This window comes from Rhizobium sp. NFACC06-2 (genome assembly GCF_900101425.1).
Classification (GTDB): domain Bacteria; phylum Pseudomonadota; class Alphaproteobacteria; order Rhizobiales; family Rhizobiaceae; genus Agrobacterium; species Agrobacterium leguminum.
The window spans coordinates 113,559-171,023 of sequence record NZ_FMVA01000003.1 but is presented as its reverse complement, the minus strand read 5'-3'; the positions used below and the strand labels follow the sequence as shown (position 1 = coordinate 171,023).

Here is a 57,465-nt window from a genome sequence, read left to right as displayed (position 1 = left end):
GCTGATCGGTGGTGATATCCGCCGCGATGCGGCTGACATGGCCTTCCAGTTCCGGCGTGACGCGCTGGTTGAATGCGGTCATGCGCAGCATCGCCTTTTGCCCCAATTGAAGCTGATCGATATCCTTGGGCACGATCTGCACCTCCAGCGCCAGCTCGTCTCCATCAGGCACGATGAGCATGATCGGATCCGCCGGCGTCACCACGCCGCCCACGGTGTGCACGGCCATTTCATGCACCATGCCTGATTGCGGCGCGACAATGTCGATGCGTTTCAGCTGGTCTTCGGCGGCAACCTTGCGCTCGACGAATTCGCCCATCTGGGCCTGTATCTCGCGCAGTTCCCGCCCGACCTCGGTGCGCAATTCCTGATCGATCTGCAGGATTTGCAGCCTGGTTTCGGTGATGCGCCCCGCCGTCTGCGCCTGATAGGCGATTTTCTCGCCGCGCTCACCGCCGAATGTCGCGGCCTGCGTCTGCAGGCTGTTCAGCCGCTGCACGGACACGACACCCTGTTCAAGCAGGGATTTCTGCGAGGTGATTTCAGCCTCCAGCACGGCAAGGCCGTTATCATAGGCGACTTCCTGCGCCTTCAACCCTTCGATCTCATGTTCGAACTGGGTGATACGCTCGGAAAGCTGTGCTTTGCGCCCTTGGCGATAGGATTTGCGGAATTCGAACAGCTTGGTCTCGCTGCGCATGGCGGAGGCGACATCGGCATCGTCTTTTCGCGCCATCAACGCCTGCGGAAAGACGAGTTCCGGCAGATCGTCGCGCTCGGCCTCCAGCCTTGCCATGCGCGCATTCAGCTCATCCAGACGCTTGGTCACGATGGCGAGATTGGCGCGGGTCTGGGTCGCATCAAGGCGCATGACCACATCGCCGGCCTTCACTCTATCGCCCTCATTCACCAGAATTTCGCCGACGACACCGCCGCTCGGGTGTTGTACTTTCTTGCTGTAGGAATCCACCACCAGATGGCCGGAGGCGACAACCGCGCCGGCTAGATTGGTCGTCGCGGCCCATCCGCCGACGCCGGCCAGCAGCGCTGCACCCGCAGCAAGGCCGGCAACAAGATGTTTGCGGATGGAGCGAGACACATGGCTGCGCTGGTCAATGTTTGACATCCGCATCTCCCTCCTGGCTGTTCTCTTCACGGACGTCTTCCAGCACCAGCGCCTGCGGCTGGGTATTGGCGACGACGCGCAGCGGCGAGATCGTCTGGGCGGATGCGGTAAATCCCTTGGCAGCCTGCGCCTGCGGAACGCGCAGTACCTTCGACAGGACCTCGTCGCGCGGGCCGAAGGCCTTCATCCTCCCCTCTTCCATCATCAGAATGAAATCGACAGCACCGATGGCGCTCGGCCGGTGGGCAACGACGACGGCAATGCCGCCCCGCGCCTTGACCGAGGAAATCGCCTTGACCACGGCGGCTTCGCCTTCCGCATCGAGATTGGCGTTGGGTTCGTCCAGCACCACGATGAAGGGATCGCGGTATAGCGCTCGGGCAAGGCCGATGCGCTGGCGCTGCCCGGCGGAAAGCGCCGAACCCGCCTCGCCGATATCGCTGTCATACCCCTTTTCGAAACGCAGGATCAGTTCATGCGCGCCCGCAGCCCTGGCCGCCGCGATGATGGCGTCAGGATCGGGATTATCCTCGAAACGGGAGATATTTTCACCGATCGTGCCGTCGAACAGCTCCACGCCCTGCGGCAGATAGCCGATATGGCGGCCCAGCGCCTCCCGGTCCCACTGCTCGAAACTTGCACCGTCCAGCCGTACCTTGCCGGCCGCCGGCATCCACGCGCCGGTGAGAATGCGCGCGAGCGTGGATTTGCCCGAGCCGGAGGGGCCGATGACGCCGAGCGCGTTTCCGGCGGTCACGATGAAGCCAAGGCCGGTAACGGTCGGTTTTCTTTCTCCCGGCGGAACGATGGTGACGTTTTCGACCCGCAATTCCTTTTCGGGCTTCGGCAGGGCCATGGCGGCGGCATTGGCCGGCATCTGCGCAAAAAGCTCCCTCAGCCGTGCCCAGCTCTGCCGGGCGGCCACGAAGGACTTCCAGTTGGAAATGGCGAGATCGACGGGCGCCAAGGCCCGGCCCATCATGATCGAGCTGGCGATCATCACGCCACCCGAGGCCTCCTGATTGATGACGAGCCAGGCGCCGACCGCCAGAATGGCCGATTGCAGCACGACCCGCAAAGACTTTGCGATATTGCCGAGACCGCCGGCCACATCGCCCGCCTTGCGATTGGCGGCAAGATAAGCCTCGTTGGAAGTTTGCCAGCGCTTTCCGAGCCGGCCGCCAAGCCCCATGGCCTGCACGACTTCGGCATTGCGGCGCGAGGCCTCCAGCTGCCGGTTACGGGCCATATTCTCGACCATGGTGTCGCGGATCGGCTTCTGCGAGAAAATATTGGTGAGGATCGTCAGGGAGACAAGCACTATCGCGCCGGCAAGCGCCGTCACACCGATCCAGAAGTGAAACAGAAAACATATGCCGAGATAAAGCGGCATCCACGGCAGATCGAAAAAGGCCGTCGGCCCGGTGCCGGAGAGAAAACCGCGCACATTATCGAGATCACGCAGCGGCTGCAGCCCGTCGCCCGGCATGCGGTTGACGAGCGGCAGGCGCACCACCGCATCATGCACCCTGCCGGAGTGTCGCATGTCGAAATCTTCACCGATGCGGATCAGAACGCGGGCGCGGATAATATCGAGCAGGCACTGGAAGCCATAAAGGCCAAGCGCGAGAATGGCGATTCCGACCAGCGTCGGCAGGCTGCCGCTTGCCAGAACCCGGTCATAAACCTGCAGCATGAAGAGCGGCGACGTGAGCGCGAGTATATTGACCACGCCGCTGACCAGCGCAACGCCGAGAAATGTGCTTTTAAGGGGCGAAACAACCGCCGCAGTGAGGGACTGCGGCGGTGTCTGCTGGTGGTTTTGAAAGCCCACAGCCTGATTTTCCTTTACGCGGCAAGCGCCGATGCGCTGGCGAAAATGAAGTCCGATGCGTCGAGCACATTTGCATCGACGCCATTCAGTGTGACGGAGACGGACGTGTCTGTGGCAGAAAGGATAACGGCATTTCCGTTATCATTATACCACAACAAATCGTCCACCGAAGTTGCCCCCCAGGCGGAAACGTCAAGCGTATCCGTGCCGTCCTGATAGCCGTAGGTTCCGGTCGGGCCAGCCGCCACAACGTCGTTGCCGCCGGAGAATACGAAGGTGTCTGCGCCGGCAAAGCCGGTCAGGGTGTTGGAGGCAGCCGTGTCCTCGATCACCGTGCCAGTGGCGGCAAAGTAGTCATAGAAGCCGGCCAGCGAACCGAAACGGGCAAGCTGGTAGACGGCGAGATCGAGAAGATCGCGAGCACCGGCGAGCGAATAGGCGCTGTCGGGATCGATCAGCAGTTCCTGCTGGCTGACGGCGATGCCGCTGGTGGACTGGCTGTAGCCGGTGCCTAGAACGATGCTGTCGACCGAACCCGTCAGGTTGCCCTGGGAGTACTGCAGAGCGCCGCTCATGACGATTCCCTTGCCGCCGGTGCTGCCATCGCCCCACGCCTCATAGGTCGTGTTCGGATCGATGGTGGTGGTGGCGAGAGAGCTGGTCTGAGCGTCGTAGAACGCACCATAGGTCGAACCAAAACCGCTCGTCCAACCGTTGAGGTAGCCGATCAGATCGGAGGAAGACTGCGTCAGTTGAATTGTGGTAGCCATAGGTGTACTCCTTTGCTGGCCAATATCGATACCTTCGTCCTGTGGCGAAGGCGTTTCATCTCCGGGACGGGCTGCAACCCTGCCCGGAGAATTTCTTCCACGGTTCAGAACTTCACGTTCATCGTCGCGATAAAGGTGCGGCCCGGCGCCGTGTAGGCGCTGGCTGCCGGGATGTATTTGCGGTCCGTCAGGTTGTTGACGGCGAAGCGAAGCATGGCCTTGTCGTTGAAGGCATAGGAACCGTAGAGATCCACCGTCGTGTAGGGATCGGTCACCTCACGCAGATTGCCTTCCGTATCCAGCGTGCGCGACTGTGTCGGCGTGACATGGTTGAGCCTTGCGCCCAGCGAGAATTTTTCATCGAAGAAACGCATGCCGCCATCGAGCGTCAGCTTCACCTTGGGCGCGACGTCGCCCGGCCAGGCAACGATTTCGCCCGTTGTGGTGGTCGTGCCGTTGGAAAAAACCTGCGTCTTTTCAGGCCATTCTGTTTTCAGAAAGGTTGCCGAACCGCCGATCCAGAAACTGCGGGCATCGTAATTGCCCTCGAATTCAAGCCCGCGCATATAGGTCGTGCCGTCCAGATTGACGAAGCTGGTATAGGTGCGGTCGAGCACCTGATCCGTAACGAGATAACCGAGCGCGATATAGTCCTTCACCTCGCGGCGAAAGGCAGCCATTTTGATGCGAATGGAATCATCATCCAGCAGCACGCCGTCGAAGCTCATATTCGCGCCGACTTCGTAGGTCGTCGCCTTTTCGGCACGCAGGGCCTGGTTCGGAGCGTATTCGTATCCGGGGCTGTCGCCCGGACGTGCTCCAGCGAAAAAAGCCTCGAGAATTGTCGGCGGACGCAGGCTCTGGGAATAGCTCACATAGGGGCGGAACCAGTCGACTGGTTTCAGTTCGATGGTGGCCGAGGGCAGCCAGGCGCTGTAGGTGCGATCGATATCGACTTCATGCGAGGGATATTCGGTGACCGGCGTATTGGTGGTTATACCGGTGCCCGGCATACAGTTGGCCGATGTCCGCGGCCAGATGCTGACGAGAAAAATATTATAACGGGATGCCCATATGGGGGAGTTTGCAGGCAGAAAGACCCGATTGAAGTATTCCAGGGCCGTATAGTGATTGCGAACAAGGTCGCAAGGCACACTTGTCGTTACTATCGATTCCTTGACACTATAATAGGTCGCAGATCCTTTCAGGCGCGACCAGTCGTAACGCACGCCTCCACTCAGAGTGATCCAATCGGCCGGCTCCAGTTCACCATTCAAAAACAGGCTGGCGACGTCGCGCCGCCCGGCAGGGCTGAATGACGTGTAGCTGCTGGCGAAAGAAGGATTTTCCGCGATTTTGGCGCTTGTCGCAACGGATGTGGCAATGTCCCGGAAGGCTTCTGCCCCATAGTTCAGACTGAGCGCGCCCGCCGCCGTATCAAAGCGACTGGTATTTTCCAGGCTGCCACCGAAGCTGCGCAGGCCCATGTCAAGGTTCGTTTCGGCCGCGTATCTCTCTCGTTCCGCCCGCAGTTCATGCGTCATATTATCGTTCAGCCAAAGCGACGACTTGAAGTCGATGAGTTCGCTCTCCGGGTCCCAGTCAAGCTTCGCGACGACGCTGTCGTTTCGCACGCTTTCCCGGTCGATCACCTCAGATGCGCCCTGAACGAAGTCATTCTCCTGATGCATCCAGGACAGCGAGGCCTTCACGTCGCCGAAGTCGCCTTCGCCCTTGAAAAAGGTCGACCAGCCGTCGCGGCCAAGCAGATCCTTCATTGTCAGCGCGGTGCTTCGAGCCTCGCCTTTTGTGCCGACCTTGTATTCATCCATGATCGTGCGGCTGTAGCCGGCGACGAAGGAGAGAGGACCATCAGGCGAGCGGACGGCACCGAGAACCGAGCCCTGAAAATCATAACCATTGGTGCCGCGGGAAACATTCGCTTCCCCACCCTTGTTTTCACCCTCGGCGATGAGATCGTCGGCGCTGACGGTTCGGAACTCGACCTTGCCGCCCAGAGAGCCGGCATTACCCGACCGCGCATTGGTTATTTTCTCGATCTCGACGGCACGGATGAAAGCGACATCCACATAACCCTGCCCGGCGCTCGCGGTGTAGCTCGTGGCGCCGCCGAAAGCCGCACCGCGCTGCGCATTCTGCCGTGCGCCATCGATGGAGACGACCACGCGGCCGCTTTCCTGCAAGCCGCGCACATTGGGCGAAACGGTTGGGAAGCTGCCATTGCCCTCGCCGGCATAAACACCGGAAACCCGGTTGAAAACGTCGCGCGTATTGCGCACGCCGGCCGACTGGATTGCCTCGCGGCCGACCACGCTGACGCTGGCGGGCGTTTCATAAACCCAGTCGGGCGTCCCCTGATAACCGGAACCGGCAATGGAGTTGCGCCCGGTCTTGCCGGTCAGGGTAATGGTTTCCAGAACCGTCGTACCCTCCGCCGCGGAAAAATCGACGGTCGATTGCCCCGTGCCGATGACGATGGTTCTGCCATTGCCGGCGATACGGAAATTGACGCCCGTTCCCGCCAGCAACCGCGACAGCGCCTCCCGCACCGTGAAACTGCCGGTGACGGCATTGGTGCGCACATTGCCCGCCGCCGGCGTGGCAAGCGTGACCTGAAGGCCGGATTGCCGCCCGAAAGCACCCACGACCGATGACAGCGACTGGGCGGGAATATTGAACGGCCGCGTCGCCCCCTGCTCGCCGCCTGGGCGCTGGGAATTGGCGTTGTTAGCTCCGGTCTGGGCCAGAACGGGCGTCGCGAATGAAACGGCGACCGCCGTTGTCGCCAGCAGCACGGCCCTGCGAGCCTGCTTTGCTGCTTTTTCCCCTGAACCACTCTTGCATGTCTGGAGGCGCATACTGCTTTTGTCTTCCTGTCTTTCGCTCCGGATATATCTTGACCGGATTACTCAACAAAAAGACGATTGCCGCGTCGATTTTTTTCAGGCTTTCAGAAGAAATTTTATAAACCACTGAAAATAAATATGATTTTTTGTTTCGGAATATTTCAGAAGCGGGTGATGATGCGGACGCTGCCGCCAATCGCATGCACCTTGCCCTTATAGGGCTCCACCAGGGCCTCCAGCGCGCGATCCGGGTCGCGCAGATCGTAAAATCCTGTCACCCTCTGCTCCGCAAGCCGCTTGTCGGCCATGGTCAGCCACGCCGGATGGTAACGCTGGATCTGCTCCACGACCGAGCCTATCGTCGCATCGACCACATAGAGTTCGCCGTTGCGCCAGCCGCCAATATCCTCGACGGAAACAGTCTCTTTGCGGATCGCGCCGGAAGCGTCGACGATCAGCATCTCGCCCGGCACCAGCCGCGTTGGCGGCGCATTGCGGAAAGAAGCCTCCACAGAACCGTGCGCCAGCGCCACCTGGGTCACTCCATCCGTCAGGTCGACGTCGAAAGCCGTGCCCAGCACCTGAACGGTCACGTTTTTTGCCTCCACGACGAAGGGACGCGTTTTGTCCGGCACGACGTCGAAAAAGGCTTCTCCCTTCAGCACCGTCACATTGCGACGGCCATTCGTGAAATCCGTTGAAAGCGCGCTCGCGGCGGCAAGCTGCACTTTGCTGCCGTCTTCGAGGGTGATCGTGCGGCTTTCGGCGGTGGTGGTCTGATAGTCCGCCTCCAGGCGAACGAAAAATGCCGGAACGAACAGCACCGCAAGACAGAGGGACGCCGCCGCCACAGCCGCGCCGGCATAGTGCCGCACGGACCAGCGCCGCCGCTGCGGCTTTGTCGCGGCCTTGCCGGGCAGATGCGGCGCATCTTCCCAGAGGTTCTTGAATTCCGGCTCCACCAGGCCGAGATTGCGCCACGTCTTGCATGTTCGTTCCCAGGCGAGACGGTTTGCCGGCGCTGCCGCCAGCCATTGCTCAAATTCCGCCTTGAGCCGCGGTTCCGCCGAGCCAGACTGCAAGCGCAGCAGCCAGTCGGCCGCCTCCTCCGCCTTACCGGCCGGCAATTCAATTTTTTTCTCTGGATCAATGGTCATTGAACCGGGCCAGTTCCTTTGCGGGGCGCAGCAGAAGCGTCGTCTTCTGCATTGCTATAAAGACGTTTGAGGAAGAGATTTTTTTCACAGGGCGGGACAATCGGGACTATTTTACTTCATTTCTTTAGTAATCGCGGCAATGCTGCCCTTGATCAGACGATGTGCGCTGGCCACGGACACGCCGAGGTGACGCGCAATCTCTTCCATATTGTAACCACCGAATCTGTGCATTTCCAATGCCACCCGCGCCTGAACCGGCAGGCCGGCCAAAATAGTCCGCATCTGCCGGACTTCGTCACAGAAAAGGGCGTGCTCCTCCGGCGTACCATTGTCCTGCGGCACGCCCCAGAACGGCGTATCGTCCGGCCGTTCCCGAAGGTCTTGGCGGCTGCGCCGGCGATTGTCGAGCGCAAGATTGCGAACGATGCGAAACAGATAGGATTTGAGATTGGAAGGATTGCCGGAGGCCTCGGGAACGAATTTCAGGAATGCTTCCTGAACCACGTCCTCCGCATCCGCCCGCGACCCCAGAATGAGGGTGGCGTATTTGATCAGGTCGACCCTATGCGCGACGTAAGCGTTATAACGCTTGTCATCTTCCCGTATGCCCATGTCTCAACCGAGAGAAATTTCAAGGATCGACGAAACCTGCCGCCCCCGAATGGCCGCGCAGCTCTGCCGTTCAAAGCTCTAGCACCCAAACCGTGGATCGAACAGATATTTCATGACTATTATCATCAAGAATTTGTGCAGACCGCATCGAGCGGACCCGGCAGCGAAGGCGGCCGGGTCTTGACCTGTCAGATGGCCCCGTCGACGATGACCATGGGTCTGCCCTGCGAGCAGGGTTCGATACGGGCATCGATGCGATAGATATCGCGCAGCATCTCCGGGGTTATAACCGCCTCCGTGCTGCCGCTCACCACCATTTCACCACGCGCGATAACCATCGTATTGGCGCAATAACGAAGCGCATGGTTGAGGTCATGCAGAGCGATCAGCACGATCATGCCGGTCTTCTGCGCCAGATCGGTAACGAAGCCCAGAACCTCGATCTGCCGGTGAAGATCGAGCGCAGACGTCGGCTCGTCCATCAGCAACACTTCCGGCTTTCGCGCCAGCGCCTGCGCCAGCGAAACAAGCTGCCGCTGACCGCCGGACAATTCGCCAAGCCCGCGGAAAGCCAGGTCATGGATTTTCAGCGCCTTGAGAATGGCGTCGATCTCGAAAAGCTCATCGTCATGGACCCGCCAGCCGCCGCCCTGCTTGGCGGAAAGAAGCACGGATTCATAGACAGTCAGAACGGCGTTGGCACCGGTATCCTGCGGCATGTAGCAGATGGCGCGGTTGCCGCGGGCCGTATCGGAGAGCTCGACCAGTCCGGGGCCGGAAATCAGGCTGGCGATACGTTTGAAAAGCGTGGACTTGCCGGCGGCATTCGGGCCGATCACGGCCGTCACACTGCCGCTTTCCAGCGTATCGATGCCGACCTTGGAGAGAACCGTGATGCGTCCATAGGCGGCGCCGACATCTTTCAGTACGAGCGCTACCATGCGCGCCTCCTGTTGCCGAAAATAAGCGCGAAGAAGAACGGAACGCCGACGAGCGCCGTAATGACGCCGATCGGCAGAATAGCGCCGGGAATGAGAACCTTGCTGATGACCGAGGTTGCCGACAGAAGCAGCGCACCGCAGATCACCGAGCCGGGCAGGAAGAAACGCTGGTCCTCACCCACCACCATGCGGGCGATGTGCGGACCGACCAGCCCGACGAAACCGATTGTGCCGACAAAGGAAACCGGAATGGCCGCCAGCAGGCTGACCGTCAGCATGGTCGTCAACCGCAGCCGCCGGACATTGATGCCCATGCTGGCCGCCTTGTCATCGCCGAGCCTCAGCGCCGTCAGCGCCCAGGCATTGCGCATGAACAACGGCACGGTGACGAGGAGGATGGCGGCGGTAATATAGACCTTGTCCCAGGTCGCCTTCGTCAGGCTGCCCATGGTCCAGAAAACCACGGCGGCAAGCGCCTGTTCGGAGGCCAGATATTCGAGCAGCGACAGCGCCGCATTGAAGGTGAACACCAGCGCGATGCCGAGCAGCACGATGGTTTCGACCGTCACCCCGCGAAGCGTCGAGGCGAAATGGATGAAGAGAGCCGCGACCATGGCCATGATGAAAGCGTTGATCGGCACCATGTAATGCACGGCGCCCGGAAAGATCGCCACGCCGCCAACCAGCGCCAGCGCCGCACCGAAGCTTGCCGCCGCCGAAATGCCGAGCGTGAAGGGGCTGGCGAGCGGGTTCGACAGGATGGTCTGCATCTGCGCACCCGCAACCGAAAGCGACGCTCCGACTGTCACCGCCATCAGCGCGATCGGCATGCGAATATCCCAGATCACCACCCGGAGCTGGTTTCCAACGGCGGCCGGATCGGCAATCGTCGCCAGAACCTCGGAGAGCGAATAGCGCGCCGGACCGAGCGCCATGTCGGCGGCCATGCTGAAACACAGGGCGATAAAAAGCCCGAAGAGGATGATTATCCTGCGCGCGGCAAGGGCGCGATATTGATCGCGCCCACTGATGCCAACCGCGCTTTCATTCAGCGAACTCATTGGTTCAAACCTTTTTCGAGCGAGGCGAAATAGCCCGGCTTGTAGGTGACGGGGAGGAATTTGCGGTGAAACTCCTCGAAATTCTTTTCCGGATCGAGATCGGCGAAGAGATCGGGATGGAACCACTTGGCGAATTGCTGGATCGGGAAGAATTCGTAGGGGGCGCCATAGAACTGGTGCCAGACGGCATGGACATTGCCTTGCTTCACGGCCTTCAGTTCCGGAAGTGGCGTGCGCTTCATCAGATTGGCCAGCCGCTCACGCGAGAGAGCCATATCCGCCCCGCGTCCGACAGGAACGAACTGGTTGATGTCGGACTCGGCAGCCCAGTTGGAGCCGGTGACGATGACGTGGTCCGGATCGGCAACGACGAGCTGTTCGGGATTGAGGTCGCCGAACGTCGTCTTGATGATGCCGTCGGCAATGTTGTGACCGCCGGCGAGATCGACCATCGCGCCGAAATTGACGGGTCCGAAAGTGCGGCAGCAATTGTTTTCGCCGGAAATGCCGGGGGCGCGTTCAATGAAGACGTTCGGGCGCTTCAGGTCCTTGACGCTGGCGAGCCGGTCGGTCACGCGGGCGATTTCGGCGCGGCGATAAGCGATGAATTCCTTCGCCCGCTCTTCGGCGCCGAAGAGTTTGCCGAGAATTTCGACCGAGGCTTCGCTGTTCTTTTCAGGATCGATGCGGAAATCGAGATAGATGATCTTGATGCCGGCGGCGGCGGCCTTTTCTTCGAAACCGCTCTCCTTGGCGGATTTCTCCGCTTCCAGATTGAGGGTGATCACATCGGGTGAAAGGGTGATGGCCGTTTCCAGGCTGAAATCGCCCTGCGGCACGTAACCGAAGCGCGGCAGTTTCTCGATCTGCGGAAAACGCTCGACATAGGCGGTGTAGCTGTCGGGGTCCTTCTTTAGAAGATCGTCACGCCAGCCGACGATGGTGTCAAAGGTCTTGTCGCCCTTGAGCGCGGCAATGACATGCACCTGGCGCGCCTCACCGACGATGACGCGTCTGGCGGGCAGGTCCAGCTCGACTTTACGCCCGGTAACATCGGTAATCTCGGCCGCCAGAGCCGGCATAGCGAGAAGGGAGAAAGCCAGCACCGCGAGATGCCTGAGAGCGTTGAGCCGCATGAGCAGTCCTCATTGAGTTCCAAAACAAAGCGATAAAGCCGCATGGCTGCGGCTTTATCCATCGGTCGGACGGCGCTCCCCTTCACCGTCCCTTTATTACCTGGCGTCCTTCAGCGAAACGAAGTAGCCGGGCTTGTAGTCGAGCGGCAGGAAGCGGGCATGCAGTTCCTTGAAGGTCGCCTCCGGATCGAGGTCCTTGAAGAGGTCCGGATGCAGCCACTTGGCGATTTCCTGAACGGCCACGAACTGATAGGGATTGTTGTAGAACTGATGCCAGATGGCGTGGACATTACCGTCCTTCACCGCCTGCACGCCGGTGAAAGCCGGGCGCTTGGTCAGGTTTTCAAGCTTGCGATGGGCTTCCTTCAAATCCGCGCCATAACCGACGCCGACCCAGTTGCCGCCCGGAACATAACCGTTCCAGTTGCCGCCGGTAATGATGATCTGCTCCGGGTTGGAGGCAATGATCTGTTCCGGATTGACGGTGCCGAAAGTGCCGGGAATGATGTCCTTGGCCATGTTGATGCCGCCGGCAAGCTCCACCATCTTGCCGAAATTCTCGTTGCCGAAGGACATGCAGCAATCGTCGGAATAACCGCCGGCGCGCTCCATGAACACCACAGGCTTCTTCGGATTGGCCTTTTCGAGCGTATCGGTGACCTTGGCGATGGAATCGGCGCGGAACTTGATGAAGTCCTCGGCGATCTTTTCCTTGCCCGTCAGCTGGCCCATGAGGCGCATGCTCGGCTCGGTATTTTCCATAGGCTTTTCACGGAAATCGACGTAGACCAGCGGAATGCCGACCTTGGCGAGCTTTTCGATATAGCCCGCTTCTTCGGTCGCCGTCTTGGCGTCGATATTCATCAGGATCACGTCAGGCTTCAGGGCAACAGCCTGTTCTATGTCAAAAGTGCCGTCCTTCATGCCGCCGAAAGTCGGCAGCTTGGCGATCTCCGGATACTTGGCGAGATAGGCCGCATAGGTTTCCGGGTCGGCTTTCGCCAGATCGTCGCGCCAGCCAACCACGTGCTGGAAGGGGTTTTCCTTGTCGAGTGCAGCCAGGAAATAAATCTGGCGACCTTCACCGAGGATGACGTGCGATACCGGCACATTCACCTCGACATCGCGGCCCGTCACATCCTTGACGGTGACCTTTTCGGCGAATGCCGGCCATGCGGCGGATACGAGAAGGCCAAGGGCAAGTGCCGCAGATTTGGCTGAGATGCGCATCGGATATTGCTCTCCAGTGTTGACTGGCGCGGCTGTATTATTTTCTGACTGTACTAGTCAACATTTATGTTTTAGAGCCATTCTTAACTGACCGGTACATGAGTTGAAGACCGATGATCGACACAATCCAATATGGCAAAAACGACAGTCTAAGAGACGAAATCAAATCCTATTGGTCCGGCCGCGCCGCGACTTTCGACCTTTCCCCCGGACATGAAATTTTTTCCGAAGACGAGCGCGAGGCCTGGCACGCGCTTATCCTGAAACATCTCGGCCGCGGAGAAGGCCGCAGGGCGCTCGATCTTGCCAGCGGCACCGGCGTCATCTCGCACCTGATGGACGATCTCGGTTTTCAGGTCACCGGCATGGACTGGTCGGAAACCATGCTGGCGCTTGCCCGTGAAAAAGCGAAAAGCCGTGGCCGCAGCATCCGCTTTTTCGTCGGCGATGCCGAAAACACGATGGAGCCGGATGAAAGCGCCGATGTCATCATCACCCGTCATCTGGTCTGGACGCTGGTGGACCCGCAGGCAAGCTTTGCCGAATGGTTCCGCGTTCTGAAACCGGGCGGACGGCTTCTGATCGTCGACGGCGATTTCGTGAATACCGGCTGGCGCGAAAAACTGGTGAAGAAACTGGCGGCCAGCCTCGAAAGCATCGGCCTCGTCAAACCGGACCAGCCGCACAAGCCGGCGGACCCGGAAAACACCTTCAACAGCATTCTTTCCCGCGTTTATTTTTCGAAGGGCGCAAGGGCTGGCGATGTCGCGGCGCTGTTGCGTGCGACCGGCTTCGAACCTGTCGCAATCGATCAGGAGCTTCAGGCCATTCACCGCGCCCAGGCGAAAAATTTCAGCCTGCTGAAAGGCATCCTTCGCGGGCTGCAGCATCGTTATGCCGTGTGCGCGGTGAAGCCGGGGAACTACTCCGTCACCCCGGACTAAATCCGGGGTCCAGTGCGATCAAGTCCTTGATCGCAAAAGACTCTTCCCACGGCGCAGACGCGCTGCGGCTGGATGCCGGATCATCCTCGGGCAGGTTTCGGGGACCGGCATGACGGATGAGAGCTCAGTGCAGCCTCATTTTTCCGCCTGCTCGAAAAGATCGTCCAATCGCGGTTTGGCGCGACCCGGCACATCCACCGTCCTGTAACTCTGCGGCAGGGTCGCCTCGCCGACCTTGATCAGCATGACCATGCCCATGCCGTAATGCGGTGAGCATTTGATGCCGTAAAAGCCCGGCTTTTCAAACCCGGTCTCAAACTCGTCATTGATGCGGCTTTTGAAACCTTCGACACCTTCCGGGATCATGCCATCGATGGTCGCCGCATTGTGGCTCTTGTGGGTGGGCACAAAGCGCACGCGGTCGCCGGGAGCTATTTCGAGAAAATCGGGCTCGAACACCATCGGGCCTTTTTCGCCCCGATTCAGCATTTTTACCTCGAAGGTCTCGGCTGAAGCGTGAACGGGAAACACAGTGGCAGCGCTGGCGACTACGGCAGCGGCGTAAAGCATTCCGGCCTTTGCAATTATGCGAAAACCGGCGTTTGCGAGCCTCGTCAATGTCATCATCGTACCAATACTTTCCTTGCATGCCCGGCCCGCCCATGGGCCGGCAGAAAACGAATATGCGAAAAGCCGGCCTCATCCGTGGTGACGACGCATTCCACCCCGAAGACGGCGGCTATTCTCGCCGGCGTCAGGACCTCCCGCGGCGGACCGACCGCGATCATCTCGCCCCGGTGCATGATGGCGACGCGGTCGCAGAACATGGCGGCGTGATTGAGATCGTGCAGCGCCGCCACAACGGTCAGGCCCTGCCGGCGCACCAGATCGAGCAGGCCGATCTGGTGGCCTATGTCGAGATGATTGGTCGGTTCGTCCAGAAGCAGGATATGCGGCTCCTGCGTCAATGCGCGGGCGATATGCAGGCGCTGGCGTTCTCCGCCGGAAAGATGATGCCAATTGCGCTCCGCCTTGTCGGCCATGTCGACATTGGCAAGTGCTGCATCAACAATGGCGTCATCCTTCTGCGACCAGGCGGAAAGCGGCCCGAGATAGGGCGTGCGCCCAAGCTCCACCGCCTGTCGTGCGGTAATGCGTTCGGTGGTTTCGGCCTGCTGCTCCACGAAGGCGAGCCGGCGGGCAAGGTCTCGCCGTCCCAATGAGGCAAGCGGCTCATCCCCGAGCGTGACATGGCCCCGGCGCGGCTTGCGAATGCCTGCCAGCATGGAGAGCAGCGTGCTTTTGCCGGAACCGTTCGGCCCGATAATCCCCAGAAATTCACCGGAACCGACATCGAGTGAAACGCCGCGCACGATGTCGATATTGCCGGCATGGAAATACAGGTCGTGGGCGGATAATTTCATGAACGCCCCCTCTTCTGCCCGAGAATGAAGGCAAAGGCGGGCGCACCGACAAGCGCGGTGATGACGCCGATGGGCAGCACCTGCCCGGGAATGACGATGCGCGAGAGAATATCCGCGACGATCATGAAAACCGCGCCGGTCAGCGCCGTTACCGGCAATAATATACCGTGGCGAACGCCGACGAAGATGCGCGCGGCATGCGGAATGACGAGACCCACGAAGCCGATGGAGCCGACCAGCGACACCATCGCAGCCGTCATGATCGCCGAAACGGAGATGAGCACGGCGTAGACCCAGCGCACCGGAATGCCGAGTGAGGCGGCGGCCTGGCCGCCGAAGGCGAAGGCATCGAGCGCGCGGGCATACCAGAGACACACCGCAAGCCCCGCAAGGCTGACCGGCAACGCCAGCCAGACATCCGGCCAGCGCACGCCCGAGAGGTTGCCCAGCAGCCAGAACATGATGCCGCGCGCCTGTTCCGCATTGGCGGATTTGGTGACGATGAAAGAGGTCATGGCGTTGAACAGCTGCGACCCGGCCACCCCCGCCAGAATGATGGCGCTGTTGCCGTGTCCCGCCCGCACCGCCAGAAGGCTGACCAGAGAAAACGCAACGAAAGCACCGATGAGCGCCCCGGCCGGCATCGTCAGAAACCCCGCACCGAAGCCGAGAAGCGCCACGGCGACGGCACCGGTGGAGGCGCCGGCGGAAATGCCGAGAATATAGGGATCGGCAAGCGGGTTGCGCAGAAGCGATTGCAGCACCGCCCCGGCGAGCGCCAAAGAAGCGCCGCAACAGGCGGCAACGACGGCGCGGCTCAGACGATAGCTCCAGACGATGCCCTCATCCAGCGGCTCCAGCGGATAACCCGCATGAAAGACGCGATTGGCAATCGTTTTTGCGACCACGTCAAATGGAATGGCTGTCTCGCCGATGGCCGCTCCGGCCATCAGCGCTATCAACAGCAGGGCGAGCGCGGCAAAAACCAGGCCCGCCCTGCCGAGATGGAGGGAGAGGCCGTTCACTTGGCGAGGCCAGCAGCCGAAATCGCCTCGGCCAGCGTTTCGATGCCTTCAATGGTGCGAATGGTCGGGTTCATCGCCTGCGCATCCATTTCGAACACATGGCCTTGCCTGACAGCGGGCATGATGCTTGCCACCGGGTCAGTTGCCAGAAACTTCAGCTTGACGGCAATGTCATCGGCAGGGAAGCGGCGGCGGTCCATCTTGCCGGCAACAACGATAGACGGGTTGGATTTGGCGATGGTTTCCCAGCCGACCGTCGGCCATTCCTCGTGGCTTTCGATGACATTCTTCAATCCGAGAGCAGACATGATGTAACCCGGAGCGCCGTTACGGCCGGCGACGTAGGGGTCGATATCCAGTTCCGCGCTCGAGAACCAGAAGACGGCCGAGAGCTTGCCATTGGCAGAAGCGATCTTGGCTCTGGCGGCGTCCTCGCGCTTCTTCAGGTCGGCGACGACTTCCTCACCGCGATCCTGCACGTTGAAGATTTTGGCAAGGTCACGGATTTCCTGGTAGATCAGTTCCATGGTGAAAACGGTGTTGCGCACGCCGTCGCCACCGCCGGAATTGTCTTTGCCCATGCAATCGGCCGGCGAGGTGTAAACGGGAATCCCGAGTTCGGCAAATTGCGCCGGCGTTCCGACAACACCCTCCGGGCCGATCTGCCATTGGAACTGTGTCGTCACGAGATCCGGCTTCTTGCCGACAACCGCCTCAAAGCTTGGGTCGTTGTCGGCCAATCGCTCGATCTTGGCGTTGGCCTCTTCGTAGCCCTTCAGAACCGGGCCGATCCACAGCGCCGTGCCGACAACCTTGTCGGCGAGGCCAAGCAGGTAAAGAACCTCGGTTGTGCTCTGGCCGACAGATACGGTGCGGGCCGGCGCCTGCTTGAAGGTGATCTCCTGACCGCAACTGTTGATTGTCAGGGGGTAGGTGGTTTCGGCACCCTGCGCGCCAACGGCGGGCAAGGATGCAAAGGCAACCGCCACGACGCCGACGAGAGCCGGCAGGCGTCTAAAATGAAACATGTGTTCTCCAGTCGAAAGTAAACTTATTCCAGAGCAGCAGGCGTCAGAGCGCGCACCAACAGCGGGACGTCTTGTACGGAGAACGATGATCGGATGCAAACAAAATGTAACGTAATAACATTACACCCTCCTCCTCCGGGCTTCCCCGCCCGTAACGATGGTTCATATTTTGACGGCAGGTCTCCTGGCTCACGAATTTGCGTCACTCATCTGCCTTCCCGCATTCCGGAGAATACAGTGGCATGACGCCTTCAAGCGTCACGGGGATGAACGACAATCCGCTTACAGTTGCGGGGGCAGCCACGGCATTGGGCGAAAAAGATCACCCGCACCATGTTCCCTATTAATCCCTTCGCCTTTCGGCTGCAGGAACCGTCGCTTTCTCACATAAGGGGCAAGAGGCGGGGCGTCAATTGCGATAGTGCCGCACCTCAGCACAAAGACGGGCTTGCCAGGGCGAAAATCTTTGCGGAATCAGAGCCCGCCGGTTGCAGCGCGCCTTTCGACATGGCGGTGAGCGTTTCGATCCCCACCAGCCCGGATTGCGCCAGGAACTCGGTCAGAAGACCGCTATCCCGCACGGTATCGAGACGGACAAGCTGATCGTCGAGATCGGAAAAATGTCGCCTCACCAACGCAATCGCATCCGCCTCGTCACCGGCGATGACCGGGCCGACAATATGGCCCCGCCCCGCCGCACGCCGCAATGCAAAGGCGGCAAGACGATCGGCCTCGAACAGGCCGTAACCCGTATTTTCCTGAACAAGGCGTTGCAGGACGCCCCGGCGCGAAACACCGAAAGCCGCCCGATCCAGATCCACCACGGCGGACAAATGATCCCAGGACAGCGGCTCGATTCTCTGCTTTCTTCCAAGCGTCGGCATCTCGGCAGGGCAACGTGCCTTGCCGCGCAGGAGATGTACTTTTTCCGCATCTCCGGAAAAACCCAGCCGTGCGAAAAGCCGTCGCGAGGCTTCCGTGGCGTTCAACCGCAGGGCGGCTTCAGGGTAGCCCGCGATGAGTTGGCCCACCAGCCATGGTGCAACGCCCTGCCCCTGCAAACGGGGAGAAACGATGACCATGCCGACCGTCGCGAAACCCTCATCATAAGGAAACAGCATTGCCGTTGCGACAACACGATCGATCTCGTCAAGCGCGGCAAGGCCGACGCCGCACTGCCGCAGGAAACACCATTCGTTCGCGTGATATCGCCATCCGACAGCCATGGACAAAGCATGCAGATGATCGGCCTCCACATCGGCGATATCCACTGTCCGCAACTCGAAACTATCGACTTTGAGCAGCTCCATGACAAACGGCTCTCATTCCCTCCGGCGCGGAACCTAGATCCCGGCAGCCCAGCTCACGACATCCGAAGATAACCAGCCTCGTCAGCAGGAATTTTCCGAAAGCGCTGGAAGGACACAACAATCTACTGAAATCACCCGTATTTCAGCAGATAAACGCCGCAGGCCGCTCTAAGCTTTTCGGCGTTGAAGCGACGGAGACAGCCATGAACGCAATCGACATTCTGGAGCGTCTTGTCGGCTTCCCGTCGGTGGTCGGAACCGCCAATGGCGACATCGCCGGATGGATCGCCGATTATCTGGAAAGCCACGGCGCGAAAGTATCGCTGCTTGCCGGCCCGGAGGGCGACCGCGCCAATCTCTTTGCCAGCTTCGGCCCGACCGATGCCAGCGGATACATCCTGTCCGGCCATATGGATGTGGTGCCTGCCGGTGAGCCGGAATGGTCCTCCGATCCCTTTACGCTGAGAACCGAAGGCGAGCGTCTCTACGGACGCGGAACCACCGACATGAAAGGGTTTCTGGCCACGGTTCTCGCCGCAGCACCGGTATTTTCACGCATGGCGCTGAAGCGGCCCGTTCACATCGCTTTTTCCTATGACGAGGAGGCGGGCTGCCGCGGCGTTCCGCATCTCATTGCCCGATTGCCGGAACTATGCGCAAAACCGGCGGGCGCGATCATCGGCGAACCGAGCAATCTGCGCGCCGTGCGCGCCCACAAGGGCAAGGCCGCCGCACGCATCACCATTCGCGGGCACTCCGGACATTCCTCGCGGCCGGATCAGGGCGTGAACGCCATTCATCTAATGACCGGCATCATGGCAAAGGTGGTCGAGACAGCACAGGCTCTCACCGAGGGTCCCTTCGAAGCGACATTCGAGCCGCCCTATTCCTCCCTGCAGATCGGCACGGTGAAAGGCGGACAGGCGATCAACATCATCCCCGATCTTTGCGCCATCGAACTGGAGGCGCGGGCGATTGCTGGCGTATCGCCGGTCGCCCTGCTCCAGCCGGTGCGCGACGGCGTCGAAGCGCTCGCCGCCGAGGGCATCGACATAGAATGGACGCCGATGAGCGATTATCCGGCGCTGTCCCTTGCCGCCGATGCAGCGCTCGTGAAGCTTCTGGAAGAATTGACCGGCGCGCCCTGCATCGCCGCCGTCAGCTATGGCACGGAGGCCGGGCTTTTTCAGGCGGCCGGAATTGACGCCATCATCTGCGGCCCGGGCGATATCGGCCGCGCCCACAAGCCCGACGAATTCATAACGGCCGGCGAACTTTCGGCCTGCCAGTCAATGCTGGAAACACTGGCGAACCGCTGCACGGTTTAAACCTTCGGAACCACGGATTTCAGATGACTTTCTTCTTCAATTCCGACGCGAAGCGCGGCGAGATTTTCCGGCAGGCCCTGGCCCGCGAGCTGCCGGAACTACCTTTTTCGATGGATGCCGAAAGCGTCGATCCGGATGCGGTTCGGTACCTCATCACCTGGACCGTGCCGGAGGATATCGGCCGCTACCGCAATCTCGAAATCCTGTTTTCCATCGGTGCGGGCGTCGATCAGTTTCACATCGACACCGTCCCTGCGCATGTAAAAGTCGTGCGCATGGTGGATGAAGGCATCATCCGCATGATGCAGGAATATGTGAGCCTCGGCGTGCTTTCGCTTCACCGCAACCTGCCGGTCTATTTGAAGCAGCAGCGCGAGCAACTCTGGAAGGCCCTGCCACAGCGTCAGGCGGAAGACTGCCGGGTGGGCGTTCTCGGCCTCGGCATGCTGGGCGTTGCCGCGCTGGAACGGCTGAAACCTTTCGGCTTTCCGCTTTCCGGCTGGAGCCGTTCACCGCGCGAGATCGAAGGCGTGACCTGCCATCATGGCGAAGCCGGATTGTCCACGATCCTTTCGACCAGCGATATTCTTGTTTGCCTGCTGCCGCTGACCGACGAAACGACGGGACTTCTGAATGGCGAACGCCTGGGGATGCTTCCCGAGGATGCAGGGCTGGTTCACGCCGGGCGTGGCAAACAACTCGACCACGACGCCCTCATCGATGCGCTGGACAGCGGCAGGCTTTCGGGTGCTGTGATCGACGTCACCGATCCGGAACCGCTTCCGGAAAACCATCCCTTCTGGACGCATCCGAAAATTCTCCTGACGCCGCACATTGCCAGCGTCACCCAGCCTCATTCGGCAGCACGCACCGTTGTCGAAAACATCAAACGATACCAGTCCGGCCTCGAGCCGCTCGGCCTCGTCGACCGCAATCGCGGATATTGATCATCCCGTTCCAGGAAAGGACACCCATGCCACTTCTCAAGACCATCGACACCCATCCCGCCTTTGAACCGAAAACCTCCAAGGTCGCGCCGGACCGCCTTCTTTCCGGCGATCCTTCGATCAAGGTCTGGGCGCTGGACGAAGCCCGCGACGGCACCGTCCGCACCGGCATCTTTGAAGCGACCCCCGGTGAAAACCGCTCGATCAAGGGCGAGACCTTCGAGTTTTGCCACATTGTTGAAGGCGTTGTCGAAATCACGCCCGAAGGCGGCGAGCCGCAGCGTTACACGGCCGGCGACAGCTTCGTCATGAAACCCGGTTTCGTCGGCGTGTGGAAAACCATTGAAACCGTGCGCAAGATCTATGTTACGGTGAACGGATGAACTGGGAACCGGCCATTTTCGAAATCACCCGCGACGGCTATGTGCTGAGCACCGATCCGGCACGGGTTGATTTCGATCTGGTCCATGGTTTTCTCGCGCGCGATTCCTACTGGGCGCAGGGAATGACCGCCGACCGGCTGAAGCGGGCGCTTTCGCATTCGTTGCCGGTCGGCGTTTACGCCCCCGACGGCTCCATGGCCGCCTTCGCCCGCCTGGTGACGGATTACGCCGTTTTCGGCTATCTGCGCGATGTCTTCACGGTGGAAGATCATCGCGGTCGCGGCCTTGCGTCCTGGATCGCCACCGAGATACGCAAACACCCGGAGCTTTCGACGGTATCGAGCTGGATGCTGGCGACCCGCGACGCCCATGGCATTTACGAAAAGGCCGGTTATCGCGCCGCACCGCATCCCGAATATTACATGACGGTGCCGAAACCCGGCGAGGGTTGAGCAACCCTCCCAACGGGCCACCCCGGCCATCCTCATAACCCGGGGCTATGACCCTTACCCCATAAATGCTTGGCCCTTTTCCGGTCCCGATGACAGCATCGTCCGCATTGGAAAAGGAGACGAAAGAGATGGGATATCGCATTGGCGTCGATGTTGGCGGGTCGTTTACGGATTTTGCCGTGTTCGACGATGGGACCGGCGCGCTTTCCACCCTGAAGGTGTTTTCCCGCCCCGATGCGCCCGGAGAAGAAATCCTTCTCGCGCTGGACACGCTGAAAAAGCGCGACGGCATCGAAGCGAAGGACGTTTCCTATTTCACCCATGGCACCACCGTCGGGGTCAACACCGTCATCCAGCGCAACGGCCAGAATGTCGCGCTGTTCACCACCGAAAATTTCGAGGATGTGCTGGGCGTTGCACGCCTGAAAATTCCGCAGATCCACAATCTCTATTCCGTGCGGCCGGAACCGCTCATCCCGCGCGAACGGGTTTTCGGCATAGCCGAGCGCATGCTGGCGACCGGCGAGGTAAAGCTCGCTCCGAACGAAGAGAATGTGGCGCGGGCTGTCGCCGGCGCCCTTGCAGCCGGTTGCGACGGAATTGTGCTCGCCTTCCTGCATTCCTACCGCAATCCCGAAAACGAACGGGCCGTGAAGGCGATGATCGAACGCATAGCTCCGCAATTGCCGGTGGTCTCCTCTGCCCAGACATGGCCGATCATCCGCGAATATGAGCGCACCGTCACCGCCGTCATCAGCGGTTATGTCCAGCCGCGTGTCGCACATTACCTCGACCGTTTCGAAACGGTGCTGCGCGGGCAAGGCATTGCCTGCCCGCTGCTCATCACCAAGACCAATGGCGGCGTCATGGGCATCGATCAGGCGCGGCGGGAATGTGTGCAGATGATCCTGTCGGGCACCGCCTCCGGCGTCATCGGCGCGGGTTATCTGGCAAAGGCCAGCGGCTTTGACCGGGTGATGAGCCTCGACATTGGCGGCACCAGCGCCGATGTGGCCGTTATCCTTAATGGCGAGGCCCAATATGGGGTCGGCGAGCTGATCGGCGATTTCCAGATTCACGTCCCTTCCGTTTCCGTCAGCTCTGTTGGCCAGGGCGGTGGCTCGGTCGCATGGGTGGATAGCCTCGGCCTGTTGCAGGTAGGGCCGGAAAGTGCCGGTTCGACGCCGGGGCCAGCCTGTTACGGACGCGGCGGCGACCGCCCGACGATCACGGATGCCATGGCAGCCGCCAATCTCATCGGCCATATGCCGCTCGGTTATGGCGCGGTGACCGTCGATCACGCTGCATCGCGCGCCGCGCTCTCGCCGCTCGCCGAAAAACTCGGCCTTTCCGTCGAGGCGCTCGCCGGCAACATCGTCGATATCGCCGTCTCCGGCATGTATGCGGAGGTGAACGCCCTCACCTCCCGTTTCGCCATCGACCCGCGCGAATTTCACCTCTTCGCTTTCGGCGGCGCCGGCGCGATGCTCGCCTGTTTCCTCGCCCGCGAACTGGATATGAAGGGTGTGGTGGTGCCGCCCACCCCGGGCGTCGTTTCCGCGCTCGGCGGCCTGATTGCCGATCTGAAGAATGATTTCATCCGCACCACCTATTGCGATGTGAACGACAGGGAGGCCTCCGATCTCGCCCCCCTTCTCGCCGAAATGCAGGAAACCGGCCGCAACTGGCTGAAGGAACAGGGTTTTCACGGTGATTGCGAGATGCGGCTTTCCGCCGACATGCGCTATCGCGGCCAATCCTACGAAATCGAAACCACGCTCCAGCCGGAATGGCTGGGCAGCGGCGACGCCAGCGCGATCAATAGGGCATTTCACGAAGAACATGCCCGCCTCTACGGTCATTCCGATGAGCGGGCGGCCGTGCAGATGGTCAATCTCAGGCTTGTCGTCTCCGGGAAAACACCGAAGCCGCCGCTTCGCGAGACAGACGTGGCCGCAGGCCCCGCAGCACCGCGCTTTCACAAGAAAGGCTGGTTTGGCGGCATGGAGCACGACTTGGCGATCTATCACCGTGACGATCTGGCGGCCGGTCACGATTTCAACGGCCCCGCCATCGTCCTTCAGGACGATACCACCACCGTGGTGCCGCCCGGCTTTACGGTCCATGTGGACCGTTTCGGCAATCTCGTCATTACCAAGCGGGAGTTTTGACCCATGACCATCGATCGCCGCAATCTCAAGGTGCTCGCCAATTTCTGCTCGGCCGCCGCCGACGCCATGGCCTTTACGCTGATGCGCACCGCCCATTCCGCCTTCGTCAAGGAAACCGAGGATTTTTCCTGTCAGGTGGTGACGCGCGAAGGGCTGGCCTTTGCCAATCCCCGGCAATTCGGCGCGCCCTGGTATAGCGGCATCGACTACGCGCCGCTGCTTTCCATGTTCGAAGAATATGAAGAGGGCGATATCTGCATCACCAACGACCCCTATAGCGGTTTCGTCGCCACCCACTCGCCGGATATCCACATCTGGAAACCGGTCTTCCATGAGGGCAAAATTGCCTGTTTCGTGGTCGGGCACATCCACAATACCGATGTCGGCGGCGCGGTTCCCGCCTCATTGTCCCGCTCGCTTTCCGAAATTGAGCAGGAAGGCCTGCGCATTCCGCCGGTCAAGCTCGTGCGCAAAGGCAGGCTCGATCACTTCATCATCGACATGATGAAGGCCAATGTCCGCATGCCGGAACAGAATATCGGCGACCTCCACGCCCAGATCGCCTCTGTCAATATCGGCGAACGCAAGATGCAGGAAATCGTCGCCCGTTTCGGCTTTGACGATTTTCTGGACGGTGTGCGCCAGATTTTCGACTATGCGGAAGAGCAGACCCGGCAAATCCTCACCCGGGTGCCCGATGGCGACTATTTCTTTGCCGATTATGCCGATGAGGATTCCGTCGGCGGCCGGCCATGCCGCGTGGCGCTGACGCTGAAAATCCGCGGCGGCGAAGCCGTCCTCGACTATACCGGCAGCGACCCGCAGCTCGGCTCGTCGCTGAACATGCCGACCGGCGGCCGCGAGCGGCATTCACTCGTCATGGTCGGCCTCACCTATGTGCTTTATACGCTCGATAACAGCCTGCTCCTGAATGCCGGCACCCTGCGCCCGGCGCGGGCCGTGCTGCCGGAAGGCACGATCGTTAATTGCCAGCGCCCGGCCGCCGTCGGCATGCGTTCGCTGACCTGCGCCATGACCCAGATTGTCACCATCGGCGCTTTTGCAAAGGCCCTGCCGGAGCTTATTCCCGCCGCCTCACCCGGCGGAAACGCCATCATGAACATCAAGACCAGCGACAGGAACGGCCGCCCGGTCATGGCCTCCATAGGCCCGGTTGGTGGCGGCGGCGGCGGCACGCCCTTCTGCGACGGCAGCGACGGCGCGGGCGGCGCCACCGGTTTTCTGCGCAACACGCCGATTGAAATCAGCGAAGCGGAAGTACCGATCCTTTTCCGCCGTTATGGGCTGCAACGCGACACTGGCGGGGCGGGCCGTTTTCGCGGCGGGCTTTCGGCTGTCATGGAGTTTGAAATATCGTCCCCGGAAACGGTGGTCACGGCCCGCAACCGCAACCGTTCAGTAATGGCGAGCTGGGGTGTCAACGGCGCAGGCCCGGGGCTGATTTCCCGCTTCCTCCGCAATCCCGATACCGAGGGCGAAATCTCACTCGGCAATACCGATATCGTCCATTGCGGTCCGGGCGATGTCATTCGAGTCGTTGGACCAGGAGCCGGCGGTTACGGCGACCCCTTCACCCGCCCGCCGCAGGCCGTGCTGCGCGATGTACGGCGTGGTGCGGTCTCAGCAGAAAATGCTGCAAGGAACTATGGGGTGGCGCTCAACGGTGATGATATCGACGAAGAGGCGACGGCTGCCCTGCGCGCCGCGCCGCGCCGGAAGACGGACGATATCATCAGCTACGGACCGGAGCGGCTCGCCTTCGAGGCGGTCTGGACCCGGGAACGCTATGATCTTCTGACGCAATTCCTGCAAAAATCGCCGGTGGGATGGCGCTTCTTCCTGAAACACCGGGTGTTTGAAGCGGTCGAAAACGAGGGCGATGATCCCCGCCCCCTTGGCGAGCGGATGGCCGGGATTTTCGACCGTATAAGCGCCCGCTACGGCGTTTGACCTGCGGCATATACCAGCCGCCGAAGATTGCGCTGTCTGCCGGTGGCAAAACAGGATTTTCATTCACCGCCCGCGCCGCAGTCGGTCGATGCTGCTTGCCATCAGGGATTAGCGTTGGGGCATATCCAAAGAGGATTCCACATGACGCTCAGCTTCGATCCAGACAGCTTAACCCTGCCGATCGGCCACTTCATCGGCGACCGGCTGGTTCCAGCGGCAAACGGCATCGACATGCACCGCCCTTCGGACGGCATCGAATATGCCGGTTGTCCCAAGGCGGATGCGGCGCTGGTCGATGAGGCGGTGCAGACTGCCAAGGCCGCCTTGAAGAGCAGCAACTGGGGCGGCGTGCGCCCGCGCGAGCGCACAAAGGTCTTGCAGCGCTGGGCCGACCTGATCGAACAGGAAGCCGAGACGCTGGCGAAAATCGAGGCGCTCTCCTCGACACGGCCGGTGGGCCAGCTGATCGCCGGCGATATCGCCGTCACCGCCGAACAGATCCGTTTCTTTGCCGAATTCGCGGACAAGGAAGGCGGCGATCTGGTGCCGACAGACGATGCAAGCCTCGGAATGATCATGACCGAACCCTATGGCGTGGTCGGCGCCATCACGCCGTGGAATTTCCCCGTCTCCATGGCCGGCTGGAAGCTCGGCCCGGCGCTCGCGGCAGGCAATGCCGTGGTGCTGAAACCATCTGAAATGACGCCCTTCTCCAGCATCTTCATGGCGCAGCTGGCGATCAAGGCGGGGCTGCCGGCAGGTCTCATCAACATCGTGCTGGGCGACGGGCCCGTGACGGGCAACGCCATCACCGGACACCCTGATATCTCCAAGGTCAGCTTTACCGGCTCCACGGCCGCTGGCGCCGCCATCATGGGCAATATCGCCCGGACCGGCATCAAGCCCATGACGCTGGAACTCGGCGGCAAGAGCCCGCAAATTGTGTTTGCCGATGCGGATATCGAGAAGGCGGCGGCGGCCATCGCCGGCAATATTCTCTCCAATGCCGGACAGGCCTGCGTGGCCGGCTCGCGCATCATCGTCGAGGAAAGTGCAGCGGATGCCCTTTCGGCCGCGATCATCGCCCGCATGAAAGCCGTGAGACCCGGCCCTACCTGGGACGAGACAACGCAATATTCGCCTATTATCTCCGAGGTGCAGCGCAAACGCATCGACGGCATCGTGCAGGCGGCGGTCGCCCATGGCGGCGAATGCCTGACGGGCGGCGCAGTGATGGATGGCCCCGGCTATTTCTACCAGCCGACGCTGATCGCCAATGTCGACCAGACCTCCCCTGCTGTCACCGAGGAAATCTTCGGCCCGGTGCTGACGCTGCAGACCTTCCGTACGGAAGAAGAGGCTCTGGCGCTTTCCGACCATCCGACCTACGGTCTGGCGGCGGGTCTTTTCAGCCGTGACGTCTCGCGCGTCATGCGCCTGTCCCGCGCCATCCAGGCGGGCACGATCTGGGTCAACCGTTACGGCCGCTCGCGCGACCACATATTGCCGACCGGTGGTTACAAACGCTCCGGCATCGGCAAGGATCTCGGACGCGAGGCCTATCTCGCCAACCGCAAGAGCAAAAGCGTCCTCATCGGACTGTAACAGGGGAAATGTCTTGAAAACGCATCGCATCGCACTCATTCCCGGAGACGGCATCGGCAAAAGCGTAACGCACGCCGCATGGCAGGTGCTCAACGCCGCCGCCAAAACCTCCGGTTTTGCGCTTGAAGGAACGGAATTCCCCTGGTCCTGCGCCTTCTACAAGGAAACCGGCGCGATGATGCCCAAGGACGGCATCGAAGCCCTGCGCGGCTTCGATGCCATTCTGCTCGGCGCAGTCGGCTGGCCGGCGGAAGTGCCTGACTCCGTGTCGCTGCACGGCCTGCTGCTGCCGATCCGCAAGGCCTTCGTGCAATATGCCAATATCCGCCCGCACCGGCTTCTGCCCGGCGTGCAGGGGCCTTTGAAGGCCGATGGCTTCGACATTCTCTGCATCCGTGAAAACACGGAGGGCGAATATTCCGGCGCCGGTGGCCGCGTGCATCAGGGCACCGACGACGAAGTTGCCGTCGAAACCTCTATCTTCACCCGCAAGGGTGTGGAGCGCATCCTGCGCTTCGGCTTCGAACAGGCGCAGAAGCGTCGCGGCAAGCTTGCCTCCATCACCAAGTCCAATGCCCAGAAATATTCGATGGTGTTCTGGGACGAGGTGACCCACAAGCTCGCTGCCGAATATCCGGATGTCGAGGTTTCCAGCTATCACATCGACGCCATGGCGGCCCGCATGGTCATGGCCCCGGAAAGCCTCGATGTCGTCGTCGCCTCCAACCTCTTCGGCGATATTCTGACTGACCTCGGCGCGGCCATTCAGGGCGGCCTCGGCTTTGCCGCTTCCGCCAATATTAATCCTGACCGCAGCGCGCCGTCCATGTTCGAGCCGGTGCACGGTTCGGCCCCGGATATCGCCCATCTCGGTATCGCCAACCCCATCGCCGCCATCTGGTCCGGCGCGATGATGCTCGAACATCTCGGTGAAAAAGACGCGGCCGTGCGTATCATGACGGCGCTGGAAACGGCGACCGGCCGGGGTATCGGCACTGTGCCGGGCAAGGACAAGACAGACGCCATCACCGCCGCGGTTCTTGCGGCACTCGACTGATTTCGGAGACAGATGATGCAAGGTTTGAAGGACAAGGAACTCTTTCGCCAGACGGGCTTGATCGGCGGCGCCTGGAAGGCGGCGGCATCGGGCAAGGCGGTCGACGTGATCGATCCGGCGACGCAGGCGGTCATCGGCACCGTGCCGGATATGGACGGCGCAGAAACCCGCGCGGCCATCGAAGCCGCCAACGCCGCCTTCGGCCCGTGGAAGAAAAAGACCCACGCGGAGCGCGCAGCGCTTCTGGAAAAATGGTTCGCGCTGATGATCGAGAATATCGACGATCTCGGCCTGATCCTGACCACCGAACAGGGCAAGCCGCTTGAGGAGGCCAAAGGTGAGATCCGCTATGGCGCATCCTTCGTCAAATGGTTTGCCGAAGAGGCCCGTCGTATCGGCGGCGGTACCATCCCTTCACCGACGCCGGACAGGCGCATTGTGGTGCTGAAGGAACCGGTCGGCGTCTGCGGCATCATCACGCCATGGAATTTCCCGAATGCGATGATCACCCGCAAGGTCGCGCCGGCACTCGCCACCGGCTGCACCGTGGTCATCAAGCCTTCGGAATTCACGCCCTATTCGGCCTTGGCGCTTGGCGTGCTCGCCGAACGGGCAGGCATTCCCGCGGGCGTCATCAACATCGTCACCGGCATGCCGACTGATATCGGCAATGAAATCATGGCCAATGAGACGGTTCGCAAGATTTCCTTCACCGGCTCCACCCGCGTCGGTTCGCTGCTAATGCGGGGCGCTGCGGACAGCATCAAGCGCCTGTCGCTGGAACTGGGCGGCAATGCGCCCTTCATCGTGTTCGACGATGCCGATCTCGATCTTGCCATTGAAGGCGCGCTGGTTTCGAAATTCCGCAATGGTGGCCAGACCTGCGTCTGCGCTAACCGGATTCTGGTGCAGGCAAGCGTTTATGACGCCTTCGCCAAAAAACTGGCGGATCGCGTCGACGCCATGCGCGTTGGCCCCGGAACGGAAGCGGGCGTCTCCATTGGCCCGATGATCAACCAACCGGCGATCGCGAAAATCCGCGCCCATATCGATGACGCCGTTTCCAAGGGTGCCACGGTCATCACCAAGCCGCGCAATCTGCCGGAAGGTCCGCAATATACAGCGCCCGTGGTGCTGACGGGCGCAACGACGGCGATGCAACTGGCAAGCGAGGAGACTTTCGGACCGGTCGCTCCGCTCTTCCGTTTCGAGACGGAAGAAGAGGCGCTCACTATCGCCAATGGAACACCCTTCGGCCTTGCCGCCTATTTCTACACCGAGAACCTCAAGCGCGCCTGGCGTGTGGGCGAAGCGCTGGAATTCGGCATGGTCGGTCTCAATACCGGGTTGATCTCCACCGAGGTCGCCCCTTTCGGCGGCGTCAAGCAATCCGGTCTCGGCCGCGAGGGTGCACAGATCGGTATCGAAGAATATCTGGAGACCAAGACATTTCATATTGGCGGGCTTGCCTGAACCCGCTTCATTCTCCCCGCCTAAAGGGTCGCTCTGCGGCCCTTCTTTTTTTGAAGCGCGGAATTGAAAAAGCGGCATTGCGGGAATTGGAAATACAGTCCTGACACAAATAGGTTTGGAAAAGCCGCAGCATTTACACTCCGTCACCCCGGACTTGGTCCGGGGTCCAGCGCGATCAAGTCCTTGATTGCAGAAGACTCTTTCACCGCGCAGACGCGCGGTGGCTGGATGCCGGATCAAGTCCGGCATGACGGAAAAACGAACAGCCCTTCTACTGAATCTTGTCCAGCATCTTGTAATAAAAGCCCACCAGCGGCAGGAACCACGGCTTGCCGAAATGACCCGGCACCGCCGGCCAGTCCAGCCCTTTCAGGGGATTGTTATCCGGCCGTCCCAGAATGGCGTCGGCCATGATCATGCCGAGATGGGTGGAAAGTTGCGCACCGTGGCCGGAATAGCCCATGGCGTACCAGACGCCGTCATGGAAACCGGCGCGCGGATAACGGTCCTTGGTCATGTCTACCAGTCCGCCCCAGCAATAATCGATCGGCACATGGGAAAGCTGCGGGAAGATGCGATGCAGACTTTCCGTCAGGATCGCGCCGCTCTTGGCATCGGAACGCTGGTCGGATGTCGCGGAAAAGCGGGCGCGGCCGCCGAAGATCAAGCGATTGTCCGGCGCCAGACGAAAATAATTGCCGATATTCATGGAGTTGACATAGGTGCGATTGCCGGGAACCGAGGCCTTGATCTCGGCATCCGTCAGCGGCCGCGTGGCGATGATGAAACTGCCGACCGCGATGATGCGGCGACGGAAATAACCGAAGCCGGACGGCGTGTAGGCGCCGGTCGCCACCAGAACATTGTCGGCCGTCACTTTGCCGCGCGGGGTTTCCAGTTCGTGGGTCCTGCCGTTCTGGATGTGCTTCGTCACCGCCGCATTTTCGAAGATCACCGCGCCATGACGGCTGGCGGCTTCGGCAAGGCCGGCCACATAGCGGCCCATATGCATCATCGCGCTCTTCTTCGAGAGCATGGCGCCATAAAAGGGCGAGCCGATCTCCGACTTTAGATCGGCTGCGGAAAGAAGCGCCGTATCGGGATCGACTTCGGCGTGAACCGCTTCGAAATTCTTCGCCAGACCTTCGAAATGCTGCGGTTTCGACGCCATTTTAAGCTTGCCTGCCCGGCGGAAATTGCACTCGATCCCCTCCTCCGCAATCAACGCCTCCAGCGTATCGATGGAGGAATCGAGCGCCTTGTAGAGCGCGATAGCCCGCTCCTTGCCGAGTTCCGCCTTGGCGGAGAGATAGGAATGGGCAAGGCCATTGTTGAGATGGCCACCGTTGCGGCCCGAAGCGCCCCAGCCCACGCGCTGCCCTTCCAGAACGACGACGCGCGCACCGGCTTTCGCAAGCTGGCGCGCGGCACCGAGACCCGTGAAGCCGCCGCCGATGACGGCCACATCATAATGGCCTTCGACAGGACCTTGCGCCGCCCCGGAAAACTGGGGCGCCGTGTCGTGCCAATAGGAGACGAGCTTCATGATCAATGTCCTCTCTTACAGTCCGACAACGCCCGCAAGGCCGGAAATGTCTGAAATTTCCGTGTAACCGTAATAGGGATTTGCAGGTTCATGGCCACGGTTGACCCAGACCTTGTTCTTGATGCCGAGATCATGGGCCGACATCAGATCGTAGCGGAAGGAGGACGACACGTGCAGGATGTCCTCCGGGCCGCAACCGAGCATGTCGAACATATATTCGAACGCCTTGAAATGCGGTTTATAGGCCTGTGCCTGTTCGGCCGTATAGACGGCATGGAAGGGTGCGCCGAGTTTTGCGACATTCGACATGATCTGTGAGTTCATGGCGTTGGACAGAATGACCAGCGGGATCTCCTTGGCGACCTTGGAAAGACCCGACGGAACGTCGGCATGCGGCCCCCACGTCGGAACCCGCTCATAGACCATTGCTGCATCTTCATCCTTAAAGGCTACACCATTGCGCTTGCAGGTGCGCGACAGGGCATTGTGGACGACCTCTGCATAAGGCTTCCAGTCATGCATGACCTCGTCCAGACGATAGGCGGAAAAATTCTTGATGAACTCTTCCATCTCCGCCTCTCCCAGACGATCACCGTAGAGATCGCGGGCAGCCTCTGCCATCTGGAAATGAATGAGCGTGCCGTAGCAATCGAAAGTGATGTATTTCGGGCGGAAGATGGTCATCTCGTCGTCATCCTTGCTTGGGGATTGGTGGTGGCTGCAATAATGAGATCATAGAGGCCTTTGGCTGATCGGCGCACCGCAATTGCCGGTCACGGAAGCAGATTGTTGCGTATCCAGCCGCCAGTTTGGCAGAGAGTTGCGCTGGGGCAAACCGACAGTCTTCTCCTGCCCCAGCTTTATCGACCGACACGAACAGGACGCGGCATAAGATGCGGCGGCGGATAAAAGCAACAGCGAAACATATCGAACCTTCCCATTTGTCGGGACAATCTTCTTTCGGCATCGGTCTATCAATGAATAAGCAGAAAAACGGAGTTCCGGCATGCAGGCGAGCCTGATCGATATCCAAACGTTTCAACAGCACCACCTCGACGCGGCCGTTGAACTTTCCCGCCAGGCCGGCTGGCCGCACCGGAAAGAAGACTGGGCGCTGGTCCTTTCCCTCAGCAAGGGTTTCGTCGCCCTGGAAAACGGGCGCGTCGTCGGAACCGCCATGGCGACGATTCTTGGAGACACCTGCGCCACCGTCAACATGGTGATCGTGGACGAGAGCATGCGCGGCCGCGGCCTTGGACGCCGGCTGATGGGCGCGGCATTGGACGCAGCAGAAAATCGCGAGTGCCGTCTTGTCGCCACGGCCGACGGCCTGCCCCTTTATGAAAAGCTAGGCTTCGCCGCCTGCGGCGAGGTGCTCCAGCACCAGGGCATTCCGGCCGCGACCGACAGGCCGGAAGGTGTCATCTGGGCGGAAACCATCGATCCGGACGAACTCGCCGCGCTCGATGCGCAGGCTTTCGGTGCGGATCGCACGGACCTCTTTGCAGCACTTGCCGACAGGGCGCGTTTCGCGCTCGTGCAGGAACAGGGAGTCATCAAGGGCTTTGCAGCACTTCGCGCCTTCGGACGTGGCGAAGTCATCGGCCCGGTCGTGGCGGAAAACGCTGAAATCGCGAAAGATCTGATCGCATTCGTGTTTTCTGAACGTCCCGGCGCATTCCTTCGTGTGGACACCACGACCGATACGGGGCTTGCCCCCTGGCTTGCCGAACGCGGTCTTGGCCATGTCGGCGGCGGCATCGCAATGCGCCGGTCGAAAACCGAAATCCCCGCCGACAAAAAACTGAAAACATTCGCATTGACCAGCCAGGCACTCGGCTGAATCCGGAGAGACCCATGTTAAGCAATTCACTGATCGAACTGGATCGCGCCCATCTGGTGCACCCCGTCTCCTCCTTCCGCGGCCATGAAAAGCTCGGCGTGCGGGTGCTGCAATCGGCACGCGGCGCCACCGTCACCGACATGACCGGCCATCAGCTGATCGACGGATTTGCCGGCCTGTGGTGCGTCAATGCCGGCTACGGGCACGACAGCATCGTTGAAGCGGCGGCAAAGCAGATGCGTGAATTGCCCTATGCCACCGCCTATTTCGACATTGGCAGCGAACCGGCGATCCGGCTGGCGTCTGAGCTTGCCGACCGCGCGCCGGGTGACCTCAACCATGTCTATTTCACGCTTGGCGGTTCGGATGCCGTGGACAGCACCATCCGGTTCATCCGTTATTACTGGCATGCGAAAGGCCAGCCGCAGCGCGACCAGTTCATTTCCATCGAACAGGGCTATCACGGTTCCACCACCGCCGGCTCCGGCCTCACTGCGCTGCCCGCATTCCATGCGGGTTTCGGCGTGCCCTATGACTGGCAGCACAAAATTCCGTCGCATTATGCCTATCGCAATCCGGCAGGCAGTGATCCGGCTGCCATCATCACATCCTCCCTGCAAATTCTGAAGGACAAGATCGAGGCCATCGGCCCGGACCGCGTCGCCGCCTTTTATGCCGAACCCATTCAGGGTTCGGGCGGCGTTTTGGTCCCACCACCGGGCTGGATCAAGGCCATGCGCGACCTCTGCCGTTCCTATGGTATTCTCTTTGTCGCCGATGAAGTCATCACCGGCTTCGGCCGCACGGGACCGCTCTTTGCCTGTGCAGACGAGGACATCGTGCCGGACTTCATCACGACCGCCAAAGGCCTCACGTCAGGCTATGTGCCTATGGGCGCCGTCTTCATGGCGGACCACGTCTATGATACAATAGCCGACTTCGCAGGCGAGGCCGCAATCGGGCACGGCTACACCTATTCCGCCCATCCCGTCAGCGCCGCCGTCGGTCTCGAAGTGCTGAAACTTTACGAGGGCGGGCTGCTGGAAAACGGCCGCCGCGCCGGTCAAAGGCTGATGGCGGGGCTTGAGAGCCTGAGAAGCCATCCGCTGGTCGGCGATGTCCGCGGCCGCGGCATGCTCGCCGCCGTAGAACTCGTGACCGACAAGGACAGGAAAACACCCTTGCCGAGCGCAGCCGCCCCCGCGCGAAAAGTTTTCGACCGCGCCTGGGAAAACGGTCTGATCGTGCGCGCCTTTGCGAACGGTATTCTGGGTTACGCGCCGCCGCTCTGCTGCACCGACAGCGAGATCGACGCCATCATCGAGCGGACGCTGAAGACCCTCGACCAGACGCTCGAAGACCCCGCGGTGCGGGCCGCCATGGCCTGAGGCGATAGCCGGGTGGCGTTGCGGCACCCTCTCGAAATGTCGCAACGCACCGCATATTCGCAATATTCTGCCGAAGAGCCGATCCATTTCGGCGAATCCGGTGTGCCGAAAGTGCCAAACTATTAATGCAAACGGCACTAAACGCCATAAAAAAGGGCGTAATCGTAAATGGGAACGGGGCAAGGATCCCGTCCGGGAACAGAATAATCTGCCGCAGGCTCCCCAAGAGGCTTAAGGCGGCAAAGCGGAGACCGACATTGCCCAAAAAACTGAGCGACTTCAAATATATGAGCTTCGACGTGGTGGGGACCCTCATCGATTTCGAAGGCGGCCTGAAATCGACGCTGGCCGCAATCGGCGCGGAAAACGGCGTGGAGGTCGATGGTGAAAAGGCGCTCGCGCTTTACCGCGCGGCCCGTTATTCCGACGCGACCGACCTGTTTCCGGATGACCTCGTCCGCGTATACCTGATCATCGCTCCCGAACTTGGCCTGCCGGCGGAACGCGCATTCGGTGAACGCCTGCGCGATGCGGCAAAAAGCTGGAAAGGCTTTGAAGACAGCCGCGCCGCCATGGCCGAACTTGCCAAGACGCATCGCCTCATCGCCATGACCAACGCCCAGCGCTGGGCCTTCGAATATTTCTCGAAGGAACTCGGCAATCCCTTTCATGCCGCTTTCACGGCGGATGACACCGGCACCGAAAAACCCGATCCCGCCTTCTTCGAAAAGGTCTTCGCCTTTGTGGAAAGCGAGGGCGCATCGAAGGACGACATTCTGCACGTCGCGCAAAGCCAGTACCATGATATCGGCATTTCCCGAAAACTGGGCATGACGAATTGCTGGATCGAGCGTCGCCACGCCCAGAAAGGATATGGCGGCACGATCGAACCGGAAAACTTTACCGAGCCGGACTACCACTTCACCTCCATGGCCGGCCTTGCCGAAGCAGTGAAACAGACGGGCGGCTGAGCCGCCCCGCCAATGGCGCGCCGCGAACTGGGATGCGGCAGCCGGAAATTTCTTCAGACGCATTTCAACAAATCATACAAAAGGGGAAGACCATGAGTGACAGGATTACAAACTGGACCCGCTCCGACGATGCCGCCGTTGAACAGGCGATCCGACGCGGCGCAACGCGGCGTGAGCTGCTTCACATGCTGCTGGCGGGCGGCGTCGCCCTTTCCGCCGGTTCGGCCATCCTCGGCCGCGCCTCTGGCGCCGTGGCCGCAACGCCGGTATCCGGCGGCACGCTGAAAGCTGCCGGCTGGTCCTCCTCCACCGCCGATACGCTCGATCCGGCAAAAGCCTCGCTTTCGACGGACTATGTCCGTTGCTGCGCGCTCTATAACCGTTTGAGCTTCCTCGATGTTTCCGGCACACCGCAGCTGGAGCTGGCCGAAGCTATCGAAACGAAGGACGCCAAGACCTGGACGGTGAAGCTGCGTTCAGGCGTCACCTTCCATGACGGCAAGGCCCTGACGGCCGACGACGTGGTTTATTCGCTGAAGCGACATCTCGATCCGGCCGTCGGTTCCAAGGTCGCAAAGATCGCCGCCCAGATGACCGGCTTCAAGGCTCTCGACAAGAGCACGGTCGAAATCACGCTGGCGAACCCGAACGCCGACCTGCCGTCCATTCTGGCCCTGCACCATTTCATGATCGTTGCCGATGGCACCACGGATTTCTCCAAGGGCAACGGCACCGGCGCCTTCAAGCTCGAAAAGTTCGAGCCGGGCGTGCGTTCGATCATGGCCAAGAACACCAATTACTGGAAGTCCGGCGGCCCACACATCGACAGTTTCGAATTCATGGCGATTTCGGACGACAATGCCCGCGTCAACGCGCTTCTTTCCGGCGATATCCAGCTGGCGGCCTCCATCAACCCGCGTGCGCTGCGCCTGCTCGACAAGCAGGACGGTGTCGTTCTGTCCAAGACGACATCCGGAAACTACACCAACCTCAACATGCGTCTCGACCAGGCGCCGGGCAACAATGCCGATTTCGTCGCCGGCATGAAGTCGATCGTCAATCGCGAGCAGATCGTCAAGGCGGCCCTGCGCGGCCTCGGTGAAGTCGGCAACGACCAGCCGGTTCCGCCGATGAGCCCCTATCACAATCCGGACCTCAAGCCGAAAGCCTTCGATCCTGACAAGGCGAAGTTCCACTTCGAAAAAGCCGGCCTCATTGGCCAATCCATTCCGGTCATCGCATCGGATGCGGCAAGCTCTTCCGTCGACATGGCGATGATCATCCAGGCTTCCGCCGCCGAAATCGGCGTCAAGCTGGATGTGCAGCGCGTGCCTTCGGACGGTTACTGGAGCAATTACTGGCTGAAGGCGCCTGTCCATTTCGGCAACATCAACCCGCGCCCGACACCGGATATCCTGTTCTCGCTGCTCTATGCTTCCGACGCACCGTGGAACGAAAGCCAGTACAAGTCGCCGAAATTCGACAAGCTGATGCTCGAAGCACGTGGCATGCTCGATATGGACAAGCGCAAGCAGATCTACTTCGAACTGGAAACGATGATCGCCGACGAAGCCGGCACCATCATTCCCGCCTATATTTCGAATGTCGACGCCATCACCTCCAAGTTGAAGGGGCTGGAAGCCAATCCGCTCGGCGGCATGATGGGTTATGCCTTTGCGGAATACGTCTGGCTCGAAGCCTGATAGACCATGGAGCCGGGCGCGAAAATGCGCCCGGCAGCCTTTCCGTCGTTGCGGAAAGCCTCCACAATCAGGCACGTCGCAGGAGCATGTGAATGAACAGCCGGATATTATCCCTTATCGCCAGGCGGCTGGTCGTCATGCTGATGACGCTGCTTATCGTGTCGTTTATCGTCTTTTCGGCCACCAGCCTGCTGCCCGGCGACACGGCAACGATCCTTCTTGGCCAAGCGGCCACGCCGGAAGCCGTGGCCGGTCTGCGCACCGCCATGCATCTCGACGATCCGGCCCTGCTGCGTTTCGTGCGCTGGCTTCTGGGGTTGCTGCAGGGTGAACTCGGCACGTCCTACGCCAACAACATGGCGATTGCCGATCTTATCGGTCCGCGCTTCGTCAACTCCATGAAGCTTGCCGGCATTACCACCATCATCGCCGTACCGCTGGCGCTGACCCTCGGCATCAGCTCCGCCATGCTGCGCGGAACGCTGTATGACCGGGTTGTCACCGTGCTGACCATCGGCGTCATCTCGGTGCCGGAATTCATGATCGCCACACTCGCCGTGCTACTTTTCGCCGTCTATCTGAAATGGCTGCCGGCGCTGTCGCTGGTGAGCGAAGTTCACACGCTTTTCGATGTGCTGCGGGTCTATGCCATGCCGGTCATCACGCTGACCTTCGTCGTTTCCGCACAGATGATCCGCATGAGCCGCGCCGCCGTGATCGAGACGCTGGATACGCCCTACGTGGAAATGGCGCTTTTGAAGGGTGCGCCGCGGATGCGCATCGTGCTTCGCCATGCGCTTCCCAATGCGCTCGGTCCCATCGTCAATGCGGTGGCGCTGTCGCTTTCCTATCTCGTCGGCGGCGTCATCATCGTCGAAACGATCTTCAATTATCCCGGCATTGCCAAGCTGATGGTCGATGGCGTCGCAACCCGCGACCTGCCGCTGATCCAGAGCTGCGCGATGATCTTCTGCGTCGGTTATCTCCTCCTCATCACGACGGCGGACATCATCGCCATCATGTCCAATCCGAGGCTGCGCTGATGGCCGAGAATATCACAACAACTTCGGGGACCTCGCGTTTGGGTTACAAGATCAACGCAGTCGGCGTTTTCGGCTTTCTCGTCATTTTTTTCTGGGCCATGGTCGCAATCTTCGCGCCCTATCTCATTCCGCATCCGGTCGGTGAGATCGTCGATCTCGATTATTTCGGGCCGATGACCTCCGATCTCTGGCTCGGTTCCGATTATCTCGGCCGTGACGTGTTCTCCCGCATTCTCATGGGCGCGCGTTTCACGGTCGGTATATCGCTCGCCGCTGTCACCATCGCCTGCACCTCCGGCGTCGTGCTTGGCATGTGCGCCGCCGTCATCGGCGGCTGGTTCGATGCGGCGCTGAGCCGGTTTCTCGATGCGGTGAATTCCATTCCGAGCAAGCTTTTCGGCCTCGTGGTCGTCGCCGCCGTCGGCTCTTCCATTCCGGTGCTGATCATCACGCTGTCGGTCATCTATACGCCGGGCGCCTATCGTTTCGCCCGGGCGCTCGCCGTCAACGTCAACACCATGGATTTCGTTACCGTCGCCCGGGTGCGCGGCGAAAGCCTGTTCTACCTCATCGGCTCTGAAATCCTGCCGAACATCGTCCGGCCCGTCCTAGCCGATCTTGGCGTGCGCTTCGTGTTCATCGTGCTGCTTTTATCGGGCCTTTCCTTCCTCGGCCTCGGCCTGCAGCCGCCGAATGCGGACTGGGGCGCGCTGGTGCGTGAGAACATCGGCGGCCTGCCGTTTGCGGCCCCCGCCGTCATCTTCCCGTCGCTGGCCATTGCCAGCCTGACGATCAGCGTCAACCTGCTGATCGACAATCTGCCGCAGAAAATCCGCGACAGGAGCGAATAATGAGCAATCTCGTTGAAATCCGTGGACTGAAAGTCGAGGCCACCACCGATTCCGGCCGCCGTATCGACATCATCAAAGGCGTGGACATCGACATCGCCGATGGCGAAATCGTCGCGCTGATCGGCGAAAGCGGTTCCGGCAAGACCACCATCGCGCTGACCCTGATGGGCTATGCCCGGCCGGGCTGCCGCATTTCCGGCGGCAGCGTCAAGGTGGCGGGCCAGGACATGGTGCAGCTTTCCGAAGCCGAACGCGCCAAAGTCCGCGGCACAAAAGTGGCCTATGTGCCGCAGAGCGCCGCCGCAGCCTTCAACCCGGCGCAAAAGATCATCGATCAGGTCATCGAAGTCACCCGCATCCACCATCTGATGCCGCCGCAGGAAGCACGCACACGGGCGGTGGAACTTTTCAAGGCGCTGTCGCTGCCGAACCCCGAGACCATCGGCGAGCGTTACCCGCATCAGGTGTCCGGCGGCCAGCTTCAGCGCCTCTCCGCCGCAATGGCGCTGATCGGCAATCCGAAGCTGGTGATCTTCGATGAGCCCACCACCGCGCTCGACGTCACGACCCAGATCGAGGTTCTGCGTGCCTTCAAATCGGCGATGCGCAAGAACGGCATCGGCGGCGTTTATGTTTCGCACGATCTCGCCGTCGTCGCCCAGATCGCCGACCGGATCGTTGTGCTGAAAGGCGGCGAGGTTCAGGAAACCGGTACGACCACGGATATCCTCGAAAATGCCCAGCATCCCTACACGAAGGAACTGCTGACGGCCTTTCATGACAAGGCGCGTGTCATCACACCCGCGAAGCAGGAGCAGGCAACGCCGCTGCTGGATATCGAAAAGCTGATCGCCGGTTACGGAACGAAGGGCGAAGACAAGATGCCGCTGGTGCGTGCGGTGGATAACGTCAGCCTTTCGGTCTATCCCGGTCGCAATCTCGGCATCATCGGCGAATCCGGTTGTGGAAAATCGACGCTGGCGCGCGCCATCGCCGGCATTCTGCCGGCGGCCGGCGGCCATGTCATCTTCGAAGGCCGGGAACTGGATGCGGATGCACGGCGTCGAACCGGCGACCAGCTGCGCCGGATGCAGATCGTGTTCCAATATGCCGATACCGCACTCAACCCCTCGAAACCCATCGAGGATATTCTCGGCCGGCCGCTGACCTTCTATCACGGCATGAAAGGCAAGGCGCGCGACGCCCGGATCGATGAGCTTCTCGATATGGTGAAGCTGCCGCGCTCGGTGCGTCACCGCCACCCTTCCGGCCTTTCCGGCGGGCAGAAGCAACGCGTCAATTTCGCCCGCGCACTTGCCGCCGAACCCTCGCTCATCATCTGCGATGAAATCACCTCTGCGCTCGATACCGTGGTGGCGGCCGCGATCATCGATCTTCTCGGAGAACTGCAGCGGGAGCTGAACCTCTCCTATATCTTCATCAGCCACGATCTCTCGGTGGTGGAGACCATCTGCGACGAGATCGTCGTGATGTATGGCGGGCAGAAGGTGGAGCATCTGGAAACCGAAGCGATCAAATCGCCCTCCCACCCCTATTCGAAACTGCTGTTCTCCTCGGTGCCGAAACTCGACCCGACATGGCTCGACAATCTCCAGCAGGATGCGGAGTTGGTGCGGGCGTTTTCGAAAAGGTGAGCTGGACGAATGCCAAACAGGTAAGAGAACCTCTCCTGCGTCATGCCGGACTTGATCCGGCATCCAGCCACGACACGTCTGCGTCGTGAAATGAGTCTCATGCGATCAAAGACTTGATCGCGCTGGATCCCGGATCAAGTCCGGGGTGACGGAGGGTGAATGCAACGCCTTCCCAAATCCATCGGTTCTGCGGATGCCTGAGGCGCTCCCTCCACCTCACAGCGGAAACAGGCTGGTCAGCGGCATATGCGACTTGATGATCGGCGATTTCAGCACCACGAAGCTGAAATATTTGTCGATGCCGACATCCATATCGGTCAGCCGCTCCATGATCGACTGATATTCGACGATGCCAGAGGTGACGAATTTCAGCAGGTAATCGTAACCGCCCGAAACAAGGTGGCATTCCACCACTTGGTCGATCTTTTCGACAACGCCGAGGAAGCGGGCGAAATCGATCTGGCGATGGTTCTTCAGCGTGATTTCCGTAAACACCGTCAGCGTCTGGCCGAGCTTGTTGATGTTGATCTGCGCCGAATAACCCTCGATATAACCTTCCGCCTGCAGCTTCTTCACCCGCATCAGGCATGGGCTTGGCGACAGATTGACAAGCTCCGCCAGCTCGACATTGGTGATGCGACCGTTTTTCTGCAATTCGTAGAGGATCTTGATATCGATCCGGTCAAGTTTCATCACGTGCGGAACCCCTTTTTTGTTTTTTGAACACGCGGCATAAAATTCTGGCGCGGCAAAGGAAATCTTACCACATGGGCGAGCCCTGTCGACGTGGGGATATTTTTTTGATGCAGCATAAAGAGTTGCAGAGGCCTCGCCCAACAGCAGGAGATTCCGGCAAGACGCGGAGTCTGGCAGCGTTTACACGCCGGCTGAGGTAAATTAGGACGAATACAAGGAGTCCGACCATGCCCGCCCCGCTGCAACAGATCACGACATCGCCGGAACTGCCGACATCCGCAGACGCCGTCATTATCGGCGGCGGCATCGTCGGTGTCTTCGCCGCCTATTATCTTGCCCGGCGCGGCCTGAAAGTGGCGCTGGTCGAAAAGGGCCTGATCGGGGCCGAGCAATCCAGCCGCAACTGGGGCTGGTGCCGCCAGCAGAACCGCGACGCCCGTGAATTGCCGATTTCCACCAAGAGCCTGGCGCTCTGGCAAGAGTTTGGCGCAGAGAGCGGCGAGGACACGGGTTTTCGCCGCTGTGGGCTGTTTTACCTGAGCGACAATGAGGCCGAACTTGCCGGCTGGGCGCGCTGGCGCGACTTTGCTATTACCGCAGGCGTAACGACCCATATGCTGAGCGCCGATGAGGCGAGCGAACGTGGCCGATCCACGGGAAAGCGCTGGAAGGGCGGCGTGTTTTCGCCGACGGACGGCACGGCCGATCCTTCCATGGCAGCACCCGCCGTGGCGCGCGCCATCATCAAGCTGGGGGGCACGGTGCATCAGAATTGCGCCGCACGCGGGCTTGAGACGGAAGGCGGCCGGGTCAGCGCCGTCGTCACCGAAAAAGGCACGATCCGCACCAAAACCGCCATCATGTCCGGCGGGGCCTGGGCGTCGTCCTTTTGCCGGCAGCTTGGCATTCGTTTCCCGCAGGCCTCCGTCCGCTCTTCCATCCTCTCCGTCACACCGGGTGCGGAGGGGCTGCCGGATGCGCTGCACACCGCCGCCGTTTCGGCAACGAAGAGAAAAGACGGCGGTTACACACTTGCCATCAGCGGGCTGGGGCGCATTGACCCGACGGCGCAGCAGATGCGGTTTGCCCGTGAATTCATCCCGATGTTCCTCAAGCGCTGGCGAAGCCTGCGGCCGGGCGGGCTGGAAGGCATTCGCGGCGGCCACGAGACGCTGAAACGCTGGCGGCTCGATGCGCCGACACCGATGGAGCGGGTTCGTATTCTCGATCCGAAACCCAACGCCGCCGCCATCCGCGAGACCCATAGAAGGGCGCTGGAGCTTCTGCCCGCCCTCGGCAAAACGCAGATTTCCGCCGCCTGGGCCGGTTTCATCGACAGCACGCCCGACGGCGTGCCCGCCATCGGCGAAACCAGCGAATTGCCCGGCTTCATTCTCGCCGCCGGTTTCAGCGGCCACGGTTTCGGCATAGGGCCGGGCGCCGGCCATCTGATCGCCGATATCGTGACCGGCTCGAACCCGATCGTCGATGCCGCCCCCTATCACCCCAGCCGTTTCCTGAATTCGTCCTGGGGCAAGGTCGCGGATTTCTGATCCTCGCTTAGTGGGATGCGACAGGCTGACCACGACGAAAACGGCCGATGTGAAAATCCGCAATCGGCGTCGTGGTGTTTCCGGTCGCTATCAGCTCCGCCATCACGTCGCCGACACCCGGGCCGATCTGGAAACCGTGGCCGCTGAAGCCAAAGGCATAATAAAGGCCGGAGGTTGCGGCACTGTCTCCCATGACCGGCAGATCGTCGGCCATATAGCCTTCCACGCCGGACCAGGTGCGGATCAGCCGGGCATGGCGCAAAGCGGGTGCCAGCCGCAGAAGCTGACGCAGCTGGGCATCGAGCCCGGCGGGATCGTATTTCGCCCGGCGTTCGTCCAGCGCCGCGGCGCATCGTTTCACCCCGCCGAAAATGACGTTTCCGCGCGGGATTTGCCGCATATAGATCACTTCACCGGGAATTTTGGTGGAAACGCCAACGACCGGGTGAATGAACCATGGCAAGGGTTCCGTCACGCCCATTTGCGGGCCGGCAACCTCCAGCGGCACCGCCTCGCCCAAAGCGCCGGCAAAACCGCCGCCCCATGCGCCGCTGGCGACCAGCACCACGGGCGCGCGATAATCCCCTTCCGCCGTCATCACCCGGAAATCCTCACCGGCCTTTTCGATGGCCAAAACCTCGCAATTTTCCACGATCCTTGCACCGTCCCGCCGCGCCGCACGGGCGAAGGCGGGCGCGACGAGGCGCGGATTGGCGTGACCATCATGCGGCGACCATGATCCGGCAACCGCTTCCGGTCCGATAAAGGGGAATTTCTGCCGGATGACCTCGCGCGGGAGGATATGCAACTCCAGACCATATTGCGCGGCATCGTCGCGGTATTTCTCGACCGTGGCGATCTGTTCTTCCGTCCAGAGAAACCGGATATGGCCGACGGGCATGAATTCCACATCCGCACCGGTCAGTTGCGGGATGCGGCTCCAGATATCCCGCGATCTGTTGGCGAGCGGAAGCTGCCCGAGGTAACGGCCCTGACGACGGACATTGCCGAAATTGGTGCCGCTCGCCTGCTGGCCGACGAGGAAACGCTCCAGCAGAATGACGCTGACGCCCCGTTGCCGCAGGAAGAATGCCGTGGCCGTTCCGACAATACCCCCGCCGACAATAATGACATCCGCCTCCGCAAGCGCGTTACGCATTATCGTCTCCCCTCACAATCGCCAGCGGCAACGGTTTTACCGGCGCCTGCCCGCGCAGCCGTCCCGCCGATTCCACCGTCAGACCAGAGGCGGCGGCGACAATCTCCTGTCCCGCCTGCCCGCAGAACCGCCCCTGGCACCGGCCCATGCCGGCCCGCGAGAAAGCTTTCAAGCGATTGACCTCCGTTGCGCCCTTGCCGGTCACGCTCGCGCGCAGCTCTCCCGCCGTTACCACCTCACAGCGGCAGATGATCGTGTCGTCGGCAAGCGCCTGCGCCAACTGGTGCGGCCAGGGGAAGGCCCGGGCCATTCCCTGCGCAAAGCGCCTCGCAGCTCTCAATTGCTTCTGACAGCAGCCGATCTCCGCGCGGGATGGCTTCAAACCCTGATCCTCAAGAAGCGCGAAGGCGGCAAGCCGGCCGGAGGCTTCCGCACCATCTGCACCGAGAATACGCACGCCATCGCCCGCCAGATAGACATTCGCCACCGAACTGCGCCCCATATCGTCCACATCCGGCAACCATTGCCGGATCGGCGGATGAAAGGAAAAGCGACATCCGGCAAGATCGGCAAGCTGGCTTTCCGCCCGCAGATGATAACCCATGCCGACCGCATCGCAGGTGAGGCGTGTTTCCTCACCGGAGGCATTCCGGTAGCGGATACCGGTCACGCCATTCTCACCGTCACCGAGAATCTCTAACGGCACAATGCCTCGCTCGATCCTTACCCCGCCAGCCAGCAAGGCCCCAACGAGCCGCATGCCCTTGAGGAGCTGCGACGGCCACGCGATCATCCCCGGCAGACCCTTGATCTGCGTGGAAAACGGCGTGGTATCCAGCACCGCCACGGGGGCCGCGCCTGCCTTCATATATTGATAAGCCACGAGATAAAGCAGCGGTCCCGTGCCCATGAAAACCACGCGACGCCCTATCGCGCAGGCCTGCGCCTTCAGGGATATCTGCGCCGCGCCAAGCGAAAAACATCCCGGTCTCGTCCAGCCCGGCAAAGGCATGATGCGGTCGGTCGCACCCGATGCGATAATAAGGGCATCGAAATTGACAGCTTCGGATGTCTCTGCGCGCTGAATATGAATGCGATTGTCGCGGATTGCCCATGCCAGGGTCTGCGGCCGGTAATCGATGTGGTCTGAAAGCCCGTCGAATGCCTCGTGCAAAGCCTTCGCCTTGCCCGCTTCCGTGCTGTAAAGGGCCGCATAGGAACGCCGGAAATTTTGCGGCTGGCGGCGGTAGATCTGGCCGCCGCTGCGATCTCCCTCATCAATGACGACGGGGCGGAGCCCCGCCCGCACCAGCGTCTCGGCGGCACGCGTACCGGCGGGGCCGGCGCCCACGATCACGACGCGCAAATCGGCCATAACCCCTCCGGAACCTCGGTTCTGATATCCATGCCCGGAAGTACGGCGGTGGAACAGGCGCGCAGCCGCTCGCCTTCACCCGTCCAGACCCAGCAATCCTGACAGGCGCCCATCAGGCAGAACCCCGCCCGCTCGCCATCGGCGAACTCGGACAAACGGGCAAAGCCGCGCGACAGCATCAACGCCGTCAGCACTGTGTCGCCCTCAAGCGCCTCGACGGGCTTGCCGTCAATCAGGACAGGGCAAGCCGCGCGTCGCTCTTCGGCAATGCGCCTGAATCTGGCCGGCATCCGCGTTTCCTTTCCCGAAATCTTCGCAGGCACCTCTCCTGCACCGTCACAGATTTCCACGGCAGAAGGTTTCCCGCCAATCGCAAATGGTCGCTTGAACAGAACCTTTGGTTATGGAAGAGATGACGCCGGAGGTTTCCATGAACGCCCGACAGCTTGAAATTTTCCGCGCCATCATGCGCGATGGCTCCGTGACGGCGGCCGCCAATTCGCTTGCCGTTTCCCAGCCCGGCGTCAGCAAGGTGCTGCACCATCTGGAAAGCCAACTGGGTTACAAGCTGTTCGAGCGCATCGGCGGGCGGCTGGTGCCGACGATGGAAGCGCATCTGATCTATGAGGATGCCGACCGAGTTTTTCGCGAACTTGAAGTTCTGAAAAAGCTGACGCGCACCATTGGCGAGCGCAAGCTGGGCCTTCTGCGCATCGGCGCCAGCCTGCCGGTTACCTATTCCGTTCTGCCCGAGGCGCTGCTTGCCTTCCGGCACGCGCATCCGACCGTCAAAATCCACCTCAACGCTCTGCCCAAAAAAGAGATTGCCGAACAATTGCTGCTGGGCGACATCGATTTTGCGGTAACGCTGTCCACCATTCAGGCGCCGACGGTGCGCAGCGAAATCCTCGCCTCCGTACCGGTCGTGGCAGTGATGCGGCATGATGATGCTCTCGCCGAAATGATGACGGTCACGCCCCGCGACCTCGCCGGCAGGCCGCTCATTTCCTATGGCAACCATGCGGACGAGATCGGCCCGCAGCTGAACGAGGTCTTCGAACGCGACGGGCTTATGCGTGACGTTTCGGTGCAGGTCACCTCATCGGTCGGCGCGGTACCGCTGGTGCGCGGCGGCATCGGCATCGCCCTTGTCGACGGCCTGGTGCGCTGGAACAGTTTCGAGGGGGTGACGGTGCGCCCTTTCATGCCTGAAGTAACGATGAATGTCGCCGTTTCCACCAACACGGCCCGGCCGCTCTCGCGTTTCTTCAACCCCTTCGTCGGTGAATTGCGAAAGCTTTTCCGCGCCCTTCCCGCGCAGAATTGACGGACAAAACAATACCCGCAAGGCCTGAGCCTGCGGGTATTGCAGTCCGCCGCATGTGTTCGAACGATCAGCTTTTAGGCAGGCCGGGCGGGTTGGTGCGCGATTCCGGCAGGGCTTCTTCCGATAGCCGCCAGCGATCCAGAATCTTCGCGTAAGCGCCGCTCTTGATAAGGTCGTTGATGGCGAGCGTTAGCGCATCGGCCAGGCCCGATCCCTTGCGGGTGGTGATGGCGACATCGGAACGCTCCGGCCAGCCGGCGGAGAGCGTGCCGACACGCTTGATGGTCTTGTCACGCGCGGCGATGAAGACCAGCTGCGCGTGCGGCTGGACGATCACATCCGCCCGCCCCGCTGAAAGCGCCACAAGCCGGGTCGCTTCATCATCGTAATATTGCAGCTCGATCGGCTTCAATCCCGCGGCGACGTTTTCGTCGCTCCATTTCAGCAGAATACGCTCCTGATTGGTGCCGGCGCCGACGATGATCCTCAGGCCGGCCGCGTCCTTCGGCTCGCGGATGGCGATTATGCCGCTGTCTGCCTTGACGAAAAATCCGTGCAGGCCCTGACGATAGGTGGAGAAATCGAACTTCTCCTTGCGCTGCTCGGTAACGCCAACATTCGAGATCACCGCATCGTATTTGCCGGAGGCAAGCCCCAGCGGCCAGTCCGCCCAGGCCACCGCCACCAGTTCCAGCTCCAAGCCAAGGCTGTCGGCCACCGCAAGCGCATAATCGGGATCTGCGCCGACCACCGTTTTTGCATCCGTCGCATAGGTCGCGAGCGGCGGTCCGCCGGGTGCGACTGCCACGGTGAGTTTGCCCGGCGTGACGAATTTGAAATCCTTCGGAACGGCGGCAATCGCGCCGGGGTCTTTTTCGACCCGGATACGGCCGGGCTGATCCGGCGACAGGTCGAAGACATCGGTTGCGAAAGCCGACCCAAAACCGGCGATGGAGAAAAATGCACCGAGCGTGGCCGTGGCGAGACGAGAGGTGAAGGTCATTGTGGTTTCCCGATAGAGTGATTGCGGGACGGAGGTAGCGCGGACGGGAGGATGCCCGCGCTACCGGCTGAGTGATGTCCCACCTTCAACTCAGCTTTTGGCAACTCAGCTTTTGGAAAATCTGACCTCAGCTCTTGGGCAAGCCGGGCGGATTGGTGCGGGATTCGGTGATGGCTTCGGAACCGAGATTCCAGCGGGCGAGAACCTTGCCGTAATTGCCGTTCTTGATCTGGGCGTTCAGCGCGGCGGTGATGGCGTCCGCTATGCCTGCGTCCTTTTTCGAAGCGACGGCGATCTCGGCCGCTTCCGGCCAGCCGCCGGAGAAGGTGCCGACAAGCTTCGTCTTCTTCTGGCTTGCCGCCTGGAAGGCAGAGGTCGCGTTGGGGCCGAGATAGGCATCCGCGCGGCCGGATTGCAGGGCGACGTCAAGCACGGCCTGATCGTCATAATATTGCACCTCGGTATCGGCCAGTCCCTTCGCCTTGTTGTCCTTGATCCATTTCAGCAGGATCTGCTCCTGATTGGTGGCGGCCCCGACGATGACCTTCAGCCCTGCGACATCCTCCGGCTTGCCGATGGATGTGACCTTGCTGTTATTGCCGACATAAAATCCCAGCAGATCGTTGCGGTAGCTGGAAAAATCGAACTTTTCCTTGCGGGCTTCCGTCACCGTGATGTTGGAAGTAACGGCGTCATATTTGACGGATGCAAGACCGAGCGGCCAGTCTGCCCAGGCAATGGGCACAAGCTGCAGCTCAAGGCCAAGGCTGTCGGCGACCAGCTGGGCGATATCCGGCTCCACGCCGATCGGCGTTTTCGTGTCGCTCGCATAATCCACCAGCGGCAAGCGGAAGGGAACGGTCGCGACCGTCAGCTTTCCGTCGGCAATGAACTTGTGGCCGGCGGGCAGAAGCTTGATTGCCTCTTCCACCTTTTCGGCGCGCACCCGCCCCTTCTGCTCAGGCGACAGGTCAACCTCCTGCGCATGCACGGCCGGGATGAGTGCAGCGGTGGCGGTGAAAAGACCGCTGGCAAGCAGGGACAATAATTTCGATGAAAATGCCATGTGAGTGTTTCCTTTGTTGTTGATTAGAGAACTTTTGCGAGAAATTCGGCCGTGCGCGGGTGGTCAGGCTTGTTGAACACTTTCTCCGGCGTGCCCGTTTCGAGAATGCGGCCCTGTTCCATGAAGACGACCCTGTCGGCGACTTCGCGGGCAAAGCCGATTTCGTGGGTGACGATGATGAGGGTGACGCCGGAGCGGGACAGCTCCTTGATGACATCCAGCACCTCATTGACCAGCTCCGGGTCGAGCGCGGATGTCGGCTCGTCGAAGAGCAGCACCTTCGGCCGCAGCGCTAAGGCCCGGGCAATCGCCACACGCTGCTGCTGTCCGCCGGAAAGCTGACGGGGGTAAGCACCTGCCTTTTCGGCCAGACCGACGCGGGCCAGAAGATCGCGCGCTTCGGCCTCGGCCTGTTCTTTCGAAATGCCTCGAACGGCAATAGGCGCTTCGATGATGTTTTCAAGCGCGGTCAGATGCGGGAACAGATTGAAGCTCTGGAACACCATGCCCACTTCGACGCGGCGCTTCAGAATGTCCCTTTCCTTCAGCTCATAAAGCGTGTCGCCTTTCTGGCTATATCCGACCAGTTCACCGTCAATGGCGATGAAGCCGTCGTCGACACGCTCCAGATGATTGATGGAGCGCAGCAAGGTGGACTTGCCGGAGCCGGACTGGCCGAGAATGGTGGTGACGCTGCCTGCCGGAATGGAGAGCGTGACATCGTCCAGCACCTTCAGTGTTCCAAAGGACTTGGAAACGCCGTGGATATTGACCGAACCGCCACGATTGCCGAGCTGGAAACTTCCCGTCCTGGCGGCAGCCGGTCTTTCAATGGGGGGCGCTGGCGTCTCCACCGCTTCCGGCAAAGGCTTGCGCGGCAGGAATGTGCGATAGAGCGTGGCAAACAGCGAGGGCGGCGGATTGCGCAGCGCACCGCGCGAAAAGTGCCGCTCGATGTGATGCTGAACGATCGAAAGCGCAGTCAGGATCACCAGATACCATACGGTGGCGACCATCAGCAGCGGGATCACTTCCAGATTGCGGCGATAGATGATCTGGATCGTATAGAACAGCTCCGGCAGCGCGAGGATATAGACCTGCGACGTGCCCTTTGCGAGGCCGATAATATCGTTGAAAGCCGTGGGCAGGATCGAGCGCATGGCCTGCGGCAGAACGATGCGGGACGCCTGCCGCCTGCGCGGAAGGCCGAGCGCGGCGGCAGCTTCGAGCTGCCCCTGATCGACTGAAAGGATTCCGCCGCGAACGATTTCGGAGGCGAAAGCGGCCTGATTGAGCGTCAGCCCCAAAACGGCCGCCGCAAAGGGCGTCATCAGCTGTGTCGTATTCCAGCTGAAGAAATTGATGCCGGTATAGGGCACACCGATTGTCACGGTTTCATAGAGATAGCCGAGATTATTGAGGATCAGCAAAAGCACGATCAGCGGGATGGAGCGAAAAATCCAGATATAGGTCCAGGAGACAGCGACAAGCAGCGGTGACCGGGAAACACGGGCAAGCGCCAGCAGGGTTCCCAACACAAAACCAAACAACGCACCGAGCGCAGTCAGGAGCAGCGTCCGGCCGAGACCGACCAGCACCGGTTCGGCGAAGAACCATTCGGCAAACACATCCCAGCCCCAGCGCGGGTTGCCGAAAACGGAATGCACGACGGCGGCAATGATGAGGACGGAGAAAACCGTGCCCACCGTCCGCAGCGGGTAGCGGGCCGGAACGATGCGGAAATGGGAGTAACCGCCCGTGATCGGTTCACTCTTCTTGTCGCTCACGGCGAGATGCGGAAAATCAGAGGCTATCGTCATCGGAAAAAGCCTTTCACGGATGGGCGGAAGAGGGTTGCGGCCGGACAGTCGCTATCGGCGCTCCTCCCGGAACAGAGACGGGTGCGGGTTCGGACAGCCATTTTTCAAAGGGCAACGACCGGATCGTCTCGGGATCGGCCGCGGTATCGAACAAAGCGCGATAACCATTGGTGAGATAAAGACCGACCGCTTCCGGCTGACGGAAGCCGGTGGTCAGATAAACGCGGGCATAACCCTGCCGGATCGCCTGCTGCTCCAGTTCCCGGAGCACGATTTTCGCAAGCCCCTGTCGGCGATGGGCGGAATGGGTCCAGACCCGTTTGAATTCCGCCGTTTCGTCGTCGTAGCGCATGAAGGCGCCGCCGGCGATCGCTTTGCCGTCGCGCAGGAGCAGCAGGAAATTGCCCGATGGCGGGCTGAAGGCTTCCGGCGGATATTTGTTCAGCTCCGCCTTGGCCCCTTCCGCATTGAAGAACGTGCCGTAGCGGCAGTCATATTCGAACAGCAACTCCTCCAAAAGCGGGGTTGCGAGCGGATCCTTGATCGATGTGTAGAAAAAACTGTCGCTCATGTCCTTGTCCTAATTTTCGCGTCAGGAGAGATAGGCTTCCGCCAGCCGCACCCAGAAGCGTGCCGCCGGCGCGATGATCGCGTCGTTGAAATCGTAATGGGGGCTGTGCAGCGGCGCGCTGTCGCCATTGCCGACGAAGAGATAAGAACCCGGCCGCTCCTGCAGCATGAAGGCGAAATCCTCGCTCGCCGTGCGCGGCTGGAACGCTTCGGCGATCTGCCCGGCGGCGAAATGCCGTCTGGCGACATCGCGGGCGAAGACCGTCTGAGAGGTGTGGTTGATGACCGGCGGGAAACCGCGGGAATAGGCGACCTCTGCCTTCGCGCCGAAACTCTCGGCCTGCGCTTTGGCCAGCGCCGGGAGCCGCTCCTCCAGCCTGTCACGCACGGCAGGCGAAAAAGCCCGGGCGGTGATCTGAAGCTCGACGCTTTCGGGAATGACGTTGGAGGCGGTTCCGCCATGGATGGAGCCGACCGTCAGCACCGCCATCTCGCGCGGATCGACATTGCGCGAAACGATGCTCTGCAAGGCGGTGACGAAGCTTGCCGAGGCGAGAACCGGATCGACCGTCTCATGCGGCGCGGCGCCATGCCCGCCCTTGCCGACGATCCGCACCTTCGCCTTGTCGACGGAGGCCATGGCGGGGCCTTCGACGAAGCCAAACTGTCCGGTGTCGACACCCGGCCAATTATGCAGGCCGAAGACGGCATCGACCGGAAACCGCTCGAAAAGCCGGTCCTTTATCATCGCCCTTGCCCCGGCGCCGATCTCCTCGGCCGGCTGGAAGATCAGCGTCAGCGTGCCGGAGAAATTCGATGTTTCGGCAAGATACCGGGCAGCGGCAAGCAGGATCGTCGTATGGCCATCGTGACCGCAGGCATGCATGACGCCCTGCGTCTGGCTGGCATAGGCAAGGCCGGTTTCCTCGACAATCGGCAGGGCGTCGATATCGGCGCGAATGCCGATGCGCTTGTCGCCATGACCGCGTTTCAACGTGGCGACAACGCCGTGGCCGCCGACACCTTCCGTCACCTCATATCCGAACGACAAGAGATAGCGGGCGATGAGGGCCGCCGTGCGTTTTTCCTTGAGCGAAAGCTCGGGATGCCGGTGGAGATCATGCCGGATGGCGATGCTCTCATCGATGAAGGCAAGGATTCCCCGTTCGGCGTCGTCCTGCGGACGCGCGCCGTCAATGCGGATATTCATGGTTCTGTCTCCTGCACGGCTCGCTACGCGCCGCGTCTTGAAATCTGCACCGGGCGGCAATCGTCTCCGCCCGGCGGCAAGCTCAGGCGATGGCCTTGTCCGACCCGTTTTCGCGGCGGGAATAGACGCTTTCCCTGAAAGGCAGGCCGAGATGGTCGCGCAGCGTCGCCCCTTCCAGATGCGGATCGAAATAACCGCGCCGTTGCAGCACCGGGATGACGAGACGGACGAAATCGTCCAGTCCCTCGGCAATTACCGGGAAGCCCAGAATGAAGCCATCGGCCGCATCGTGCTCCACCCAGCGGATGATTTCGTCCGCCACCTTGTCCGGGGTGCCGATGAAACCTTCACGCGGGGTCGCTGCCTCCAGCGCCGCCTCGCGCAGCGTCTGGTTCTTTTCCTTGGCGCGCCGCTTGATGCGGTCGGTCGTGGAGCGGAAACTGTTCTTGCCGATCTCGCCGAGTTCGGGGAAAGGCTCATCCAGCGGATAGACGCTGAAATCATGATGATCGAAGAAACGGCCAAGATAAGCGAGCGCATCCTCGATGGTGATGAGGTTGCGGATGACATCGTATTTCGCCTCCGCTTCTTCCTGCGTCTCGCCGACAATCGGGCCGATGCCGGGGAAAATCTTCACATCGGCAGCGGACCTGCCCTGCGCGACGGCGCTCTGTTTCACACGTTTGAGGAAAGTCTGGTTTTCCTCCAGCGAGGCGGAATTGGTGAAGACGGCATCCGCATGTTTGCCCGCAAGACCGATGCCGGCATCGGAGGAACCGGCCTGGAACACCACCGGCTGCCCCTGCGGCGAACGCTGGATATTGAGCGGGCCTTCCACCTGGAAGAAGCGGCCCTTGTGGCCGAGCGTATGGAGTTTGGCGCGGTCGAAAAACTGTCCCGTCTCGCGGTTGCGCAGGAAAGCGTCATCGTCCCAGCTATCCCACAGGCCCTTGATCACTTCGAGATATTCGTCGGCGATCTCGTAACGCAGCGCATGTTCGGGGTGGTTGCGGCTGTAATTCTTCGCCGTACCTTCAAGCGGCGTCGTCACGGCATTCCACCCGGCGCGGCCGCCGCTCAGGAGATCGAGCGAGGCGAACTGACGGGCAATTGTGAAGGGGTCGCTATAGGAGGTCGAAACGGTGCCGGCGAGACCGATCTTGGAGGTCACGGAGGCGAGCGCCGAAAGGATCGTCAGCGGCTCGAACCGGTTGAGGAAATGCGGGATCGACTTGTCATTGATATAGAGCCCATCCGCCACGAAAGCGAAGGCGATGCCCGCCGCTTCCGCCTTCAGCGCGGTCTTCCTGAAGAAGTCGAAATTGACGCTGGCATCCACCGGGCTTTTGGGGTGCCGCCAGGCATTCATGTGCCCGCCGGGGCCCTGAAGCATGATGCCAAACCGGATTTTCTTTCTCGTCATGTCATTCCCTCCTCAGAGAGAATTACGCCGCCCGGGAAAGGCGATGCGTGGCAAGCAGTTCTATCGAGGCAAGCCGCTGATCGGCACCGACATGCGGCGGCTCGATGATGAATTCCTCGATGCCGTGCTCTTCGGAAAGCGCACGAAGCGCCTTGTGAATATCCTCCGGCCCGCCATGCAGGACGTTGGGCTTGCGCTCTTCGATGCGGTAATCGGTATCGCCGGACTGGCGGGCGAATTCCTCCGCCTGTTCACGCCGGCCAAGGTTGAACGCCCTGCCGTCGCTGAGGAATACCCGGTAGATGCGCTGACCTTCCACCTGTCTCGCGGCATGGGCGGGGTCGCTGGCCGCAAAAGCCGACAAAGCAAGGATCGGAGCGCTTCCGCCGCTTTCTTCCCGGAAAGCCGAGAGGCTGCGGCGGAGAACCTCCGCATCGCCATTGAGGTGGCCGGCAAAGACGAAATTCCATCCTCGTGAGGCCGCAAGCCTTGCGCTTTCCAGGCTGGCGCCGAGCAGAAATCTTTCCGCAGCGACCGGCGGCGCAGGTGTTGCCCGCAGCCCGGCCTGTGCGTGGTCCTGCGGCGCGGCGCCGGACAAAAACGTGGTGAGTTCACTGAAGGCCGTTTCGAAATCCGGTTTGCGGGCAGGATCATAGGCCTGCTGCAAGGCCGACGTCGCCAGCGGCAACCCGCCCGGTGTCTTGCCGATGCCGAGATCGACCCGGCCGGGCGCAAGCGACGACAGGACATTGAAAACCTCGGCAACCTTGTAAGGGCTATAGTGTTGCAGCATGACGCCGCCCGAGCCGACGCGGATGTGGGAGGTCTTCGCCAATATCCACGAAACCAGCGCTTCCGGTGCGGAACCGGCAAGCTCCGGCGAATTGTGATGTTCGGCCACCCAGAAACGGCGGTAACCCAGCTCTTCGGCGCGCCTGGCAAGATCGATCGTGTCGCGGAATGCACTCGCCGCGTCCTCACCCGTTGGAACCGGGCTCTTGTCCAGCAAACTGAGCGTATACATCATCACCTCGCGTGTCTTTGATGCATACTTTGTCTACCGATTTTATATTCTAATAAAGGATGATCGTTCCACGTTGCAGCGCGATCAGAGAAAATATTGTTTTCAGTGATGTTTTCGGAAGCCAGCCCTGGCAAAGCCATCAATAGAGCCGAAGGAATGGCCCAAAAAGGCTGCAACAGGCCGCTTTCAACGCCAAACCCGGACGAAACGGGCTTGCGCCGGAATTCGCTAAAAACTACTTAGTTAGTTAGGAATAATATGGCCCGGCGCTGCAAAACGCGCCGACTCTCTTTTCGGATCATGCGATGTTGACCAAAAAAGGCAAATACGGATTAAAGGCTCTTGTCGATCTGGCGCGGTTGCCCCAGGGCGAGACCGCCTTCGTGACCGAAATTGCAACCCGCAACAATATCCCGAAAAAATTCCTGGATACTATTCTTCTGGAGCTGCGCAATAGCGGCATTCTGCGCTCCAAGAAGGGCCCGAATGGTGGTTATTCGCTGTCGAAAATGCCATCCGAAATCATGATCGGGCAGGTCATCCGCACGCTGGACGGCCCCCTGGCCCCCATCCGCTGTGCGAGCCGCACGGCCTTTGAAGCCTGTGACGACTGCGATGATCCGGAGACCTGTCAGGTCAGGGTTTCGATGACGGACGTGCGTGACGCCATCGCAACCATTCTGGACAACATGACACTCGCACAATTCGTGGCCAAGGACGGGCAGAACGCCCGCTCCATTCCGGCCGGCGAGTAGGATTCCGCACGGCCCTTCATTCGAGCTTCGCCTATTGCCTGCGCAGATCGTCGTCCAACGACGCGATCAGCCCGGCTTCACTGACGCCTTCGACAAGGCCGAGGCGCGCCATCAGTATTTCAAGCGTGATGGCATTGTTGCGAACCGAACGAAAGGTGACGTTTTCCGCTCCCACCTGGGCCGCATCGATATTGGCCGCAAGGCTGGATATCTGCGCCTTCAGGAGCTCGATGGCGAGAAATATTTCGCCTATCACGGGCCGCGCCGCACCATCGCCGGCCAACCTGTCGATCAGCAGCGCCGAAAGTTCACGCTGCTTCTGCCCCAGAGCCACGGCGGCTTTCAAAAGGGTAGAAACGGAAACGGCCAGATTTCCGGCGCCCTGAGCTAGAAACACCACCTGATCGGCGCGTAACAGACCTTCCCATGACGTATTGGGGCGGTTGCGCAGAACGACAAGCAAAGGCTGCCCGGCCGTGTTGACGGCCGGCACGACAATCCAGTCCGCGTCGCCCCTCACCGACCCCGCAACGTCATCGGGAAGCCGCAGGGCGTAGTCGTCTTCCGTCACCGTAACCGCCTGATCCAGATCCGCGGCAGATATTGCCAGTGCGAAGGTCTCGCCAAGATCGAGACGGGCGAAGAGCGCCTTGCGCTGGTCTTCGCTGCCCGCATTCCTGATGAATTCAAGCGCGGTGAAATGTTCGACGAGATCATGCGCCGCCGCCGCATCGGCTGCGGAAATGATGGCGAGCGCCTGCGAGAGAACATCATTGGTGATGTCCGTCCCGCCCAGTTCCGTTGGAACGGAAAGAGCAAGAAGACCGGAACGGGCGATCCGCGCATGGATTTGCCCGGGACTTTCAACGGCGCAGTTTTCGGCGATCGTGCGGGCAACGGTCAGCACATCGACATCCGCGCCGAGGCGTGGAGGAACGAAACGAAGTCTTTCGCCGAGAGGCGTGACGGATCCCATGCTCAACTCCCTCAAAGAATGACAAAGTGAAAGCGCCGAACGACCGACGCTCAGTCCAGAGAATGATAACGCCCGTTTTGATAGAGCAGCGAATGGCCGGAGCCGATGCGGATCGCCTCCACCTTGCCGATGACGATGACGTGGCTGTGCCGTTCGATCGTCTCTTCAATGGTGCAATCGATCGCGGCAACAGCGTCTTCGAGAATGGGCGCACCGCTCGACAGCCGTGTCCATTCCGCACCGCGATACCGGTCCGGGCCCTTCAGGCCGCCGATGCCGGCAAACTGATTGGCGACGAACTGGTGGTTCGCCCCGACGATGTTGACGGCGAGATGACCGAAACGCTGCACCACCGGCCAGGTGGATGAGGATCGGTTGAGCGCCACCAGAATGCGCGGCGGATCGACCGACAAAGCGGTGGCCGAGGTCACGGTCGCGCCCGTTCGCTCGTCGCCCTCACCCGCCGTAATCACGCTGACACCGCCGCCCAGCGTTCTCAGCGCCGCCTTGAGGCTGTCGGCATCCGCTGCCCTGCCGGCGACCGGATCGCGGAGGTTGATGAATTGTTGATCCTTGGCCGCATATTGCAATGTCATCGGGTTGCTCCTGAAAACAGCTGAATTGTTCAATAGCTAGCAGCGGCAGCGGGGGGTGAA

At 60.9% G+C, this 57,465-nt stretch carries 50 protein-coding genes and 1 riboswitch (1 of these 51 cut by a window edge); of the genes, 20 read left to right on the top strand and 30 right to left on the bottom strand.

The features are described from left to right. From F3H58_RS07690 to F3H58_RS07645, 10 genes are all read right to left on the bottom strand, one after another. Positions 1-1,126, bottom strand: the 5' portion of a protein-coding gene (locus F3H58_RS07690) for an HlyD family type I secretion periplasmic adaptor subunit (RefSeq protein ID WP_149741786.1). Its footprint begins 188 nt before the window's first position; 1,126 of the gene's 1,314 nt are visible here — the first part of the coding sequence; its start codon is at positions 1,124-1,126; its stop codon lies beyond the left edge, outside the window. Further along, positions 1,113-2,960, bottom strand: coding sequence for a type I secretion system permease/ATPase (locus F3H58_RS07685; protein ID WP_149741785.1), 1,848 nt, complete (start codon positions 2,958-2,960; stop codon positions 1,113-1,115). The genes F3H58_RS07690 and F3H58_RS07685 overlap by 14 nt, the downstream gene beginning before the upstream one ends. Before the next feature lie 14 nt (positions 2,961-2,974). Further along, positions 2,975-3,730 (bottom strand): hypothetical protein, encoded by a 756-nt coding sequence (locus F3H58_RS07680; RefSeq protein ID WP_080857326.1) that lies wholly within the window; start codon positions 3,728-3,730, stop codon positions 2,975-2,977. 104 nt (positions 3,731-3,834) lie between these two features. After that, positions 3,835-6,609 (bottom strand): TonB-dependent receptor, encoded by a 2,775-nt coding sequence (locus tag F3H58_RS07675; RefSeq protein ID WP_149741784.1) that lies wholly within the window; start codon positions 6,607-6,609, stop codon positions 3,835-3,837. A gap of 149 nt (positions 6,610-6,758) precedes the next feature. Beyond that, positions 6,759-7,754, bottom strand: coding sequence for a FecR family protein (locus F3H58_RS07670; protein ID WP_149741783.1), 996 nt, complete (start codon positions 7,752-7,754; stop codon positions 6,759-6,761). A 111-nt stretch (positions 7,755-7,865) separates the two neighbouring features. Further along, on the bottom strand, positions 7,866-8,366 hold the full coding sequence (locus F3H58_RS07665) for an RNA polymerase sigma factor (RefSeq protein ID WP_003524633.1): 501 nt from the start codon (positions 8,364-8,366) through the stop codon (positions 7,866-7,868). 188 nt (positions 8,367-8,554) lie between these two features. Further along, positions 8,555-9,307, bottom strand: a complete 753-nt coding sequence (locus F3H58_RS07660; RefSeq protein ID WP_149741782.1) for an ABC transporter ATP-binding protein — start codon at positions 9,305-9,307, stop codon at positions 8,555-8,557. Next, complete coding sequence (locus F3H58_RS07655; protein WP_137004772.1) at positions 9,301-10,368, bottom strand: FecCD family ABC transporter permease; 1,068 nt, start codon at positions 10,366-10,368, stop codon at positions 9,301-9,303. The genes F3H58_RS07660 and F3H58_RS07655 overlap by 7 nt, the downstream gene beginning before the upstream one ends. Next, on the bottom strand, positions 10,365-11,504 hold the full coding sequence (locus F3H58_RS07650) for an ABC transporter substrate-binding protein (protein ID WP_149741781.1): 1,140 nt from the start codon (positions 11,502-11,504) through the stop codon (positions 10,365-10,367). Before F3H58_RS07650 ends, F3H58_RS07655 begins: the two co-directional genes overlap by 4 nt. A gap of 96 nt (positions 11,505-11,600) precedes the next feature. Next, positions 11,601-12,734 (bottom strand): ABC transporter substrate-binding protein, encoded by a 1,134-nt coding sequence (locus tag F3H58_RS07645; protein ID WP_078052491.1) that lies wholly within the window; start codon positions 12,732-12,734, stop codon positions 11,601-11,603. Positions 12,735-12,847: 113 nt separating this feature from the next. On the opposite strand from F3H58_RS07645, the gene F3H58_RS07640 reads away from it, so the two are divergent. Beyond that, positions 12,848-13,678, top strand: coding sequence for a class I SAM-dependent methyltransferase (locus F3H58_RS07640; protein WP_125145778.1), 831 nt, complete (start codon positions 12,848-12,850; stop codon positions 13,676-13,678). A gap of 135 nt (positions 13,679-13,813) precedes the next feature. Here F3H58_RS07640 and F3H58_RS07635 read toward each other — a convergent pair whose 3' ends face one another. The 5 genes from F3H58_RS07635 to F3H58_RS07615 form a co-directional block, all read right to left on the bottom strand. After that, the gene (locus F3H58_RS07635; protein WP_149741780.1) at positions 13,814-14,305 is read right to left on the bottom strand and encodes a pseudoazurin; all 492 of its coding nucleotides are present in this window, start codon (positions 14,303-14,305) and stop codon (positions 13,814-13,816) included. Continuing rightward, positions 14,302-15,102: an ABC transporter ATP-binding protein gene (locus F3H58_RS07630; protein WP_149741779.1), complete on the bottom strand. Its 801-nt coding sequence runs from the start codon at positions 15,100-15,102 to the stop codon at positions 14,302-14,304. Before F3H58_RS07630 ends, F3H58_RS07635 begins: the two co-directional genes overlap by 4 nt. Further along, entirely contained in the window at positions 15,099-16,127 is a 1,029-nt protein-coding gene (locus F3H58_RS07625) for a FecCD family ABC transporter permease (RefSeq protein ID WP_149741778.1), read from the bottom strand. Before F3H58_RS07625 ends, F3H58_RS07630 begins: the two co-directional genes overlap by 4 nt. Continuing rightward, positions 16,124-17,155 carry an ABC transporter substrate-binding protein gene (locus tag F3H58_RS07620; RefSeq protein WP_149741777.1) on the bottom strand — a complete coding sequence of 344 codons (1,032 nt, stop codon included), beginning with the start codon at positions 17,153-17,155 and terminating at the stop codon, positions 16,124-16,126. The genes F3H58_RS07625 and F3H58_RS07620 overlap by 4 nt, the downstream gene beginning before the upstream one ends. Positions 17,156-17,312: 157 nt before the next feature. Continuing rightward, positions 17,313-17,547, bottom strand: a riboswitch (cobalamin riboswitch). Positions 17,548-17,586: 39 nt separating this feature from the next. Continuing rightward, the gene (locus tag F3H58_RS07615) at positions 17,587-18,465 is read right to left on the bottom strand and encodes a GNAT family N-acetyltransferase (RefSeq protein ID WP_149741776.1); all 879 of its coding nucleotides are present in this window, start codon (positions 18,463-18,465) and stop codon (positions 17,587-17,589) included. Between the two features lie 203 nt (positions 18,466-18,668). Here F3H58_RS07615 and argE point away from each other — a divergent pair, with 203 nt between their 5' ends. The 9 genes from argE (at position 18,669) to F3H58_RS07570 (ending at position 29,852) form a co-directional block, all read left to right on the top strand. Next, positions 18,669-19,793 carry an acetylornithine deacetylase gene (argE, locus tag F3H58_RS07610; protein ID WP_149741775.1) on the top strand — a complete coding sequence of 375 codons (1,125 nt, stop codon included), beginning with the start codon at positions 18,669-18,671 and terminating at the stop codon, positions 19,791-19,793. Positions 19,794-19,816: 23 nt separating this feature from the next. Next, positions 19,817-20,740 carry a 2-hydroxyacid dehydrogenase gene (locus tag F3H58_RS07605; protein ID WP_149741774.1) on the top strand — a complete coding sequence of 308 codons (924 nt, stop codon included), beginning with the start codon at positions 19,817-19,819 and terminating at the stop codon, positions 20,738-20,740. A gap of 26 nt (positions 20,741-20,766) precedes the next feature. After that, a complete protein-coding gene (locus F3H58_RS07600; protein WP_149741773.1) occupies positions 20,767-21,123 on the top strand; it encodes a cupin domain-containing protein in 357 nt (118 codons plus the stop codon). Then, complete coding sequence (locus F3H58_RS07595; protein WP_149741772.1) at positions 21,120-21,575, top strand: GNAT family N-acetyltransferase; 456 nt, start codon at positions 21,120-21,122, stop codon at positions 21,573-21,575. The genes F3H58_RS07600 and F3H58_RS07595 overlap by 4 nt, the downstream gene beginning before the upstream one ends. A gap of 128 nt (positions 21,576-21,703) precedes the next feature. Continuing rightward, entirely contained in the window at positions 21,704-23,746 is a 2,043-nt protein-coding gene (locus F3H58_RS07590) for a hydantoinase/oxoprolinase family protein (protein ID WP_149741771.1), read from the top strand. 3 nt (positions 23,747-23,749) lie between these two features. After that, entirely contained in the window at positions 23,750-25,717 is a 1,968-nt protein-coding gene (locus tag F3H58_RS07585; protein WP_149741770.1) for a hydantoinase B/oxoprolinase family protein, read from the top strand. Positions 25,718-25,858: 141 nt separating this feature from the next. Then, entirely contained in the window at positions 25,859-27,322 is a 1,464-nt protein-coding gene (locus F3H58_RS07580) for an aldehyde dehydrogenase family protein (RefSeq protein WP_149741769.1), read from the top strand. A 13-nt stretch (positions 27,323-27,335) separates the two neighbouring features. Beyond that, positions 27,336-28,379, top strand: coding sequence for a tartrate dehydrogenase (locus F3H58_RS07575; protein WP_149741768.1), 1,044 nt, complete (start codon positions 27,336-27,338; stop codon positions 28,377-28,379). 15 nt (positions 28,380-28,394) lie between these two features. Then, a complete protein-coding gene (locus F3H58_RS07570; RefSeq protein WP_149741767.1) occupies positions 28,395-29,852 on the top strand; it encodes an NAD-dependent succinate-semialdehyde dehydrogenase in 1,458 nt (485 codons plus the stop codon). Positions 29,853-30,123: 271 nt separating this feature from the next. Here the strand turns inward: F3H58_RS07570 and F3H58_RS07565 are convergent, their stop codons facing one another. Together F3H58_RS07565 and F3H58_RS07560 are read right to left on the bottom strand one after the other, a co-directional pair. Beyond that, the gene (locus tag F3H58_RS07565; protein WP_149741766.1) at positions 30,124-31,398 is read right to left on the bottom strand and encodes an NAD(P)/FAD-dependent oxidoreductase; all 1,275 of its coding nucleotides are present in this window, start codon (positions 31,396-31,398) and stop codon (positions 30,124-30,126) included. A 15-nt stretch (positions 31,399-31,413) separates the two neighbouring features. Continuing rightward, the gene (locus F3H58_RS07560) at positions 31,414-32,082 is read right to left on the bottom strand and encodes a haloacid dehalogenase type II (RefSeq protein ID WP_149741765.1); all 669 of its coding nucleotides are present in this window, start codon (positions 32,080-32,082) and stop codon (positions 31,414-31,416) included. A gap of 322 nt (positions 32,083-32,404) precedes the next feature. Here F3H58_RS07560 and F3H58_RS07555 point away from each other — a divergent pair, with 322 nt between their 5' ends. The 7 genes from F3H58_RS07555 (at position 32,405) to F3H58_RS07525 (ending at position 40,852) form a co-directional block, all read left to right on the top strand. Further along, entirely contained in the window at positions 32,405-33,241 is an 837-nt protein-coding gene (locus F3H58_RS07555; RefSeq protein ID WP_149741764.1) for a GNAT family N-acetyltransferase, read from the top strand. Between the two features lie 14 nt (positions 33,242-33,255). Then, positions 33,256-34,629, top strand: coding sequence for an aspartate aminotransferase family protein (locus F3H58_RS07550; protein ID WP_149741763.1), 1,374 nt, complete (start codon positions 33,256-33,258; stop codon positions 34,627-34,629). A gap of 257 nt (positions 34,630-34,886) precedes the next feature. Continuing rightward, the gene (locus F3H58_RS07545) at positions 34,887-35,600 is read left to right on the top strand and encodes an HAD-IA family hydrolase (RefSeq protein WP_003524662.1); all 714 of its coding nucleotides are present in this window, start codon (positions 34,887-34,889) and stop codon (positions 35,598-35,600) included. Between the two features lie 92 nt (positions 35,601-35,692). After that, positions 35,693-37,303 (top strand): ABC transporter substrate-binding protein, encoded by a 1,611-nt coding sequence (locus F3H58_RS07540; protein WP_149741761.1) that lies wholly within the window; start codon positions 35,693-35,695, stop codon positions 37,301-37,303. Positions 37,304-37,395: 92 nt separating this feature from the next. After that, a complete protein-coding gene (locus F3H58_RS07535; RefSeq protein ID WP_149741760.1) occupies positions 37,396-38,346 on the top strand; it encodes an ABC transporter permease in 951 nt (316 codons plus the stop codon). Further along, positions 38,346-39,197, top strand: coding sequence for an ABC transporter permease (locus F3H58_RS07530; RefSeq protein WP_149741759.1), 852 nt, complete (start codon positions 38,346-38,348; stop codon positions 39,195-39,197). Before F3H58_RS07535 ends, F3H58_RS07530 begins: the two co-directional genes overlap by 1 nt. After that, positions 39,197-40,852, top strand: coding sequence for an ABC transporter ATP-binding protein (locus F3H58_RS07525; RefSeq protein ID WP_149741758.1), 1,656 nt, complete (start codon positions 39,197-39,199; stop codon positions 40,850-40,852). The genes F3H58_RS07530 and F3H58_RS07525 overlap by 1 nt, the downstream gene beginning before the upstream one ends. Positions 40,853-41,068: 216 nt before the next feature. Here the strand turns inward: F3H58_RS07525 and F3H58_RS07520 are convergent, their stop codons facing one another. Beyond that, positions 41,069-41,545, bottom strand: a complete 477-nt coding sequence (locus F3H58_RS07520; protein ID WP_003506856.1) for an Lrp/AsnC family transcriptional regulator — start codon at positions 41,543-41,545, stop codon at positions 41,069-41,071. Between the two features lie 230 nt (positions 41,546-41,775). On the opposite strand from F3H58_RS07520, the gene F3H58_RS07515 reads away from it, so the two are divergent. Next, positions 41,776-43,101 (top strand): NAD(P)/FAD-dependent oxidoreductase, encoded by a 1,326-nt coding sequence (locus F3H58_RS07515; RefSeq protein WP_149741757.1) that lies wholly within the window; start codon positions 41,776-41,778, stop codon positions 43,099-43,101. A gap of 7 nt (positions 43,102-43,108) precedes the next feature. Here F3H58_RS07515 and F3H58_RS07510 read toward each other — a convergent pair whose 3' ends face one another. The 3 genes from F3H58_RS07510 to F3H58_RS07500 are packed head-to-tail and all read right to left on the bottom strand — an operon-like array spanning position 43,109 to position 45,925. Then, entirely contained in the window at positions 43,109-44,260 is a 1,152-nt protein-coding gene (locus F3H58_RS07510; RefSeq protein ID WP_149741756.1) for an NAD(P)/FAD-dependent oxidoreductase, read from the bottom strand. Continuing rightward, the gene (locus tag F3H58_RS07505; RefSeq protein WP_149741755.1) at positions 44,253-45,635 is read right to left on the bottom strand and encodes an FAD/NAD(P)-dependent oxidoreductase; all 1,383 of its coding nucleotides are present in this window, start codon (positions 45,633-45,635) and stop codon (positions 44,253-44,255) included. Before F3H58_RS07505 ends, F3H58_RS07510 begins: the two co-directional genes overlap by 8 nt. Then, positions 45,614-45,925, bottom strand: coding sequence for a (2Fe-2S)-binding protein (locus tag F3H58_RS07500; RefSeq protein ID WP_149741754.1), 312 nt, complete (start codon positions 45,923-45,925; stop codon positions 45,614-45,616). Before F3H58_RS07500 ends, F3H58_RS07505 begins: the two co-directional genes overlap by 22 nt. A gap of 113 nt (positions 45,926-46,038) precedes the next feature. Between F3H58_RS07500 and F3H58_RS07495 the strand changes: the two genes are divergently transcribed. Next, positions 46,039-46,962 (top strand): LysR substrate-binding domain-containing protein, encoded by a 924-nt coding sequence (locus tag F3H58_RS07495; protein WP_149741753.1) that lies wholly within the window; start codon positions 46,039-46,041, stop codon positions 46,960-46,962. A gap of 67 nt (positions 46,963-47,029) precedes the next feature. Here F3H58_RS07495 and F3H58_RS07490 read toward each other — a convergent pair whose 3' ends face one another. The 7 genes from F3H58_RS07490 to F3H58_RS07460 form a co-directional block, all read right to left on the bottom strand. Further along, positions 47,030-47,965, bottom strand: coding sequence for an ABC transporter substrate-binding protein (locus tag F3H58_RS07490; RefSeq protein ID WP_149741752.1), 936 nt, complete (start codon positions 47,963-47,965; stop codon positions 47,030-47,032). Between the two features lie 127 nt (positions 47,966-48,092). Then, the gene (locus F3H58_RS07485; protein ID WP_149741751.1) at positions 48,093-49,031 is read right to left on the bottom strand and encodes an ABC transporter substrate-binding protein; all 939 of its coding nucleotides are present in this window, start codon (positions 49,029-49,031) and stop codon (positions 48,093-48,095) included. 23 nt (positions 49,032-49,054) lie between these two features. Continuing rightward, positions 49,055-50,851: an amino acid ABC transporter permease/ATP-binding protein gene (locus F3H58_RS07480; protein WP_149741750.1), complete on the bottom strand. Its 1,797-nt coding sequence runs from the start codon at positions 50,849-50,851 to the stop codon at positions 49,055-49,057. 13 nt (positions 50,852-50,864) lie between these two features. Beyond that, positions 50,865-51,422, bottom strand: a complete 558-nt coding sequence (locus F3H58_RS07475; protein ID WP_149741749.1) for a GNAT family N-acetyltransferase — start codon at positions 51,420-51,422, stop codon at positions 50,865-50,867. Between the two features lie 21 nt (positions 51,423-51,443). Then, positions 51,444-52,631, bottom strand: a complete 1,188-nt coding sequence (locus tag F3H58_RS07470) for a M20 aminoacylase family protein (protein ID WP_149741748.1) — start codon at positions 52,629-52,631, stop codon at positions 51,444-51,446. 82 nt (positions 52,632-52,713) lie between these two features. Continuing rightward, positions 52,714-54,054: an LLM class flavin-dependent oxidoreductase gene (locus F3H58_RS07465; RefSeq protein ID WP_149741747.1), complete on the bottom strand. Its 1,341-nt coding sequence runs from the start codon at positions 54,052-54,054 to the stop codon at positions 52,714-52,716. A gap of 22 nt (positions 54,055-54,076) precedes the next feature. Beyond that, positions 54,077-55,081, bottom strand: coding sequence for an LLM class flavin-dependent oxidoreductase (locus F3H58_RS07460; RefSeq protein ID WP_188128814.1), 1,005 nt, complete (start codon positions 55,079-55,081; stop codon positions 54,077-54,079). Positions 55,082-55,383: 302 nt separating this feature from the next. On the opposite strand from F3H58_RS07460, the gene F3H58_RS07455 reads away from it, so the two are divergent. Beyond that, a complete protein-coding gene (locus tag F3H58_RS07455) occupies positions 55,384-55,833 on the top strand; it encodes an RrF2 family transcriptional regulator (RefSeq protein WP_059753414.1) in 450 nt (149 codons plus the stop codon). 31 nt (positions 55,834-55,864) lie between these two features. Here F3H58_RS07455 and F3H58_RS07450 read toward each other — a convergent pair whose 3' ends face one another. After that, complete coding sequence (locus F3H58_RS07450) at positions 55,865-56,809, bottom strand: acyl-CoA dehydrogenase family protein (protein ID WP_080819230.1); 945 nt, start codon at positions 56,807-56,809, stop codon at positions 55,865-55,867. Between the two features lie 50 nt (positions 56,810-56,859). Beyond that, the gene (locus F3H58_RS07445; protein WP_149741745.1) at positions 56,860-57,405 is read right to left on the bottom strand and encodes a flavin reductase family protein; all 546 of its coding nucleotides are present in this window, start codon (positions 57,403-57,405) and stop codon (positions 56,860-56,862) included. Positions 57,406-57,465: the final 60 nt, after the last annotated feature.

Bases quoted from the DNA above. Each gene is read 5' to 3' on its own strand.
- F3H58_RS07680 (WP_080857326.1), bottom strand. From the start codon at position 3,730: ATGGCTACCACAATTCAACTGACGCAGTCTTCCTCCGATCTGATCGGC.
- F3H58_RS07675 (WP_149741784.1), bottom strand. From the start codon at position 6,609: ATGCGCCTCCAGACATGCAAGAGTGGTTCAGGGGAAAAAGCAGCAAAG.
- F3H58_RS07670 (WP_149741783.1), bottom strand. From the start codon at position 7,754: ATGACCATTGATCCAGAGAAAAAAATTGAATTGCCGGCCGGTAAGGCG.
- F3H58_RS07665 (WP_003524633.1), bottom strand. From the start codon at position 8,366: ATGGGCATACGGGAAGATGACAAGCGTTATAACGCTTACGTCGCGCAT.
- F3H58_RS07660 (WP_149741782.1), bottom strand. From the start codon at position 9,307: ATGGTAGCGCTCGTACTGAAAGATGTCGGCGCCGCCTATGGACGCATC.
- F3H58_RS07655 (WP_137004772.1), bottom strand. From the start codon at position 10,368: ATGAGTTCGCTGAATGAAAGCGCGGTTGGCATCAGTGGGCGCGATCAA.
- F3H58_RS07650 (WP_149741781.1), bottom strand. From the start codon at position 11,504: ATGCGGCTCAACGCTCTCAGGCATCTCGCGGTGCTGGCTTTCTCCCTT.
- F3H58_RS07645 (WP_078052491.1), bottom strand. From the start codon at position 12,734: ATGCGCATCTCAGCCAAATCTGCGGCACTTGCCCTTGGCCTTCTCGTA.
- F3H58_RS07640 (WP_125145778.1), top strand. From the start codon at position 12,848: ATGATCGACACAATCCAATATGGCAAAAACGACAGTCTAAGAGACGAA.
- F3H58_RS07635 (WP_149741780.1), bottom strand. From the start codon at position 14,305: ATGATGACATTGACGAGGCTCGCAAACGCCGGTTTTCGCATAATTGCA.
- F3H58_RS07630 (WP_149741779.1), bottom strand. From the start codon at position 15,102: ATGAAATTATCCGCCCACGACCTGTATTTCCATGCCGGCAATATCGAC.
- F3H58_RS07620 (WP_149741777.1), bottom strand. From the start codon at position 17,155: ATGTTTCATTTTAGACGCCTGCCGGCTCTCGTCGGCGTCGTGGCGGTT.
- F3H58_RS07615 (WP_149741776.1), bottom strand. From the start codon at position 18,465: ATGGAGCTGCTCAAAGTCGATAGTTTCGAGTTGCGGACAGTGGATATC.
- argE (WP_149741775.1), top strand. From the start codon at position 18,669: ATGAACGCAATCGACATTCTGGAGCGTCTTGTCGGCTTCCCGTCGGTG.
- F3H58_RS07605 (WP_149741774.1), top strand. From the start codon at position 19,817: ATGACTTTCTTCTTCAATTCCGACGCGAAGCGCGGCGAGATTTTCCGG.
- F3H58_RS07600 (WP_149741773.1), top strand. From the start codon at position 20,767: ATGCCACTTCTCAAGACCATCGACACCCATCCCGCCTTTGAACCGAAA.
- F3H58_RS07595 (WP_149741772.1), top strand. From the start codon at position 21,120: ATGAACTGGGAACCGGCCATTTTCGAAATCACCCGCGACGGCTATGTG.
- F3H58_RS07590 (WP_149741771.1), top strand. From the start codon at position 21,704: ATGGGATATCGCATTGGCGTCGATGTTGGCGGGTCGTTTACGGATTTT.
- F3H58_RS07585 (WP_149741770.1), top strand. From the start codon at position 23,750: ATGACCATCGATCGCCGCAATCTCAAGGTGCTCGCCAATTTCTGCTCG.
- F3H58_RS07580 (WP_149741769.1), top strand. From the start codon at position 25,859: ATGACGCTCAGCTTCGATCCAGACAGCTTAACCCTGCCGATCGGCCAC.
- F3H58_RS07570 (WP_149741767.1), top strand. From the start codon at position 28,395: ATGCAAGGTTTGAAGGACAAGGAACTCTTTCGCCAGACGGGCTTGATC.
- F3H58_RS07565 (WP_149741766.1), bottom strand. From the start codon at position 31,398: ATGAAGCTCGTCTCCTATTGGCACGACACGGCGCCCCAGTTTTCCGGG.
- F3H58_RS07560 (WP_149741765.1), bottom strand. From the start codon at position 32,082: ATGACCATCTTCCGCCCGAAATACATCACTTTCGATTGCTACGGCACG.
- F3H58_RS07555 (WP_149741764.1), top strand. From the start codon at position 32,405: ATGCAGGCGAGCCTGATCGATATCCAAACGTTTCAACAGCACCACCTC.
- F3H58_RS07550 (WP_149741763.1), top strand. From the start codon at position 33,256: ATGTTAAGCAATTCACTGATCGAACTGGATCGCGCCCATCTGGTGCAC.
- F3H58_RS07540 (WP_149741761.1), top strand. From the start codon at position 35,693: ATGAGTGACAGGATTACAAACTGGACCCGCTCCGACGATGCCGCCGTT.
- F3H58_RS07535 (WP_149741760.1), top strand. From the start codon at position 37,396: ATGAACAGCCGGATATTATCCCTTATCGCCAGGCGGCTGGTCGTCATG.
- F3H58_RS07530 (WP_149741759.1), top strand. From the start codon at position 38,346: ATGGCCGAGAATATCACAACAACTTCGGGGACCTCGCGTTTGGGTTAC.
- F3H58_RS07525 (WP_149741758.1), top strand. From the start codon at position 39,197: ATGAGCAATCTCGTTGAAATCCGTGGACTGAAAGTCGAGGCCACCACC.
- F3H58_RS07520 (WP_003506856.1), bottom strand. From the start codon at position 41,545: ATGAAACTTGACCGGATCGATATCAAGATCCTCTACGAATTGCAGAAA.
- F3H58_RS07515 (WP_149741757.1), top strand. From the start codon at position 41,776: ATGCCCGCCCCGCTGCAACAGATCACGACATCGCCGGAACTGCCGACA.
- F3H58_RS07510 (WP_149741756.1), bottom strand. From the start codon at position 44,260: ATGCGTAACGCGCTTGCGGAGGCGGATGTCATTATTGTCGGCGGGGGT.
- F3H58_RS07505 (WP_149741755.1), bottom strand. From the start codon at position 45,635: ATGGCCGATTTGCGCGTCGTGATCGTGGGCGCCGGCCCCGCCGGTACG.
- F3H58_RS07500 (WP_149741754.1), bottom strand. From the start codon at position 45,925: ATGCCGGCCAGATTCAGGCGCATTGCCGAAGAGCGACGCGCGGCTTGC.
- F3H58_RS07495 (WP_149741753.1), top strand. From the start codon at position 46,039: ATGGAAGAGATGACGCCGGAGGTTTCCATGAACGCCCGACAGCTTGAA.
- F3H58_RS07490 (WP_149741752.1), bottom strand. From the start codon at position 47,965: ATGACCTTCACCTCTCGTCTCGCCACGGCCACGCTCGGTGCATTTTTC.
- F3H58_RS07485 (WP_149741751.1), bottom strand. From the start codon at position 49,031: ATGGCATTTTCATCGAAATTATTGTCCCTGCTTGCCAGCGGTCTTTTC.
- F3H58_RS07480 (WP_149741750.1), bottom strand. From the start codon at position 50,851: ATGACGATAGCCTCTGATTTTCCGCATCTCGCCGTGAGCGACAAGAAG.
- F3H58_RS07475 (WP_149741749.1), bottom strand. From the start codon at position 51,422: ATGAGCGACAGTTTTTTCTACACATCGATCAAGGATCCGCTCGCAACC.
- F3H58_RS07470 (WP_149741748.1), bottom strand. From the start codon at position 52,631: ATGAATATCCGCATTGACGGCGCGCGTCCGCAGGACGACGCCGAACGG.
- F3H58_RS07465 (WP_149741747.1), bottom strand. From the start codon at position 54,054: ATGACGAGAAAGAAAATCCGGTTTGGCATCATGCTTCAGGGCCCCGGC.
- F3H58_RS07460 (WP_188128814.1), bottom strand. From the start codon at position 55,081: ATGATGTATACGCTCAGTTTGCTGGACAAGAGCCCGGTTCCAACGGGT.
- F3H58_RS07455 (WP_059753414.1), top strand. From the start codon at position 55,384: ATGTTGACCAAAAAAGGCAAATACGGATTAAAGGCTCTTGTCGATCTG.
- F3H58_RS07450 (WP_080819230.1), bottom strand. From the start codon at position 56,809: ATGGGATCCGTCACGCCTCTCGGCGAAAGACTTCGTTTCGTTCCTCCA.
- F3H58_RS07445 (WP_149741745.1), bottom strand. From the start codon at position 57,405: ATGACATTGCAATATGCGGCCAAGGATCAACAATTCATCAACCTCCGC.